At 71.9% G+C, this 56,202-nt stretch carries 48 protein-coding genes and 1 tRNA gene (1 of these 49 only partly in view); 27 read left to right on the forward strand and 22 right to left on the reverse strand.

Annotated elements, in window-relative coordinates; all coding sequences use genetic code 11:
• Window positions 1-328 precede the first annotated feature (328 nt).
• A complete protein-coding gene (locus ACTJK8_RS24645) occupies window positions 329-1,267 on the forward strand; it encodes a LysR family transcriptional regulator (RefSeq protein WP_058607870.1) in 939 nt (312 codons plus the stop codon).
• Window positions 1,268-1,276: 9 nt separating this feature from the next.
• Here the strand turns inward: ACTJK8_RS24645 and ACTJK8_RS24650 are convergent, their stop codons facing one another.
• On the reverse strand, window positions 1,277-2,764 hold the full coding sequence (locus ACTJK8_RS24650) for a DUF2252 domain-containing protein (protein ID WP_012319364.1): 1,488 nt from the start codon (window positions 2,762-2,764) through the stop codon (window positions 1,277-1,279).
• A 264-nt stretch (window positions 2,765-3,028) separates the two neighbouring features.
• Between ACTJK8_RS24650 and ACTJK8_RS24655 the strand changes: the two genes are divergently transcribed.
• From ACTJK8_RS24655 to ACTJK8_RS24685, 7 genes are read left to right on the forward strand one after another with little or no spacing between them, the layout of a single operon-like run.
• A complete protein-coding gene (locus tag ACTJK8_RS24655; RefSeq protein ID WP_440762668.1) occupies window positions 3,029-4,681 on the forward strand; it encodes an acetolactate synthase large subunit in 1,653 nt (550 codons plus the stop codon).
• A gap of 43 nt (window positions 4,682-4,724) precedes the next feature.
• Window positions 4,725-5,900 carry an iron-containing alcohol dehydrogenase gene (locus tag ACTJK8_RS24660; protein WP_012319366.1) on the forward strand — a complete coding sequence of 392 codons (1,176 nt, stop codon included), beginning with the start codon at window positions 4,725-4,727 and terminating at the stop codon, window positions 5,898-5,900.
• Window positions 5,897-6,076 (forward strand): hypothetical protein, encoded by a 180-nt coding sequence (locus ACTJK8_RS24665; protein ID WP_029360945.1) that lies wholly within the window; start codon window positions 5,897-5,899, stop codon window positions 6,074-6,076. The genes ACTJK8_RS24660 and ACTJK8_RS24665 overlap by 4 nt, the downstream gene beginning before the upstream one ends.
• Window positions 6,077-6,090: 14 nt before the next feature.
• Complete coding sequence (locus tag ACTJK8_RS24670; RefSeq protein ID WP_127991049.1) at window positions 6,091-6,921, forward strand: poly(R)-hydroxyalkanoic acid synthase subunit PhaE; 831 nt, start codon at window positions 6,091-6,093, stop codon at window positions 6,919-6,921.
• Window positions 6,914-8,044, forward strand: coding sequence for a class III poly(R)-hydroxyalkanoic acid synthase subunit PhaC (gene phaC / locus ACTJK8_RS24675; protein WP_116656780.1), 1,131 nt, complete (start codon window positions 6,914-6,916; stop codon window positions 8,042-8,044). Before ACTJK8_RS24670 ends, phaC begins: the two co-directional genes overlap by 8 nt.
• 24 nt (window positions 8,045-8,068) lie before the next feature.
• Window positions 8,069-10,081, forward strand: a complete 2,013-nt coding sequence (locus ACTJK8_RS24680) for an acyl CoA:acetate/3-ketoacid CoA transferase (protein ID WP_440762669.1) — start codon at window positions 8,069-8,071, stop codon at window positions 10,079-10,081.
• A complete protein-coding gene (locus ACTJK8_RS24685; RefSeq protein WP_440762670.1) occupies window positions 10,074-11,546 on the forward strand; it encodes an NAD-dependent succinate-semialdehyde dehydrogenase in 1,473 nt (490 codons plus the stop codon). Before ACTJK8_RS24680 ends, ACTJK8_RS24685 begins: the two co-directional genes overlap by 8 nt.
• Window positions 11,547-11,683: 137 nt before the next feature.
• Here the strand turns inward: ACTJK8_RS24685 and ACTJK8_RS24690 are convergent, their stop codons facing one another.
• The 9 genes from ACTJK8_RS24690 to pedF all read right to left on the reverse strand — a co-directional run bounded on the left by ACTJK8_RS24690 (window position 11,684) and on the right by pedF (window position 20,395).
• A complete protein-coding gene (locus tag ACTJK8_RS24690; RefSeq protein WP_012319371.1) occupies window positions 11,684-11,974 on the reverse strand; it encodes a hypothetical protein in 291 nt (96 codons plus the stop codon).
• A gap of 87 nt (window positions 11,975-12,061) precedes the next feature.
• Window positions 12,062-12,988 carry an efflux RND transporter periplasmic adaptor subunit gene (locus ACTJK8_RS24695; protein ID WP_029360938.1) on the reverse strand — a complete coding sequence of 309 codons (927 nt, stop codon included), beginning with the start codon at window positions 12,986-12,988 and terminating at the stop codon, window positions 12,062-12,064.
• A complete protein-coding gene (locus ACTJK8_RS24700) occupies window positions 12,985-13,194 on the reverse strand; it encodes a DUF1656 domain-containing protein (protein ID WP_440762671.1) in 210 nt (69 codons plus the stop codon). Before ACTJK8_RS24700 ends, ACTJK8_RS24695 begins: the two co-directional genes overlap by 4 nt.
• Window positions 13,191-15,287, reverse strand: a complete 2,097-nt coding sequence (locus ACTJK8_RS24705; RefSeq protein ID WP_440762672.1) for an FUSC family protein — start codon at window positions 15,285-15,287, stop codon at window positions 13,191-13,193. Before ACTJK8_RS24705 ends, ACTJK8_RS24700 begins: the two co-directional genes overlap by 4 nt.
• Window positions 15,284-15,787, reverse strand: a complete 504-nt coding sequence (locus ACTJK8_RS24710; protein WP_440762673.1) for a MarR family winged helix-turn-helix transcriptional regulator — start codon at window positions 15,785-15,787, stop codon at window positions 15,284-15,286. The genes ACTJK8_RS24705 and ACTJK8_RS24710 overlap by 4 nt, the downstream gene beginning before the upstream one ends.
• A 357-nt stretch (window positions 15,788-16,144) precedes the next feature.
• Window positions 16,145-16,804 carry a response regulator gene (locus tag ACTJK8_RS24715; RefSeq protein ID WP_012319376.1) on the reverse strand — a complete coding sequence of 220 codons (660 nt, stop codon included), beginning with the start codon at window positions 16,802-16,804 and terminating at the stop codon, window positions 16,145-16,147.
• Between the two features lie 174 nt (window positions 16,805-16,978).
• On the reverse strand, window positions 16,979-18,748 hold the full coding sequence (locus tag ACTJK8_RS24720) for a PQQ-dependent methanol/ethanol family dehydrogenase (RefSeq protein ID WP_024829987.1): 1,770 nt from the start codon (window positions 18,746-18,748) through the stop codon (window positions 16,979-16,981).
• Between the two features lie 347 nt (window positions 18,749-19,095).
• A complete protein-coding gene (locus ACTJK8_RS24725) occupies window positions 19,096-19,956 on the reverse strand; it encodes a substrate-binding periplasmic protein (RefSeq protein WP_029360933.1) in 861 nt (286 codons plus the stop codon).
• Between the two features lie 10 nt (window positions 19,957-19,966).
• Window positions 19,967-20,395: a cytochrome c-550 PedF gene (gene pedF, locus ACTJK8_RS24730; RefSeq protein ID WP_012319379.1), complete on the reverse strand. Its 429-nt coding sequence runs from the start codon at window positions 20,393-20,395 to the stop codon at window positions 19,967-19,969.
• Between the two features lie 216 nt (window positions 20,396-20,611).
• On the opposite strand from pedF, the gene ACTJK8_RS24735 reads away from it, so the two are divergent.
• The 5 genes from ACTJK8_RS24735 (at window position 20,612) to ACTJK8_RS24755 (ending at window position 27,589) form a co-directional block, all read left to right on the forward strand.
• Window positions 20,612-21,847, forward strand: coding sequence for an ABC transporter substrate-binding protein (locus ACTJK8_RS24735; RefSeq protein ID WP_012319380.1), 1,236 nt, complete (start codon window positions 20,612-20,614; stop codon window positions 21,845-21,847).
• Entirely contained in the window at window positions 21,844-22,851 is a 1,008-nt protein-coding gene (locus tag ACTJK8_RS24740; RefSeq protein ID WP_440762674.1) for a YVTN family beta-propeller repeat protein, read from the forward strand. The genes ACTJK8_RS24735 and ACTJK8_RS24740 overlap by 4 nt, the downstream gene beginning before the upstream one ends.
• 392 nt (window positions 22,852-23,243) lie before the next feature.
• Complete coding sequence (locus ACTJK8_RS24745) at window positions 23,244-25,343, forward strand: 4Fe-4S binding protein (RefSeq protein WP_440762675.1); 2,100 nt, start codon at window positions 23,244-23,246, stop codon at window positions 25,341-25,343.
• On the forward strand, window positions 25,340-26,317 hold the full coding sequence (locus tag ACTJK8_RS24750; protein ID WP_440762676.1) for an FAD:protein FMN transferase: 978 nt from the start codon (window positions 25,340-25,342) through the stop codon (window positions 26,315-26,317). The genes ACTJK8_RS24745 and ACTJK8_RS24750 overlap by 4 nt, the downstream gene beginning before the upstream one ends.
• 141 nt (window positions 26,318-26,458) lie before the next feature.
• Window positions 26,459-27,589: a serine hydrolase domain-containing protein gene (locus ACTJK8_RS24755; protein ID WP_440762677.1), complete on the forward strand. Its 1,131-nt coding sequence runs from the start codon at window positions 26,459-26,461 to the stop codon at window positions 27,587-27,589.
• A 195-nt stretch (window positions 27,590-27,784) separates the two neighbouring features.
• Here ACTJK8_RS24755 and ACTJK8_RS24760 read toward each other — a convergent pair whose 3' ends face one another.
• The 4 genes from ACTJK8_RS24760 to rpoN form a co-directional block, all read right to left on the reverse strand.
• Entirely contained in the window at window positions 27,785-28,936 is a 1,152-nt protein-coding gene (locus tag ACTJK8_RS24760) for a M20 family metallopeptidase (protein WP_012319385.1), read from the reverse strand.
• 166 nt (window positions 28,937-29,102) lie between these two features.
• Entirely contained in the window at window positions 29,103-30,929 is a 1,827-nt protein-coding gene (gene glmS / locus ACTJK8_RS24765) for a glutamine--fructose-6-phosphate transaminase (isomerizing) (RefSeq protein WP_012319386.1), read from the reverse strand.
• A 144-nt stretch (window positions 30,930-31,073) separates the two neighbouring features.
• Window positions 31,074-32,450, reverse strand: coding sequence for a bifunctional UDP-N-acetylglucosamine diphosphorylase/glucosamine-1-phosphate N-acetyltransferase GlmU (gene glmU, locus ACTJK8_RS24770; RefSeq protein ID WP_029359658.1), 1,377 nt, complete (start codon window positions 32,448-32,450; stop codon window positions 31,074-31,076).
• A 75-nt stretch (window positions 32,451-32,525) separates the two neighbouring features.
• Window positions 32,526-34,100 carry an RNA polymerase factor sigma-54 gene (rpoN, locus tag ACTJK8_RS24775; RefSeq protein ID WP_043073757.1) on the reverse strand — a complete coding sequence of 525 codons (1,575 nt, stop codon included), beginning with the start codon at window positions 34,098-34,100 and terminating at the stop codon, window positions 32,526-32,528.
• Between the two features lie 426 nt (window positions 34,101-34,526).
• Here rpoN and ACTJK8_RS24780 point away from each other — a divergent pair, with 426 nt between their 5' ends.
• Window positions 34,527-35,246, forward strand: coding sequence for a Crp/Fnr family transcriptional regulator (locus ACTJK8_RS24780; protein WP_440762678.1), 720 nt, complete (start codon window positions 34,527-34,529; stop codon window positions 35,244-35,246).
• 581 nt (window positions 35,247-35,827) lie between these two features.
• Window positions 35,828-36,094: a DUF6894 family protein gene (locus ACTJK8_RS24785; protein WP_012319390.1), complete on the forward strand. Its 267-nt coding sequence runs from the start codon at window positions 35,828-35,830 to the stop codon at window positions 36,092-36,094.
• A 9-nt stretch (window positions 36,095-36,103) separates the two neighbouring features.
• On the opposite strand, the gene ACTJK8_RS24790 is transcribed toward ACTJK8_RS24785, so the two are convergent.
• The 4 genes from ACTJK8_RS24790 to ACTJK8_RS24805 form a co-directional block, all read right to left on the reverse strand.
• Window positions 36,104-36,475 carry a hypothetical protein gene (locus tag ACTJK8_RS24790; RefSeq protein ID WP_012319391.1) on the reverse strand — a complete coding sequence of 124 codons (372 nt, stop codon included), beginning with the start codon at window positions 36,473-36,475 and terminating at the stop codon, window positions 36,104-36,106.
• Window positions 36,476-36,479: 4 nt separating this feature from the next.
• The gene (locus ACTJK8_RS24795) at window positions 36,480-36,710 is read right to left on the reverse strand and encodes a hypothetical protein (RefSeq protein WP_012319392.1); all 231 of its coding nucleotides are present in this window, start codon (window positions 36,708-36,710) and stop codon (window positions 36,480-36,482) included.
• A gap of 91 nt (window positions 36,711-36,801) precedes the next feature.
• Entirely contained in the window at window positions 36,802-38,391 is a 1,590-nt protein-coding gene (locus ACTJK8_RS24800; protein WP_012319393.1) for a glucan biosynthesis protein, read from the reverse strand.
• 88 nt (window positions 38,392-38,479) lie between these two features.
• Window positions 38,480-39,145: an SCO family protein gene (locus ACTJK8_RS24805; RefSeq protein ID WP_127991041.1), complete on the reverse strand. Its 666-nt coding sequence runs from the start codon at window positions 39,143-39,145 to the stop codon at window positions 38,480-38,482.
• 295 nt (window positions 39,146-39,440) lie between these two features.
• Between ACTJK8_RS24805 and ACTJK8_RS24810 the strand changes: the two genes are divergently transcribed.
• Window positions 39,441-40,343 carry an MBL fold metallo-hydrolase gene (locus tag ACTJK8_RS24810; protein ID WP_440762679.1) on the forward strand — a complete coding sequence of 301 codons (903 nt, stop codon included), beginning with the start codon at window positions 39,441-39,443 and terminating at the stop codon, window positions 40,341-40,343.
• A gap of 34 nt (window positions 40,344-40,377) precedes the next feature.
• Here the strand turns inward: ACTJK8_RS24810 and ACTJK8_RS24815 are convergent, their stop codons facing one another.
• Together ACTJK8_RS24815 and ACTJK8_RS24820 are read right to left on the reverse strand one after the other, a co-directional pair.
• Window positions 40,378-41,958, reverse strand: coding sequence for a putative bifunctional diguanylate cyclase/phosphodiesterase (locus ACTJK8_RS24815; protein WP_440762683.1), 1,581 nt, complete (start codon window positions 41,956-41,958; stop codon window positions 40,378-40,380).
• Window positions 41,959-42,201: 243 nt separating this feature from the next.
• On the reverse strand, window positions 42,202-42,633 hold the full coding sequence (locus ACTJK8_RS24820; protein ID WP_029359654.1) for a helix-turn-helix domain-containing protein: 432 nt from the start codon (window positions 42,631-42,633) through the stop codon (window positions 42,202-42,204).
• 569 nt (window positions 42,634-43,202) lie between these two features.
• On the opposite strand from ACTJK8_RS24820, the gene ACTJK8_RS24825 reads away from it, so the two are divergent.
• From ACTJK8_RS24825 to ACTJK8_RS24835, 3 genes are all read left to right on the forward strand, one after another.
• The gene (locus ACTJK8_RS24825; protein WP_158682005.1) at window positions 43,203-43,349 is read left to right on the forward strand and encodes a hypothetical protein; all 147 of its coding nucleotides are present in this window, start codon (window positions 43,203-43,205) and stop codon (window positions 43,347-43,349) included.
• Window positions 43,350-43,454: 105 nt separating this feature from the next.
• Complete coding sequence (locus tag ACTJK8_RS24830) at window positions 43,455-43,937, forward strand: cupredoxin domain-containing protein (RefSeq protein WP_234742051.1); 483 nt, start codon at window positions 43,455-43,457, stop codon at window positions 43,935-43,937.
• A 499-nt stretch (window positions 43,938-44,436) separates the two neighbouring features.
• Entirely contained in the window at window positions 44,437-44,601 is a 165-nt protein-coding gene (locus ACTJK8_RS24835) for a hypothetical protein (RefSeq protein ID WP_012319399.1), read from the forward strand.
• A gap of 236 nt (window positions 44,602-44,837) precedes the next feature.
• Here ACTJK8_RS24835 and ACTJK8_RS24840 read toward each other — a convergent pair whose 3' ends face one another.
• Window positions 44,838-46,052, reverse strand: coding sequence for a M20 family metallopeptidase (locus tag ACTJK8_RS24840; protein WP_440762680.1), 1,215 nt, complete (start codon window positions 46,050-46,052; stop codon window positions 44,838-44,840).
• Window positions 46,053-46,533: 481 nt separating this feature from the next.
• Here ACTJK8_RS24840 and ACTJK8_RS24845 point away from each other — a divergent pair, with 481 nt between their 5' ends.
• Entirely contained in the window at window positions 46,534-47,277 is a 744-nt protein-coding gene (locus tag ACTJK8_RS24845) for a Crp/Fnr family transcriptional regulator (protein ID WP_024829971.1), read from the forward strand.
• Window positions 47,278-47,705: 428 nt separating this feature from the next.
• Here the strand turns inward: ACTJK8_RS24845 and ACTJK8_RS24850 are convergent.
• Window positions 47,706-47,783, reverse strand: a tRNA-Pro gene (locus ACTJK8_RS24850).
• Window positions 47,784-47,924: 141 nt separating this feature from the next.
• Between ACTJK8_RS24850 and ACTJK8_RS24855 the strand changes: the two genes are divergently transcribed.
• From ACTJK8_RS24855 to ACTJK8_RS24885, 7 genes are all read left to right on the forward strand, one after another.
• Entirely contained in the window at window positions 47,925-49,205 is a 1,281-nt protein-coding gene (locus ACTJK8_RS24855; RefSeq protein ID WP_116656790.1) for a glycosyltransferase family 4 protein, read from the forward strand.
• 154 nt (window positions 49,206-49,359) lie between these two features.
• Window positions 49,360-49,680 (forward strand): rhodanese-like domain-containing protein, encoded by a 321-nt coding sequence (locus tag ACTJK8_RS24860; RefSeq protein ID WP_012319403.1) that lies wholly within the window; start codon window positions 49,360-49,362, stop codon window positions 49,678-49,680.
• A 145-nt stretch (window positions 49,681-49,825) separates the two neighbouring features.
• On the forward strand, window positions 49,826-50,980 hold the full coding sequence (locus tag ACTJK8_RS24865; RefSeq protein ID WP_012319404.1) for an efflux RND transporter periplasmic adaptor subunit: 1,155 nt from the start codon (window positions 49,826-49,828) through the stop codon (window positions 50,978-50,980).
• A gap of 107 nt (window positions 50,981-51,087) precedes the next feature.
• On the forward strand, window positions 51,088-54,285 hold the full coding sequence (locus ACTJK8_RS24870; protein WP_012319405.1) for an efflux RND transporter permease subunit: 3,198 nt from the start codon (window positions 51,088-51,090) through the stop codon (window positions 54,283-54,285).
• A gap of 117 nt (window positions 54,286-54,402) precedes the next feature.
• Complete coding sequence (locus tag ACTJK8_RS24875) at window positions 54,403-54,921, forward strand: hypothetical protein (RefSeq protein ID WP_063110465.1); 519 nt, start codon at window positions 54,403-54,405, stop codon at window positions 54,919-54,921.
• A gap of 74 nt (window positions 54,922-54,995) precedes the next feature.
• Complete coding sequence (locus ACTJK8_RS24880) at window positions 54,996-55,775, forward strand: lysophospholipid acyltransferase family protein (RefSeq protein WP_024829927.1); 780 nt, start codon at window positions 54,996-54,998, stop codon at window positions 55,773-55,775.
• A 132-nt stretch (window positions 55,776-55,907) separates the two neighbouring features.
• On the forward strand, window positions 55,908-56,202 hold the 5' portion of the coding sequence (locus ACTJK8_RS24885; protein WP_012319408.1) for a hypothetical protein. It continues 152 nt past the right edge of the window; only the first 295 of its 447 coding nucleotides appear in the window; its start codon is at window positions 55,908-55,910; the stop codon falls past the right edge of the window.

Consider the following 56,202-nt stretch of genomic DNA (forward strand, 5'->3'; position numbering starts at 1 on the left):
ATTGTCAAGGTCGGAGCGCAGTTGGACGTCTCGACGCGCGGGGGCGAGCGCGGGTCCCCTCTCCCGTGCGGGAGAGGGACAGGGTGAGGGATCAGGTCTGTCCGGACGTGGCTCGACGCGGACGCGCGGTGATGGTCCGCCCGATCCGGAAACGTCTTGTCCCTCACCCCAGCCCTCTCCCGCACGGGAGAGGGGGCACGGCGCGGGTGTCCCGACCGGCGACGTCGGAGCGGGATCCTGGCCCGTCGGCGCGGGGATCCCCGGGATGACGGGCACGCCGTCGCGTCTGCTATGTCGGGCGTCCGAATCCCCATCGAACGCGACGCCCGTGGCCATCGACCATATCGATCTCAGCCGGATCGACCTGAACCTGCTGGTCGCCCTCGACGCGCTGCTCGACGAGCGGAGCGTCACGCGGGCCGCCGCGCGCGTCGGGATCGGCCAGTCGGCGATGAGTTCGAGCCTCGCCCGCCTGCGCCGCCTGTTCGACGACGAGCTCCTGACCCGGGCGCCGGACGGGATGCGGCCGACGCCCCGCGCCCTCCGGATCGCCGAGCCGCTGCGCAGCACCCTCCGGCAGGTGCAGGCGCTGGTGCACCGGGAGGAGCAGTTCGATCCGGCCACGGTCGCGCGCAGCTTCACGGTGAGCCTTCCGGACAGCGTCGAGGCGCTGCTCGGGCCGCGCTTGATCGCGCAGCTCCGCCGGGACGCGCCCGGCATCCGGCTGCTGCTGCGCTCGGTCGACCGGACCCGGATCCTGGACGAGCTCGACGCCGACCGGGTCGACCTCGCCATCGGCCTGTTCTCGGAGGGGCAGCTCCACCACAAGCAGCGCCTCCTCTACCGGGACAGCTACGTGGTGCTGTTCAACGCCGCGCTGATCGGCCTGGAGCCGCCGATCGGGCTCGACGATTACCTGCGCTTCCCCCACGTGCTGACGTCCCTGCGCGAGACCGCCCACGGGGTCGTCGACGACGCCCTCGCGCTGATCGGGCGCTCGCGCACCCTGGCGGTCACGACCCCGCGCTTCCTCGTCGTCCCGTTCATGGTGCGGGCGGCGCCGGTGATCGCCACGATGCACGCGCGGCTCGCCACCTCCTTCGCCAGCGCGCTGGCGCTCAGCGTCAGCCCCGTGCCGGTCCCCCTCGACGACGTGTCCGTGTCGATGCTCTGGCACGCCTCGTACGACCACGACCCGGCCCATCGCTGGCTCCGGGAACTCCTGGTCCGGCTGGCCCACGAGCCGCCGGCCCCCGGCATCATCTGAGCCCGGGGCTCAGAGGCAGGGATCGTCCGCGGCCTCCAGGCGGCCGCTCGCGATCGCCGCGCGGAACAGGGCGAAGTCGGCCGCATTGCGCTCCGCGTAGGAAGCCGCCCAGTCGGCGATCGCCCCGCTCAGGTCGTGGTGCTTGCCGCTGCCGCAGTAACCGGCGATCGCCGCCGCGTCGCCGGTCCGCGCGTGGGCGCGCGCCAGCAGCGTCCCGTAGGCGTACGAGAAGGTCAGGAGCGGCGCGCCGGACATCCGCGCCAGCGGGATCGCGCCCTTCAGGTTCTTCATCTGGCGCACGTAGAACGGCCGGCCCGCGATGCTGGTCCAGCCGAGCAGCGGGTCGCCCACCGCCTGGAGCAGGCGCTGGCCGTAGATCACCCGCTCGCCCCCGTGCCCGGAGAACGGCGCCGGCACGCCCGGCAGGTAGGGCGCGTGTGCCGGCCGGACCGCCTCCTTGACCTGGAGGAAGAGCGCGTCGGCGTCGGAATTGCCGAACAGCAGCGCGAGGTAGGCCCGGGTCCCGACACTGCCGACGCCGACGACGCGGTGGGCGACATCGACCACGTGGTAGCGGTCGAGCATGAAGCGTCGCTCCCGCGGCAGGGTCTCGGCGTAGCGCTCCAGGCCGGTGACGACGCCCTCGCGGGTCTCCGCGTCCACGGGCGTCAGGATCGGCGGATCGGTCTGCAGGCGCCAGCTGCCGTCGGTGCGCCGCTCGGCCACCTGGTCCAGCAGGCTGCGGTTGTTCCGCCGCCGCGCCTTGTCGACCGCCCGCCGCACCACGGCCCGGGCCTCCGCGTCCATCTGCAGCCCGGCGATGTGCGGGGCGTCGGCGCGGGTGGTCTGGTACCAGACGTCGAGGGAGCCCTGCGGCGCGAGGCGCCGCATCGTGTGCTGGTAGCCGGAGACCGCCTCCGTGACGGCCGCGCGCCGCTCGCTCGCCGGCGCGCCGGCGTCGGCGGTGGCGACCGCCAGCCCGGCCGCGAGGCGCTTGAGGTCCCATTCCCACGGGCCGATCGTGACCTCGTCGAAGTCGTTGAGGTCGAGGACGATGTCGCGCTGCGGCGTGCCGAACAGGCCGAAATTGTCGGTGTGCGCGTCGCCGTTCATCACGACGTCGATGCCGCTGCGCGGCCCGCGCGACAGGTCCCAGGCCATGACGTGCGCGGCCCCGCGCAGGAACGCGAAGGGCGAACTCGCCATCCGGGCGACCCGCAGCGGGATCAGGTGCGGCTGGCGGCCCGCGTGGGCGGCCTCGATCAGGGCGACCGGGTCGGGCCGGTCCGGATCGGGATCCAGCGCGGCCTGGCGCGCGTGGGGCACCTCGGCGCGCAGCCGCTTGCCGGCCTTGCGGCGCTTGTCCCAGGCCTCGACGCCCGCGCGGAGGTCGATCCGCGGGAACTCGGCGACCGGCGCCAGCACCGCGTCCAGGCCCGGGGCGTCCGCCTCCCGGTCCTCGGGCGGCGCCGTCTTGTCGCTCTCGATGCGATCCATCGCTGTCCCATCGCGGAATGCGGGGCGGCCCCGTCCGTGCCGTCGCCCACCCCGGAGCCTGGGCGGACAACCGCACGGTAGCATCCGGCCGGCTCTGTGACGTCACGGGCCCGGACGGCCCTTGACCACCCTACAGGCCGGCCCTCTAACGAACCGAGTATTCGGGGGGTGTTCCTCCGTCTCGTGTCGTTCACGGCCTCGCGATCGAAGTGCCGGGATCGACGTGGACGTCCCGGGAATACCGTTGCATCAGCGAGACTTCGCATGCCCAAGGGTTCAGATCTCCTCGTCGCGGCCCTCGAGAACGAGGGCGTCGACCGCATCTTCGGGATTCCCGGAGAGGAGAACCTCGACGTCGTCGAATCCCTGCGGAACTCCAAGATCGAGCTGGTCCTGACCCGCCACGAGCAGGCGGCGAGCTTCATGGCCGCCACCCACGGCCGCCTCACCGGCCGGCCGGGCGTCTGCCTCTCGACGCTCGGCCCGGGCGCCCTGAACTTCTCCACCGGCGCGGCCTACGCGCATCTCGGCGCTATGCCGATGATCATCATCACCGGCCAGAAGGGCATCCTGTCCTCGCGCCAGGCCAAGTTCCAGATCGTCGACGTGATCTCGTCGATGAAGCCGATCACCAAGATGGCCCGGCAGATCGTCTCGGCCTCCTCGATCCCCACCATCGTGCGCGACGCCTTCCGGGTCGCCACCGAGGAGCGGCCCGGCCCGGTGCTGCTGGAGCTTCCCGAGGACATCGCCTCCGAGGAGGCCGAGGCGGATCTGGTGCCCTCGCACCCGATCGACATCCCGGTCGCGCACCCGACCGCGATCGCGCGCGCCGCGGAGATGATCCTGAAGGCCGAGCGCCCGCTGATCATGCTGGGCGCCGCCGCGAGCCGCCCCCGCGCCACCGGCGAGCTCGGCGGCTTCGTGCAGCGGACCGGTATCCCGTTCTTCACCACCCAGATGGGCAAGGGCACCGTGGCGGGCGGGACCGACCTCTACATGGGCACCGCGGCGCTCTCGGAGCGCGACTACGTCCACGAGGCGATCGACAGGGCCGACCTGATCATCGCCATCGGCCACGACACGATCGAGAAGCCGCCCTTCTTCATGGGCCAGGCGGACCAGAAGGTGCTGCACATCAGCTACATGCCGGCCAACGTCGAGCAGGTCTACTACCCCGACGCCGAGGTGGTCGGCGATCTCGGCCCGACGCTGAAGCTCCTGGCCGACAAGCTCGACGGCAAGCTCCCGAACGCGGGCGCGCTGCTGCACCTGCGCGAGCACATCCTCAGCCATATCGGCGACCGGGCCGGCGAGGACCGCTTCCCGGTGACGCCGCAGCGCCTCGTGCGCGACGTGCGCCGGGTGATCCCCGAGGACGGGATCGTCTGTCTCGACAACGGGATGTACAAGATCTGGTTCGCCCGGAACTACCGCACCTACGTCGCCAACACGCTGCTCCTCGACAACGCGCTGGCCACGATGGGCGCCGGCCTGCCCTCGGCCATGATGGCGGCGATGCTCTACCCGAAGCGGCGCGTGATGGCGGTGTGCGGCGACGGCGGCTTCATGATGAACAGCCAGGAGATGGAGACCGCCGTCCGGCTGAAGCTCAACCTCGTGGTGCTGGTGCTCGACGACTCGGCCTACGGGATGATCCGCTGGAAGCAGGCGGTCGACAAGTTCGCCGATTACGGCATGACCTTCAACAACCCGGACTTCGTCCTCTACGCCAAGTCGTACGGGGCCACCGGCCACCGGGTCGAGTCGGTCAACGACCTCGTGCCGACGCTGGACCGGGCCTTCGCGGCGGGCGGCGTCCACCTCGTGGCGGTGCCGATCGACTACTCGGAGAACACCCGCGTGCTGGTCGACGAGCTGCGCGCCAAGGTGAAGGATTTCGAGCCGGCCGAGTGACCTCGGCCCCGCAGACGGATCGGCACGACAACAGGGCAGCGCGATGAACCCGTTCACCTTCCAGACCACGCCGAACGTGCTGTTCGAGGCCGGCGCCTCCCGGAAGCTGCCCGAGATCGTCGGCAGCTTCGGGGCGAAGCGCGTCCTGCTCGTCACCGACAAGGGCGTGCGCGGCGCCGGCCTCACGAAGGCCGCCGAGGCGGCGCTGGCGGAGGCCGGCGTCGCCCTCGACGTCTACGAGGACGTGGTCGCCGACCCGCCCTCCACGGTGATCGAGGCGGCGGCCAAGCGCGCCCGGGACCTCGGGACCGACCTCGTCCTGTCGATCGGCGGCGGCTCGGCCCTCGATACCGCCAAGCTCGTGGCCTACCTCGCCAAGTCCGACGAGCCGCTGGATTCGATCTACGGCGTCGGCCTCGCCAAGGGCGACCGGCTGCCGCTGATCCTCGTGCCGACCACGGCCGGCACCGGCTCGGAGGTGACGCCGATCTCGATCGTCACGACGCCGACCACCGAGAAGAAGGGCGTCGTCGCCCCGAAGCTCCTGCCGGACTGGGCGGTGCTCGACCCGGAGCTGACGCTCGGCCTGCCGCCGCACGTCACGGCGGCGACCGGCATCGACGCCATGGTCCACGCCATCGAGGCCTTCACCAGCAAGAACAAGAAGAACCCGATCTCCGACCAGCTCGCCAAGCAGGCGCTGGCGCTGCTCTCGGCCAACATCCGCACCGCCTGCACGGACGGGAAGAACCTCGAGGCGCGCTCCGGCATGCTGCTCGGCTCGATGCTGGCCGGCATGGCCTTCGCCAACGCGCCGGTCGCGGCGGTGCACGCCCTCGCCTACCCGGTCGGCGCGATCTTCCACGTGCCGCACGGGCTCTCGAACGCCCTGGTGCTGATGGGGGTGATGCGCTTCAACCTCTCCCACGCGGAGGCGCTCTACGCCGAGCTCGCGCCGATCCTCGACCCGGCGGCCGCGGACCTGCCGCAGCCCGAGGCCGCCCGGCGCTTCGTGGAGAGCCTCGACGCGATCTGCCGCGACTGCAAGGTGCCGGCGTCCCTCGCCGAGGTCGGCGTCGCCCGGCAGGACCTGGAGCGCATGGCCACCGACGCGATGAAGCAGACGCGGCTCCTCGTGAACAACCCGCGCGAGGTCACCTACGACGACGCCTTCGCGATCTACGCCGAGGCGCTGGGAGAGGCGCGGCCGGCGGCGTGAGCGCGACGGCGGCGGCGGTGCTGGGGCTGTCGCCCGATCGGTCCAGCCTCCACCGTCATCGCGAGCGCGGCGAGGCGACCCAGGGCGGCGCGCCCGCGCCGAGCGTGGCGCTGCTGGATCGCTTCGCTTGGCTCGCGGAGACGGCGGGTCCGAAGTCTTCAGCCCTGAGGCTGTGAGGAGAGACGCCAGCATGGACCAGTTCGACGCGTTCCGGGCGATGAGCGAGTTCTGGACCCGGGCCGGCGCGGGCTTCTTCACGCAGGGCGCGGGGCAACCCGCCCCCGGCTTCGGCTGGCCGACCTTCCCGACGCCTGACGTCGCCGGCCTCGCCACCGCGCAGGCGAAGCTGACCGAGGCCTGGACCGCCGCGACCGCCCTCTCGCAGACCCTCGCGAGATCCCTCCAGGGCGGCCCCGGCGCGCCGGACCCGACCGCCGGGGCGGTGCTGGCCCGGATCTTCGATCCGCAGGCCTGGCTCGGCGGCTCGGCCGAGTTCGACGCCGCCCTGACCCGCATGGCCGAGGGCCCGCAGCTCGCCGACCTGTGGCAGACCGAGCGGCGCTACGCGGCCCTGTTCACCGCCTGGGCGACGCTCCGGCGGGCGCAGAGCGAGCACCAGGCCGTGATGCTCGACGCCTGGACCCGCGCCGCCGGCACCTTCGCCCAGGAGGCCAATGCCCGCGCCGAGCGCGGCGAGAGCTTCGCCTCCGCCCGCGAGATGATGAGCCGCTGGATCGAGACCGCCAACGCGGTCCTGCTGGAGGTGCAGCGCTCGGACAAGTTCCTGGCCTCGCAGCGCGCGGTGCTGCGCGCCTCCACCGACCTCCGGCTCGCCCAGCAGGACGTCGCGGCCTTCCTGTCCGAGTTCTACGGCCAGCCGACCCGGGCCGAGCTCGACGACGTCCACAAGAGCCTCACCGAGCTGCGCCGCGAGGTCCGGGCGCTCCGCCGCGAGCGCCGGCAGGCCGGCAAGGCCGCGAAGACGGGCGGTTCACAGGTCGGGGAGGACGCCCATGGCTGATCAGGAAAGCCCGAAGGGACCGGCCGCGCCGCTGAATCTCACCCCCGCCGCGCTGCTGGCCGAGGTCGGTACCCTCGGCCGGCGGATCAGCGAGGGCGCCAAGCTGTTCGCCGATGTCAGCGACGCGGATGTCGAGATCGCCACCACGCCGAAGGATCTGGTCTGGAGCCAGGACAAGGTCAGCCTCTACCGCTACCGGCCGCTCGCCGAGAGCAAGGGCCTGCCGCCGGTCCTGATCGTCTACGGCCTGATCGGCCGCTACACGATGGCCGACCTGCAGGAGGACCGCTCGCTGGTCCGCAACCTGCTGAATCTCGGCCTCGACCTCTACGTGGTCGACTGGGGCAATCCGGGCCGGGCCGACCGCTACGTCACCATCGACGACTACGTGGACGGCTACCTCGCCGAATGCGTCGCCTTCATCCAGGAGGCGGCCGGGCGGGAGAGAATCAGCCTGCTCGGCATCTGCGAGGGCGGCGTCTTCACCACCTGCTACGCGGCGCTCTACCCCGAGACCGTCAACGCGATGGTGCTGACCATCACGCCGATCGACTTCCACGCCGACACGCGGGAGAACCGGGCCGGCCACGGCTTCATCAACGTCTGGACGCGCTCGCTCACGCCCGAGGATGTCGACCGGCTGATCGAGGCGCAGGGCTCCCTGCCCGGCGCCTTCATGGGCTCGGTGTTCTCGATGATGACGCCGATGCGGACCATGACGAAGTACAACCTCGACCTGCTCGACGCGCTCGACGACAGGAAGAAGTTCCTGAACTTCCTCCGCATGGAGAAGTGGATCGCCGACCGTCCGGACCATCCCGGCGAGGCCGCCAAGCAGTGGCTGAAGGACCTCTACCAGGACAACAAGCTGGTCGAGAGCGCCTTCGAGCTCGGCGGCCGGCGGGTGGAGCTGAAGGCCATCACCTGCCCGGTGCTGAACGTCTTCGCCCAGGACGACCACATCATCCCGCCCGCCACCTCGCAGGCGCTGAAGGATAAGATCGGCACCACCGACTACACCGAGATGGGTCTGCCCGGCGGCCATGTCGGCGTGTTCGTGGGCGGGAAGGCACAGAAGCTGCTGGGCTCCGGCATCGCCGACTGGCTCGGCGAGCGGGGGTAGCGTGCAGTCTCGGGGGAGCACCGCATGGGCAGCCTGAAGAACAAGATCGTCAGCGCCGACGAGGCGGTCGCCATCCTGCAGGACGGCGACATGGTGGCGGTGTCGGGCTTCGTCGGGATCGGCACGCCCGACGAGCTGATCCTGGCGCTCGCCCGCCGCTTCGAATCCGGCGCCGGCCCGCACGGGCTCGGGCTGATGTTCGCCGCCGCCCCCGGCGACGGCAAGGAGCGCGGCCTCAACAAGCTCGCGATCCCGGGCCTCGTCCGCCGCGTCGTCGGCGGCCACTGGGCGCTCGTGCCGAAGCTCGGCGCCATGGCGGTGGCGGGCGCGATCGAGGCCTACAACCTGCCGCTCGGCGTGGTCTCGCACCTCTACCGGGAGATCGCCGCCCACACCCCCGGCCACATCACCAAGGTGGGCTTGCGCACCTTCGTCGACCCGCGGCTGGAGGGCGGCAAGCTCAACGCCGTGACCCGGGAGGACCTCGTCAGCCTGGTCGAGCTCGGCGGCGAATCCTGGCTCCACTACAAGGCCTTCCCGGTCAACGTCGCGCTGATCCGCGGCACCACGGCCGACCCCGCCGGCAACATCACCATGGAGCGCGAGGCGCTCACCCTCGACAACCTCGCCGCCGCCATGGCGGCGAAGAATTCCGGCGGCTTCGTCATCGCCCAGGTGGAGCGGCTCGCCGAGGCCGGCTCCCTCAACCCGCGCGAGGTGCAGGTGCCCGGTGTGCTGGTCGACTGCGTGGTGCTCAGCAGTCCCGAGAACCACCGCCAGACCTACGGCACGCCGTACAACCACGCCTTCACGGGCCGCCAGCGCGTGCCGCTCGACCGGATCGCCCCGATGGCGCTCGACACCCGCAAGGTCATCGCCCGGCGCTGCGCCTTCGAGCTGCCGCCGGGCGGCGTGGTCAATCTCGGCATCGGCATGCCCGAGGGCGTCGCGGCGGTCGCCGCCGAGGAGCGGGTGCTGAAATACCTGACGCTGACCGCCGAGCCCGGCGTGATCGGCGGCCTGCCGCAGGGCGGGCTGGATTTCGGCGCCGCCCTGAACCCGGCCGCCGTGCTGCACCAGAACCAGCAGTTCGACTTCTACGACGGCGGCGGCCTCGATCTCGCCTGCCTGGGCCTCGCCCAGTGCGACGCCGAGGGCAACGTCAACGTCAGCCGCTTCGGCACGCGGCTCGCGGGCGCGGGCGGGTTCATCAACATCTCGCAGAACGCCAAGAGCCTCGTCTTCGCCGGCACCTTCACGGCCGACGGCCTCAAGGTGGCGGTCGAGGACGGCGGCATCCGGATCCTCAGCGAGGGTCGCTCGCGGAAATTCATCGCCGCGGTGGAGCAGGTGACCTTCTCGGGGGCCTACGCGGCCGAGCGCGGCCAGCCGGTGCTCTACGTGACCGAGCGCTGCGTGTTCCGGCGGACGCGGGCCGGCATGGAGCTGGTCGAGGTGGCGCCAGGGATCGACATCGCGCGGGACATCCTCGGGCAGATGGGCTTCACCCCGATCGTGCAGGATCCGCGGCCGATGGATCCGCGCCTGTTCCGCGAGTCCGTGATGGCGCTGGAGCCGTGGCTGCTCGGACTCTCGCTGTCGGAGCGGATCAGCTACGACCCGGAGCGCAACATCCTGTTCTCGAACCTCGAGGGTTTCCAGGTCCGGACCATCGACGACGTCGAGCTGGTGCGCCGCGAATACGAGCGCGCCTGCCAGGAGATCGGCCGGAAGGTCCACCTGATCGCCAACTACGACGGGTTCGAGATCGACCCGACGGTGAGCGACGCGTACTTCTCGGCGATCGCCTATCTCGAAAACCGCTATTACGAGACCGCGTCCCGGTATACCACCAGCGCGTTCTTGCGATTGAAACTCGGCGCCTCGTTGGCGAGCCGCGACCTGGCTCCCCATGTCTTCGAGACAAGAGCCGAGGCGCAGGCGAGGAATACGGCCCAGAGCGTGCCTCTCAAGCCCCGGCCCGGCATGTCCCAGACCGACATGCCGCGGCCGCCGAAGGAACCGTTGGATGCCTGAGTTCGAGACCCCCTCCCTGAAGGACCGCGCCCTGCTGGTCGATGCCTGCCTGATCGGCGGCGCATGGTCGAAGGCCGGCTCCGGCAGCATCGACGTCACCAACCCGGCGACCGGCGCGCTGATCGCCAAGGTGCCGAATGCCGGCGCCGACGAGACCCGCCAGGCGATCAAGGCGGCGCACGAGGCCTACCCGGCGTGGCGCGCCAAGACCGCCAACGAGCGCGCCGTGCTGCTGCGCAAGCTCGCGGCGCTCGTCACCGAGCATCAGGAGGATCTGGCGCAGATCCTCACCGCCGAGCAGGGCAAGTCGCTGACCGAGTCCCGCGGCGAGGTCGCCATGTCGGCCGCCTACGTGCTGTGGTTCGCCGAAGAGGCGCGCCGCGTCTACGGCGACGTGGTCCCCTCCCCCTGGGGCGACCGCAAGATCCTCGTCACCAAGGAGCCGGTCGGCGTGGTGGCGGCGATCACGCCGTGGAACTTCCCGTCCTCGATGATCGCCCGCAAGATCGCCCCGGCGCTCGCCGCCGGCTGCCCGATCGTGATCAAGCCCGCCTCGCAGACCCCGCTCTCGGGCCTCGCCTGGGGCGTGCTGTGCGAGCGCGCCGGCTTCCCGGCCGGGGTTGTGAGCATCCTGACGGGCTCGGCCCGCGCCATCGGCGGCGAGATGACCGGCAACCCGCTCGTCAAGAAGATCACGTTCACCGGCTCCACCGAGGTCGGCAAGGTGCTGCTGGAGCAGGCAGCCGGCACGGTGAAGAAGGTCTCGATGGAGCTGGGCGGCAACGCGCCGTTCATCGTGTTCGACGACGCCGATCTCGACCGGGCGGTCGCCGGCGCGATGCTCGCCAAGTACCGCAATTCCGGCCAGACCTGCATCTGCACCAACCGCTTCCTGGTGCAGGACGGGATCTACGACGCCTTCGCGGTGAAGATGGCCGAGGCGGCCAACCGCCTGAAGGTCGGCAACGGCGTCGAGGACGGCGTCGCCCAGGGGCCGCTGATCGACATGGCCGCGGTGGAGAAGACCGAGGCCCATATCCGCGACGCCGTCGAGAAGGGCGCCCGCGTGGTGGCGGGCGGCCACCGCCACGCGCTCGGCGGCCAGTTCTTCGAGCCGACGGTGATCACCGGCGCCACGCCCGCCATGGCGGTGGCCCGGGAGGAGACCTTCGGGCCGCTGGCGCCGCTGTTCCGCTTCCGCGACGAGGCGGAGGCGATCCGCATGGCCAACGACACCGAGTACGGGCTCGCCTGCTACTTCTACACCCGCGACCTCGGCCGGACCTTCCGGGTCGCGGAGGCGCTGGAATACGGCATGGTGGGGATCAACGAGGGGATCATCACCACCGAGGTGGCGCCCTTCGGCGGCGTGAAGGAATCCGGCCTCGGCCGCGAGGGCTCGTACCAGGGCATCGAGGATTACCTCAACACCAAGTACCTGTGCGTGGGCGGGCTGGGCGGCTGACGCCCGCCCCGGCGCTCTCGACCCGTTCGCGCAGCGTCTTTCCGGGGCGCCGCAGGCGAGCCCGGACCCGGAGAGGCGCGCCGGCAGCCGGGCAAGCCCGACGCACCGACGCGCCCGGACAGGACGCGTCGGCGGAGCTACCGCCCGCTGGGCGCCGCTCCGCTGCCCGTGGCGGCGTTGCCCGAGCTGCTGCCGGCGGGCGCGCCCGGCGTGCTGACGCGCGGCCCGCCGCTGGTGCCGGGCGCCGTGCCGGCGCCGGTGGAGCCGGTGCTCTCCATGGACCCGGCCCCCGTCCCGGTGCCGCCCACCGCGCCGGACTTGTTGACGTTGCCCTGGTTGGCGCCGCCGGTCTGCGGCGCCTGGGCGAGCGCCGCCCCGGACGTGGCGAGAACGACGGACGTGGCGAGGGCGAGGATCGTCTTCGACATGGGACCTCCTGACATGACGGTGCGCTGCTGACGTCGCGCTGTCGTGTCAGGCCAACTCGGGAGCGCCAGGATGGTTCGGGCGCGCCGTCAGCGGGCGAGCGCCTCGCGCCACGCCGTCCAGGGCCAGCGCAGCGCCGCCCCGCCGGCCGCCGGCGCGATCGAGACCGTCGCGGTCCGGCCGCTCACCAGCCGCGGATCCGCCGTGCCGCCGTCGAGGGCGATCCGCACCGGGATGCGCTGGGCGAGGCGCACCCACGAGAAGGTCGGGTTCACGTTCGCGAGCAGGTTGGCGGCGTCGCTGCGGCCCGACTCGCCGATGCCGCCGGCGATGCTGGCGACGCGGCCGCTGAGCACCCCGTCCTCGCCCATGAGCTGGACCGTCACCGGCGCGCCGACGCGGATCCGCGGCAGCTTGGTCTCCTCGAAGTAGCCCTCGATCCGCAGGGTATCGCTGTCGATCAGCGCCATGACTCCGCGGCCCGTGGTGACGTAGGCGCCCGGCCGCAGCTCCATGTTGGTGATCCGGCCGTTGACCGAGGCGCGCACCGCCGAGCGCTCCAGGTTGAGCTTGGCGAGGTCGCGATCCGCCAGGGCCTGTTCGTAGGCGGCCTCCGCGGAGAGGTCGGCGGCCTTGGCGGCCTCGACCTTCTGCTGCGACACCGCCGCGTCGGAGAGCCTGCTGTAGCGGGCGTAGTCGGCCGCGTTCTGCTCGGCGGTGGCCTTGCGGTTCTGCACCATCGCCTCCGCCTGCCGCAGCCCGAGGCGGAACCGGTCCGGATCGATCCGGAACAGGACGTCGCCCTTCCGGACGACCTGATTGTCCTCGACCAGCACCTCGGTGACGAGGCCGGAGACGTCGGGGGCCACCGCCACCACGTCGGCGCGCACGCGCCCGTCCCGGGTCCAGGGAGCGTCCATGTAGTAGTCCCACAGGCCGAGGCCGACGATCAGCGCCGCGGCGACCATGCCGAGGGTGACCAGGAGGCGGCCGAGGGTGGAGAACAGGGCGGTCATTGCAGGATCCGGTGGGCGAGGGTCACGACGCCGCCGAGCAGGACGACGTAGAGGGCGAGGTCGAAGAGCGGCCTGTGCCAGACGAGGCGGTAGAAGCCGGTCGCCGTCAGCAGGCGGCGCAGCGGCAGGCTGAGCGCGAAGGCGACGGCCATCCAGAGCGCGAGGCTCGGCACGAACACGCCGTAGAGGTCGATCTCGCCCATCATGCCGCCATCTCCCGGTCGGGCAGCGCGGGCGCCGCCCGGTAGGCCGGCGCGTCGGGGAAGAGCCCGCGGCGCAGGCCGGTGAGGCCGATCAGGGCGGCGCGCCGCTCCGGCGACGGGGCCGCGCCCGCGACGGCGTCCAGTCCGTCGTCCAGGGCCGCCAGGAGCGCCGAATCCGGCCGGCCAATCCGGCCGCGCAGCTGGCGCGCCGCCAGCGCCAGCACCCGGTCGACGGCGCTCCGGGCCGGTCCCGTCAGCCGCCGGCGCACCCGGCGGACCTCCACGAGGTTGATGCCGACCCGGACATCGGCCAGCAGGTCGCCCACGGAGGCCGACATGTCGGCGGGCAGGCTCGCCAGCCGCGGCGCGATCAGCCCGACGCGGTCGAGCATCAGGGCCGCGAGCTCGAGCCCGTGGCCGGCGCCGCGCCCGGCCGCGGCGGCCGCGAGGCTCTGCCGGTTGATCCGCACCAGCCGCCGGGCGCTCCGGCCGGCGCCGACCGAGCGGATCAGCCGGGTGACCACCGCGCCGACCCACATGCCGACCACCGAGGCGATCACCCCGTTGGCGAAGGGCGCGAAGTCGCCGCTGTAGCCGTTCTGGAGCGCCAGCAGCGTCGCGCCGTTCAGCGCCGCGCCCATGCCCATCGGGGTGGTGCGCGGCTGCGTCATCATCAGGCCGCACAGGATCAGGGCGGGCGCCAGCGCCAGGGCCAGCATCTCGAAGGAGGTGGCGAGCGGCAGCACGGCGAACAGGTAGAGGGCCGCGCCGAGGGCGCCGACGATCGCCGAGTTGGTGAAGCTCAGGATCTGCGGCGCGGGATCGTCCTGCGCGGCGAACAGGCAGCAGGCGACCGCGCCCATCATCGGTGCCGCGGAGCCGTCCGGCCAGCCGGTGGCGATCCAGATCGCGCAGCAGACCAGCAGGCCCACGAACACCCCGAAGGCCGAGAACGCCGCCAGCCCGTGGTCCCGGTGGCGGATGGAGCGGACCCGGGCCGTGTAGGCGAAGGCGAGCGGCGCCCGGGGGGCGGTGCCGGCGGCGAGGTGGCCGCGGAGCGCCCGCAGGTCCTGGCGCAGGTCGACGACGTCGCGCAGGCGCACCGCGAGGCTCGCGAGCAGGAGCGTGTTCCAGTCCGGAGCCCGGCCGAGGGCCGGCTCGAACCCGTCGATCCGGCCGCGCAGCCGCGCGGCGCGGTCCGGATCGCCGGCCCCATCGCCGGCCCCATCCCCGGCCCCATCGCCGGCCCCATCCTCGGTCTCGTCGTTGAGCCAGACGGCGAGGTCCGACAGGAAGGCCCGGACCCGCGCCGGCAGCGCGCCCGCCTGCTCGAGGGCGGCGACGCGGTCCGCGACGGCCGCCACGATCGGCAGGACCATCAGCATGTGCTGCCGGAGCGGCGCGAAGGCCTCCGCGGCGCGTTCCGCGCCCGACGCCTCGTTGCGCAGGGCGAGGCCGAGGGCGTCGAGGCCGAGCGCGTCCGAGGCGAGGCGCAGGCGCCGGCCCTGGCTCGGCCCGGCGGCCTCCGGGGCGCGGGCGGCCGCGAGGGCGCTCCGGATCCAGGCCCGGGCCTCCGCCGACCAGTGGTCCAGCCGCGCGACGATCAGCGGGGCCGCCGATTGCGGCAGGATCAGCGTGGCGGCGAGGCTGGCGCAGACGATCCCCAGGGAGATCTCCTCGGCCCGCGCCACCGCCGTGTCGAAGATCGCCCCGGGATCGTCGACGGCGGGGAAGCCGATCAGCGCCGCCGTGTAGCCGGCGAGCATCGGCAGGTAGCTCGCGGGCGTGCGGTCGAGGAGCGAGACGTAGAGGCAGAGCGCGACCCAGAGCGCCACCGCGAGGCTCAGCAGGATCGGCTCGTTCACGAGGTTCGGCACCAGCACGACGCTCACCGCCGCACCGAGCGCGGTGCCGCAGACCCGGTAGACCGCCTTCGCGCGCGTCGCGCCGGAGAGAACCTGGCTGGTGATGTAGACGGTGCCGAGGGCCCAGTAGGGTCGCGGCAGGTCGATCCAGAGCGCGAGGAACAGGGCGAGCATCGCCGCCGCGTAGGTCTTCAGCGCGAAGGCCCAGTCGCGCCATCCGGGGAGGATCACGGCACCGCCTCCGGTTCGCGCGCGGCCGCGGCGGCCTCCCGCCCGTGGCGCTGGAGCGCCGCGAAGACCCGGAGGCTCGCCTCGAGATCCGCGCCGTCGACCTCGGCGAACACCCGGGCGCGCAGGGTCGAGAGCTCGGCCTCGATCCGCTCGAAGACCTGTCGGCCGCGCGCGGTCAGGCCCAGCACCTTGGCGCGGCGGTCGGACGGGTCCTCGCGGCGGACCACCAGCCCGGCCGCGGCGAGCTGGTCGATGAGGCGGACGAGCGAGGGGCCCTCGATGCCGACGGCCTCCGCCAGGACGTTCTGGCGCGGCTCCTCCTCCATCCGGCCGATGATGATCAGCGGGTGCGCGGTGGCGTCGGACAGGCCGTGCGCCTCCGCGACCGTGTTGGCGGCACGGCGCCAGTGGCGGCCGGTGGTCAGGAGGGCGTGGGTGAAGGCCTGTTGCAGCCGCTCGCGCGTCCTCGGATCGTCGTTGCCGGTCACTACCTGATCCATCCACGCGAGGATCCGGTGGAGGGACCGGATCAATCAGCTCGCATGCTGATAGATAGCATCATACTGATTCGGATCGGGTGACGTTTCGCGCCATCAGAGTTGCGTCGGACGAATAGGTGTGCACCTTTTCCGTGCCGATCCGGCGTCGGCGGAATGCGTGGCGAGACCGAGGCGGACCGGACGTTCCGACGCCTCCCCGCGTCCGGCGATGTCCGCGTCGGCGGGCCTCGACGGAGGGCGTCGGGGAGCGCGGCGGCTGGAGCTCTCCTGCGGGGCCTCCGCTGCGCTCCGGCACCTCAAGATGGGGTGGAGCGTGGGGCCGCCGGTCAGGAGCTTCCCGGTCCCGCAGCCGCGCCGTCAGGCCGAGTGGCTGTTGTGGATCTGATCGAAATCGAGGGACGCCGTGTCGATCACGATCTGCGTGCGGCTGATGACCTCGAGCTTGCGCAGGATCTCGGAGACGTGCGCCTTCACGGTCGAATCGCCGACCTGGAGCTCGTGGGCGATCTGCTTGTTGAGCTTGCCCTGCCGGATCATCATCAGGACCCGCAACTGCTGCGGCGTCAGCCGGGCGAGGCGCTCCGGCAGCGGCGCCTTCTTGCTCCGGGGCGCGGGCGCGCCGGCCTCGGCGAGCCCCGGCGGCAGGAACAGGGCGCCGCTCATCACCTCGGTGATTGCCCGGGTCAGCGTCGCCTTGTCCATGGCCTTGGGGACGAAGCCCGCCGCCCCGTGCTGCAGGGCCTCGCGGACGATGCGCGGGTCCTCGTGGCCGGAGACGATCAGGATCGGGATGCGCGGGAAGCTCGCCCGGATGGTGATCAGCCCGTCGAAGCCGGTCACGCCCCGCATCGAGAGGTCGAGGAGCGTCAGGTCGATGCCGCGGTTGGCGGCCAGAACCGCGCAGGCCGCCTCGATCCCGTCGGCCTCGTGCAGGACCGCGTCCGGGTGCGCGAGGCGGATCGTGGCCGCCAGGGCGTCGCGGAACAGCGGGTGGTCGTCGACGATCAGGAGATGCACGGAGACCTCGGTCCTTCGCTCGAGATCCTCACAGGATCCGCCGAAATCGCGGGCGGGAGGGCCGAAGGTGATCGATGCGGCCCCGGGGCGCAAGCGGGTGTTGAGACGACCGCCCTGCCCCGGAGCCTAGGCGTGCCGGCCCGCGGGGGCCGGCACGCTTTCGGTTGAGGGCCTTCAGCGCGACGCCACCGTCTTCGGCAGCTTGAACGCCCAGAAGCTGCCGCCCTGGTTGATGCCGGCGGTGGACTTGGCGACCTCGCCGCCCCAGAGCGGCACCGCGCCGCCCCAGCCCGCCGCGACGCCGACCCACTGCTCGCCGTCCTGCTCCCAGGTGATCGGCGAGGAGACCACGCCGGTGCCGACCTGGAACTTCCAGACCTCCTCGCCGGTCTTGGCGTCGAAGGCCTTCAGGAAGCCCTCCGGGGTGCCGGTGAAGACGAGGTTGCCCGCGGTGGTCAGCACGCCGGCCCAGAGCGGGGCCTTGTTCTTGTACTCCCACACGACCTTGCCGGAGGTCGGGTCGATCGCCTTGAGCGAGCCGATATGGTCGTCGAAGACCGGCTTGATGGTGAAGCCGGCGCCGAGATAGGCGGCGCCCTTCTTGTAGTTCACCGGCTCGTTCCAGATATCCATGCCCCACTCGTTGGAGGGCACGTAGAACAGCTTGGTGTCGGGGCTGTAGCCGATCGGCATCCAGTTCTTGCCGCCGAGGAAGCTCGGCACCGCGAAGACCGACTTGCCCTTCTTGTCGTCGCCGGTCGCCTTGCTCGGGTCGCCGGGCCGGTTCTCCTCGTTGTAGATCGGGCGGCCGTTCTCGTCGATGCCCTTGGCCCAGTTGATCTTCTCGACGAACGGCGTCGCCGAGATGAACTTCCCGTTGGTCCGGTCGAGGACGTAGAAGAAGCCGTTGCGGTCGGCGGTGGCGCCGGCCTTGATGGTCTTGCCGCCCTTGTTCAGGTCGAACGGCACGAACTCGTTGACGCCGTCGAAGTCCCAGCCGTCGTGCGGGGTGGTCTGGAAGCCCCAGACGATCTCGCCGTTATCGGGGTTGAGGGCGAGGCGCGAGGAGGTCCACTTGTTGTCGCCCGGCCGCAGCCAGGAGTTCCACGGGCCGGGGTTGCCGGTGCCGAAGTAGATCAGGTTGGTCTCGGGATCGTAGGTGCCGCCGAGCCACGTGGCGCCGCCGCCGAACTTCCACATGTCGCCGGGCCAGGTCTCGTTGACCTTGCCCGTCATGGTCGAGGGCTTGCCGTTGAGCTCGCCCATGTGGCCCTCGATCACGGGCCGCTTCCACACGATCTCGCCGGTCTCGGCGTCGCGGGCCTCGATCCGCCCGATCACGCCGAACTCGCCGCCCGACACGCCGGTGATGATCTTGCCCTTCACGATGATCGGGGCGGCCGTGTAGCTGTAGCCGGCCTTGAAGTCGTCGATGTCCTTGCGCCAGACGACCTTGCCGGTCTTGGTGTTCAGCGCGACCAGCTTGGCGTCGAGCGTGCCGAAGTAGACGTTGTCCTTGTAGAGCGCGGCGCCGCGGTTCACCACGTCGCAGCAGGGCAGGATCCCCTCCGGCAGGCGGGCGTCGTACTCCCACTTCTTGTCGCCGGTGCGGGAATCGATCGCGTACATGCGCGAGTACGAGCCCGTGACGTAGATGATCCCGTCCTTGACCAGCGCCTGGCTCTCCTGGCCGCGCTGCTTCTCGCCGCCGAACGAGAACGACCACGCCGGGACGAGGCCCTTGATGTTGTCGCGGTTGAGGGTCTTCAGCGGGCTGAAGCGCTGGGCCTGCGGCCCGAGCCCGTAGGTGACGACGTCGCCGGGGGTCTTGGCGTCGTTGATGATGTCCTGCTCGGTCACCCCCTGGGCCATGGCCGGCAGGGCGCCGCCCGCCACGAGGGCGGCGACGCCCACCGCGGCGAGGAACCGGGTCCGCATTCTCATGACGTGTCCTCCGTGGTCGGCCCCGGTCCGTGTGGCCGGGGCATCCGGGTTTCGACGCGGGCCGCACGAGTCGCGGGGCGCCCCCTTGGAGATCGAGGCTATCGCTGTTCTCAGGAAAGTCTTATTGGCCATTGGTCCAATGAGGCCGTTCTGCGGACTGGCGGATGCAATGTATTCGACGAGATCGACGCCTGAATTGGCGCGGATCTGCCGGACATCCCGTTCGGGAAATCTGATGTTCGCCCTTGCCGTCATCGCGCGCGCAGCGAGGCGACCCAGGGCGGCGCACCATCCCGAGACGGCGCGCTGTCTGGATCGCTTCGCTCCGCTCGCCGAGACGGAGGCGTTCAGTACCCTTTCGGCGGCGTGTAGGTGACGCCGTAGGTCTCGCAGATCGCCTTGAGGCGACCGTCCGCGTTCAGCGCCGTGATCGCGTCCCCGACCGCGTAGGCGAGGTCGCGGGAATCGGTCCGCACCGCGCCGCCGATCTCCCAGCGGGTCTTCACCAGCCCCGTCGAGGGGACCGTGGCGACGGGGTTGTCGTCCTTGGGGGCCTTCGCGGCGGACAGGGCCGCCTCGATCGCCGCGCGGGTTCCGGCCAGGATCGGCGCCTCGCCGGCGAGGTAGGCCTTCGCGGCCTCCTCGAAGCTCTTGTAGTGCTTCAGGTTCGGGCGGAAGCGGCCGCCCTGGGCGGTCAGCAGCATCAGGTCGGCGGCGCCGGTCCCCTCCAGCGCGACGCTCCTGTCGCCGATGTCGTCGAGGCTGTCGAAGCCTTCCAGCGCGCCCTTCCGGTAGGCGAAGGCGATCTCCTGCTCGAAGTACGGCGCCGTGAAGAACACCTGCTCGTTGCGCAGGGCGAGCTGGCGGTCGGTGGGCACGTGCAGCATCAGGTCGGCGAGCGGCGTGCCGGCGAGGTCGCCGCGCCACAGGTTCAGCCGCAGGTCGCCGTCGACGTTCTCGCCGGCATCGACCACGCGCAGGTCGAGCTTCACCTTGAGCGTCTCGGCGATCGCGCGGGCGAGATCGACGTCGATCCCGCGGGGCTTGCCCGCCGCCTCCTCGGAGAACGGCGCGTTGTCGCCGTAGACCGCCACCCGCAGCGTCCCGTCGGTCGTGACCTGGTCGAGGGGGCGCGCCGCGGCCGCCGGCGGGAGCGGCGCCGCCAGGAGCAGGCCGCAGAGCCCGAGCAGGAGGGGGCGCCGGCCCATCGCGGGGGGGCTATTCCTCATGCTTCGACTCGATGTAGCTCCGGATCGCCCACAGGCCCTCCTGCGAGATCACACCCTCGAAGGCCGGCATCTTGGTCACGCCGTTGATGACCGCGCCGTGCTTCATGCGCTCGACGAAGTACTCGTCGCCCTCCTTACCCTGCGGCAGGTAGCGCAGGTCCGGGGCGAGGCCGCCGGAGATCATCTCCAGGCCGTGGCAGCGGGCGCAGTTCTGGTTGAAGCCCGAGGCGCCGATCGCGATGGCGTGCTTGTCGCCCTTGTAGGGGTTCTCGGCGACCCACTCGGTGCCCAGCGGCTTCAGGCCGTCGGTGTTGACCGGCTGGGGCTGGACATCGCCGTGCCCGAGGGCGCCGCCGGCGGCCAGGGCCAGTCCCAGCGCCGCGAGCACGCCGCCCGCCGCCGTCTTCATCGTGCGCATCCGCCCCTCCCGTCGTCGTTGCACGACGGTTAGCAAGTACCGGGCGGCGGACCCATTATGCTTTGGTACGGATCCGCGAGAATAGCGCCGCCCACGACTTGTGTTGCGCCGCATCAAAATCCGTGTGTGCACCTTGGTCCAATATCCGAGGGCACAACTCGGCTCCTAGACTCCCGGCCAACGACGAGAACCGCGGGTCTGGAGGAGACGGGCGGGATGGTGTCCTCCGGTGCGCGGCGGCCCGGGATGCGCGGCGGGCCATGGGCCGGCCTGCGGCTCGCCGTCGTGCTGGCGGCCCTGGCGCCGGTCGCCCAGGCGCGGGCCGCGCCCGCGCCGGCGGGGCCGCCCCTGACGATTCACTACCTGGAGCGGCGGGTCGAGCGGCCGGCGCCGCTGAACAACGAGGACCCGGTCCCCGACGACGAGGGCGCGAAGGGCGCGGAACTCGGCCTGAGGGATTCCAACGCCACCGGCCGCTTCCTCGGCCTCGGCTTCGCCCTCGGCACCGCGGTCGTCGAACCGGGCGACGACATCCGCCAGGCCTTCCGGGACCTCGCCGACCGTCGCTTCGTGGTGCTCAACGCGCCCGCCGCCGACGTCCTCGCCCTCGCCGACCTGCCGGAGGCGAAGGGCAGCGTGATCCTCAACATCGGCGCCCCGGACACGCGCCTGCGCGACGCCGATTGCCGCCGGAACCTGCTCCACGTCCTGCCGTCCCGGGCCATGCTGGCCGACGCGCTGGTGCAGTTCCTGGCGTTCAAGCGCTGGTCCCGGATCCTGCTGGTGACCGGTCCCGCGCCGGAGGACGCGCTCTTCGCCGAGGCGCTGCGGCGCAGCGCCAGGAAGTTCGGCGCGCGGATCGTCGCCGAGTCGCGCTACGACCCGCAGGGCGGCGACGTCCGCGACACGGCCCTGCGCGAGTTCGCCCTGCCGACCCGCGGGCCCGAGCACGACGTGGTCGCGGTGGCCGACGAGGCCGGCGCGTTCGGCGCGAGCCTCAACTACAACACCGCCTCGCCCCGGCCCCTGGTCGGCACGCAGGGCCTCGCGCCGGCCGCCTGGGGGCGGGCCGTGGAGGCCTGGGCCGCCGTCCAGCTCCAGGGCCGGTTCCGCAAGCTCGCCGGCCGCGCCATGCGGCCCGTCGACTGGGCCGGCTGGATGGCGGTGCACGCCGTCGGCGAGGCGGCCGTGAAGGCGCGCAGCACCGACCCCGCGACGGTCCGCGCCGCGCTGACGGCGCCCGGCTTCGAGATCGGCGGCTTCAAGGGGCGCCCCCTGAGCTTCCGCGCCTGGGACGGGCAGCTGCGCCAGCCGGTCTTCCTGCTCTGGCCGGGGGCCGTCACCGCGACGGCGCCGATCGAGGGCTTCCTCCACCACCGCACGGAACTCGACACGCTCGGCCTCGACGAGCCCGAGAGTGCCTGCCGCGCCTTCTCAGGGACATCCGGATGAGCCGGCTCGCCGCCCTCGCGCTGCTCCTCTGCCTCGCGGGCCCCGCGCGGGCCGAGGAGATCTACGTCTCGAACGAGCGCGACAACACCGTCTCGGTGATCGACGGCGACAGCCTGGAGGTGCTGCGCACCTTCCCGGTTGGCCGTCGGCCCCGCGGCCTGACCTTCTCGCAGGACGGGCGGTCCCTCTACGTCTGCGCCAGCGATTCCGACGCCGTGCAGGTGATCGACCCGGAGACCGGGCAGGTCCGGCACAACCTGCCCTCGGGCGAGGACCCGGAGCAGTTCGCCCTGGCGCCCGACGGGCGCACCCTGTTCATCGCCAACGAGGAGAACGCCACCACCACGGTGGTCGACGCGCAGACCCGCAAGGTGCTGGCGCAGATCGACGTCGGCATCGAGCCGGAGGGTGTCGCGGTGAGCCCGGACGGGCGCACGGCCGTCACGACCTCCGAGACCAGCAACATGGTCCACTGGATCGACACGCGGACGCTCGCGGCCGTGGACGCGACGCCGGTCGGGCAGCGGCCGCGCTTCGCCGCCTTCACGGCCGACGGGTCCCGGCTCTGGGCGTCCTCGGAGATCGGCGGCACCGTGTCGGTGATCGACGTCGCCACCCGCAAGGTGATCGAGACGATCGCGTTCGCCGTGAAGGGGATCGCGGCCGACCGGATCCAGCCGGTGGGCATCCAGATGTCGAAGGACGGGCGCCACGCCTTCGTGGCGCTGGGGCCGTCCGACCGGGTCGCCGTGGTGGATACCGCGACCTACCGGGTCGAGAGCTACATCCTGGTCGGCCGCCGGGTCTGGCAGCTCGCGCTCAACGCGGCGGGCACGCGGCTCTTCACCACCAACGGCGTCTCCGGCGACGTGACGGTGATCGACGCCGCGACGTTCCGGCCGATCAAGACCGTGAAGGTCGGCCGCTTCCCCTGGGGTGCGGCGGCGCGGCCGATGCCTTCGGCGCAGGCGACGGACGGACGCGCCGCCGGTGCGGTGCCGTGACAGTCTGGCCGACGCGGACCCAGGCATCCGCCTCCTTCGCTGGAGGCTTCCGGATTCACACTGGGGGCTGGGCCACAGCGGCGCCGAAGGACACTCGGGTCCCCTCTCCCGTGCGGGAGAGGGACAGGGTGAGGGATCAGGGCCGTCCGGACGAGGCGCGAGGCGACCGCGGGTCGAGACCGTGCTCCATCCTGAAACTCCTCGTCCCTCACCCCGACCCTCTCCGGCACGGGAGAGGGGGCCCGTCGCGCACTGCCGCCGGCGTCGGTGCGCGACCCCTATGGGTGACCGACGCGGCAAGGGGCGGAGACAGGGAGAAGGCCCAGTCGTTGCGGAGCGTGGCGTCTCCGCGCCCGCTCGCGTCCCGAACCGCAGTGGCTCGAGGCGCGGATATGCTCCTTCGAGCCGCGCTCCTCCTTCTCGCCCTGCTCCTGCCGACCCTTCCGGCCCGGGCCGGCCAGCTCGACCGCGCGGGCGTCGAACGTCACTTCCCGCCCCCGCTGGTGGTCGGCGAGAAGGACGACAGGCTCCCGGTCTGGCCGATCCTGAAGCAGCAGGCGGGCTCCTACGAGGTCTTCGCCTACGCGTTCGAATCCGTCGACCTCGCGCCGATCCCCGGCTTCGGCGGCACGCCGCCCGACCTGCTGATCGCGCTCGCCCCGGACGGCACCTTCCGGGACGTGACGGTGCTCTCGCACCACGAGCCGGTCTTCCTGGAGGGCCTCGGCCCGGAGCCGCTCTTCGCCTTCGTCGAGCAGTATGCCGGCCTCTCGGCCCGGCAGGCGATCCGGGTCGGGCGCCCGAACGCGCGGGCCGCCGGCGCAGCGCCCCAGATCACCGTCGACGGCATCTCCATGGCCACCGCCTCGACGCGGGTGATCAATCAGTCGATCCTGGCCTCGGCGCTGGCGGTCGCCCGCGCGAAGCTCGGCTTCGGGGCGGCCAATGTCGGCCTCAAGGTCGAGGCCCGGCCGGACCGCTACGAGCCCCTGTCCCTGGCCGACCTTCTCGCCCGGGGATGGGTCCGGCGGTTGACGGTCACGAACGCGGACGCCGCCGCGGCCTTCCGGGGCACCGGCGTGGCGGACCCGTCCGAGGGGCCGCCCGATGCCGCCTTGACCGACCTGTACGTCGCCGTCCTGGACCCGCCCTCGATCGGCCGCAACCTTCTGGGTCCGTCGCGCTACGACGCGCTGATGCGCGAGCTCGGCCCCGGCAACCACGCCGTGATGGTGGTCAGCGCCGGGCCGGAGGACGCGCCCGAGAACCCGGTCGGCGACCGGTTCGTGCTGGGCGCCGTCCCCGACCGGCTGGCGATCGGCCAGGGCGGCCTGATCGTGAACGCGCGCGACATGGCGGTGGAGCGCCGCGAGGCCGGCCTCGCCGAGGGGCTGCCGCCCGGCCCCTGGGCGGTCCTGCGGATCGACCAGGCCGCCGGCTTCGACCCGTCCGCGCCCTGGGTGCTGACCGAGACGATCGTCCGCGAGCGCGGCCAGATCCTGTCCGAGAAGATCGCCCGGACCTTCACGGTCGAGACCGCCCTGCCCGCCGACCTGTTCACGCGGTCCCGGCCGGATGACGGGCCGAGCTGGACCGACCCCTGGCGGGCCCGGGCGCCCGAACTCGCGCTGATCGGCCTGATGCTCGCGGTGCTGGTGCCGGTCCTGAGCCGCCAGCGCGGTCTCGTGGCGGACGGGCGCCGCTTCGCCCTCTTCCGCCTCGGCTTCCTGGCGCTGACCCTCGGCTTCGTCGGCTGGTTCGCGCAGGCGCAGCTGTCGATCGTGACCCTCGTCGGCCTCGTGCGGGCCGCCACCGCGACCCATGACCTCGCCTTCCTGCTCTACGACCCGCCCTCGCTGGTGCTCTGGGCGTTCGCGCTGGCCGCCCTGGTCGCCTGGGGACGCGGCACGTTCTGCGGCTGGCTCTGCCCCTTCGGCGCGCTGCAGGAACTCGTGGCGCTGCTCGCCCGGCCGCTGCGCATCCGCCCGGTCGCGGTGCCGCCCGGCCTCGACCGGGCGCTGCGGTCGCTGAAATACGTCGTGCTGGCCGGCATCCTCGGCGCGGCCGCGGCGGGGTCGCCCCTCGCCGACACGGTGTCCGAGGTCGAGCCGTTCAAGACCGCCATCACCCTGTCCTTCGTCCGGGCGTGGCCGTTCGTCGCTTACGCGGCGGGGCTGCTGGTGCTCAACCTCTTCGTCTTCAAGGGCTTCTGCCGCTACCTGTGCCCGCTCGGCGCCGCCCTCGCCCTCCTCGGGCGGGTCCGCGTCCTCGACTGGATCCCGCGCCGGGCGGAGTGCGGCTCGCCCTGCCAGCTCTGCAAGGTCCGCTGCCGCTACGGCGCCATCGCGCCCTCCGGCCGGGTCGACTACGCCGAGTGCTTCCAGTGCATGGAGTGCGTGACGATCATCCACGATCCCGGGCAGTGCGTGCCGCAGGTCGTGGCGCGCAAGCGGGGCCGCCGCGCCGCGCCCCGGCCGGTTATCGTCGGATGAGCGCGCCGACGCCCTTCGCGCCGGCCCGGCGCCGGCTCCTCGTCGGGGCCGCGGGGCTGGCCGCGCTCGGCGGCGTCGCGGCGTTCCGCGCCGCCGCGGCGTCGCGCGGGCTGGCGCTGCGCACCCGCGCCGGCCTCGCTTTCGGCACCACCGTGGCCCTGACCGCCGCCGGGCCCGACCCGTCCGCGATCGAGGCCGCGCTCGACGACGGGTTCGCGGCGATGCGCGCCGTGGAGGCGGCCGCCAGCCTGTTCCGGGCCGACAGCGCCCTGGCCCGCCTCAACCGGGACGGGTCCCTCGAGGCGCCCGACCCGCACCTGCTCGCCCTGCTGCGCTTCGCCCTCGCCCTCGCGGCCGAGACCGGCGGCGCCTTCGACCCGACCGTCCAGCCGCTCTGGCCGGTCTGGGCCGGCGCGGCCGCCCGCGGCGAGCGCCCCGGGGCGGAGGCCCTGCGGGGGGCCCTGGCGCGGGTCGGCTGGCGGCGCGTGCGGGTCGCGACGGACCGGATCGTCCTGGAGCCCGGGACGGCCCTGACGCTGAACGCCCTGATCCAGGGCTACGCCGCCGACCAGGTCATGGCGGCGCTCCGGGCGCGCGGCATCGCCGACGCCTTCGTGGATACCGGCGAGTTCGGTGCCGCCGGCGCGCATCCGGACGGCACGCCCTGGCGCCTCGGTCTGGCCGATCCCCGCCACCCCGGCGAGGTCGCCGCCGTCCTCGCGCCGTTCACGGGCTTCGCCGCGACCTCGGGCGACTACAACATGAGCTTCTCGGACGACCGCGCGGACCATCACATCTTCGATCCGGCGACCGGCCGGTCGCCGCGCGCCCTGTCGTCGGTGACGGTGACCGCGCCGACGGGGCTCGTCGCCGACGGGCTCTCGACCGCCTGCATGGTCATCGGCCCCGCGCGCGGCGCGGATCTCGTCGCGGCCCGTCCGGGCTGCGCCGTGCGCTTCACCGGGAAGGGCTGACCCAGCCGTCTCGGGCGCGCGGGGCGGGGGGAACCGCGCCGCGCGCCCTGCCCCCGCGGCGGCGATGGCTCTACGGAGGGGCCGATCCGCGGCGCAGGCCCTGCATGCGTCCGCACCGGAGAGGACCGTCAGGAGACGCGCGTGACCGAAGTGACCGGGCCGTACTGGCCGACGGATGACTGGGCGGGACAGGACCCGGAAGCGGCGGGGCTCGATGCCGCGCGGCTCGCGGAGGCGGTCGGCTTCGCGGAGGCCCACGAGAGCGCGTGGCCGCGCGGCCTGTACTATCCCGACGGGCGCTACGTCGGGATCGTCGAGTGGAACGAGACCGGGCCCTGGAGCGCCATCGACGGGCCGGTGCGTCCGCGGGGCGGCCCGGCGGGCGTGATCCTGAAGGGCGGCCGGCGTGTCGCCACCTGGGGCGACACGGCCCGCCCGGACATGACCTTCTCGATCGCCAAGAGCTATCTCGCGGTCCTGGCCGGCCTCGCCCACGACGACGGCCTGATCCCCGACGTCGACGCGCCGGTGCGGGACAGCGTTCCCGACCCGCTGCTCGACGGCCCGCACAACGGCGCGATCACGTGGCGCCACCTCCTGCAGCAATCGAGCGAGTGGCAGGGCACGCTGTTCGGCAAGTCCGATCAGGTCGACCATTTCCGGCAGATCGGCCCCGGCGCCGACAACAGCCGCAAGGGCGAGGCCCGCGCGCTGCGGCGCCCGGGCACCTACTACGAGTACAACGACGTCCGGGTGAACCTGCTGTCGTACTGCCTGATGCGCCGCTTCGGCCGGGCCCTCCCGGAGGTGCTCCGCGAGCGGATCATGGACCCGATCGGCGCCTCCCGCGACTGGGCGTGGCACGGCTACGGGACGGCCTGGGTCGCGGTCGCCGGCGCGCGGGTCCAGTCGGTCCCCGGCGGCGGCCACTGGGGCGGCGGCCTGTTCATCGGGGCCGACGACCACGCCCGCTTCGGCCTCCTCATCGCCCGCGGAGGCGCCTGGAACGGGCGGCAGCTCCTCTCGGAGCGCTGGATCCGCGCCATGCTGACGCCGTCCCCGACCCTCGACAGCTACGGCTACCTCTGGTGGCTGAACCGCGGCGCGGCCGCCAAGCCGCACCTGCCGGCCTCGGCCTTCAGCGCCCTCGGGGCGGGCAACAACGTGATCTGGTGCGATCCCGAGCACGACCTCGTCGCGGTCCTGCGCTGGATCGACAAGACGGCCGTCGACGGCTTCCTGCTGCGCCTCGTCACGGCCCTGCGCCCGTAGGCGGGCCGGCGGCGCTAGCGGCCCCGGACGTGATCGACGAAGCTCCTGAGCACCGGCCGCATCTGGCGGCCGGCCGCGATATCCCGGCCGCCGCCTGCGCCTCGAACGGACAGGCGCGTCCGGCGCCGCGGCGTCCGCCCGGAGACGGCGACCGCTACGGCGCGGCCGGGCCGGCGATGGTCGGTCTCTGCGCCGTCAGAGCGCCGCGATGGTCTCGGCCATCGCGCGCGCCCGCGGCACGAGGCTTCCCACCTCCAGGTACTCCTCGGGCGAGTGGGCCTTGCCGCCGACCGGGCCCACGGCGCAGAGCGTGGGGCAGCCGACGCTGGCGGTGAAGCCCGAATCGGCGCAGCCGCCGGCGAACTCGCCGGTGACGGGATGGCCGCCGTCCGCGCTCACCCGGGCGTAGGTCTCGAACAGCGCCCGCGAGGCCTCGTCCTGCACGAGCGGCAGGAACTCGCCCTTGATGGTGAGATGCGCGGTGGTGTCGGGCACCGTCGATCCCGCCACGATCTCCGCGATCCGGCTCATGGCGGCCTCGCGGTCGGGCGGGGTCACGTAGCGCAGGTCGATCTCGCAGGTGACCCGCGGCGCCACGGTGTTCACCGACTGGCCGCCGGAGATCAGGCCGACATTCACCGTGGTGCCGCGGTCGAGGTCGGTGAGCGCGTGGAGCGCGACGGTCTTGTGGGCGAGCTCCAGGATGGCGCTGCGCCCGTCGGCGTAGTTGCCGCCGGAATGGGCAGCCCTGCCGAGCACCTCGAGGTGCATGAACACCCCGCCCTTGCGGCCGGTGACGACGTTGCCGGTCGGCCGCCCCGGCTCGGAATTCAGCACCGCGCGGGCGCCCCGGGCGGTCTCCTCGATGATCGGGCGGCAGGCCGGCGAGCCGATCTCCTCGTCGCTGGTGAACAGGCCGACGAGGGGCACCGGCGCGCCGCCGGCCCGGTGGTAGGCGGCCAGCACGAAGGCGTTCATCACGAGGCCCGCCTTCATGTCGGCGACGCCCGGCCCGTAGGCGCGGCCGTCGGCGACCCGGAACGGCCGCCGCGTCGGCTCCCCCTTCGGGAAGACGGTGTCGCGGTGGCCCATGAGCACGACCGGCCGGTTGCCGCCGCCGGACCCGGCCACGCTCGCCTTCAGCGCGTCGCCGTAGCCGTCGACCGGGATCGTCGTGACCGGGATGCCGTGGCCGGCGAGGAACTCGGCGATGCGGATGCCGACCGCGTCGACGCCCGGCTTGTCGTAGGAGCCGGAATCGATGTTCACCAGCGCCTCGAGGAGCGCCAGCATCGCGCCCTCCTGCCCGTCGAGCCAGCGGAGAACGTCGGTGTCAGGTGTGGTCATCGGGGTCCTCATACCGGGCTGCCGGGACCGTGCGGCCCGGACGTCCGTGCGAGCGGAGTGAAGCGATCCGGTCGGCGACAGACTGCGAGAGCTGCGCCGCCCTGGGTTGCTCCGCTCGCAAGGACGGCGCCGCGCCCGCACGATCCGCCGATCTGGTCGGCCGCGCCTACTCGACCGTGACCGATTTGGCGAGGTTGCGCGGCTGGTCGACGTCTTTCCCCATGAACACCGCCGTGTGGTAGGCGAGCAGCTGGATCGGCACCGCGTACACGATCGGCGCCACCGTCGGATCGAGCGCCGGCATGGTGAAGGTCGCGAGCGTGTCCAGCCCGTGCTCGGCCGCGCCCTTGGCGTCGCCGATCAGCACGATGCGCCCGCCGCGGGCGGCCACCTCCTGCATGTTCGAGACGGTCTTCTCGAACACCGCGTCGTGCGGCGCGATGACGATCACCGGCACGCTCTCGTCGATCAGGGCGATCGGCCCGTGCTTCAGCTCGCCCGCCGCGTAGCCCTCGGCGTGGATGTAGCTGATCTCCTTGAGCTTCAGCGCGCCTTCCAGCGCCATCGGGTAGCTGGTGCCGCGGCCGAGATAGAGCACGTCCCGCGCCTTCGCGACCTCCCGCGCCAGACCCTCGATCGCCGCCTCGTGGGTCAGCGCCTCCGCCATCAGGCCCGGCGCCTTGATCAGGCCGTCGACCAGGCGCCGCTCGCCCGCCGCGTCGAGCGTGCCGCGGGCGCGCCCCGCCGCGATGGCGAGGCAGAGCAGCACGGTGAGCTGGCACGAGAACGCCTTGGTGGAGGCGACGCCGATCTCCGGCCCGGCCAGCGTCGGCATCACCACGGAGGATTCCCGCGCGATGGTCGAGGTCGGCACGTTGACGACGCTCAGCGTGTGCTGGCCCTGGGTCTTCGCGTAGCGCAGGGAGGCCAGCGTGTCGGCGGTCTCGCCCGATTGCGAGATCACCAGCGTCAGCCCGTCCTTCTCCAGCGGCGCCTCGCGGTAGCGGGCCTCGGAGGCGACGTCGATCTCCACCGGCAGGCGCGCCACCTGCTCGAACCAGTAGCGGGCCACGAGGCCCGCATAGTAGGCCGTGCCGCAGGCGGTGATGTAGACGCGGCTGAGCTTGGCGAAGTCGAAGGGCAGCGCCTCGGGCAGCATGACCCGCCCATTCGCCATGTCGACGTAGTGGGCGAGCGTGCGGCCCACCACCTCGGGCTGCTCGTGGATCTCCTTGGCCATGAAGTGGCGGTACTCGCCCTTGTCGATCCGGTAGGCCTGCGTGGCGATCTTCTGCCGGGCGCGCTCGACCGTGGCGCCCGACGCGTCGCGGATCTCCGCGCCGCCCCGGGACAGGATCGCCCAGTCGCCCTCGTCGAGATACGTGATCGCGTCGGTGAACGGGGCGAGCGCCAGGGCGTCGGAGCCCAGGTAGGTCTCGCCCTCGCCGAAGCCGATCGCCAGCGGCGCGCCGTGGCGGGCCCCGATCAGCAGGTTCTCCTCGCCGGAGAAGAGGAAGCCCAGCGCGAAGGCGCCGCGCAGCCGCGGCAGGGCGGCGGCGACCGCCTCGACCGGCCCCATCTGCCGGTCCATGTTGCGGCTGACGAGCTGGGCGACGACCTCGGTGTCGGTCTCGGTCTCGAAGACGACGCCGTCGGCCTCCAGCTCCTGCTTGAGCTCGCGGAAATTCTCGATGATGCCGTTGTGCACGACCGCCAGGCGCGCTGTGGCGTGCGGGTGGGCGTTGGTCTCGTTGGGCCGGCCGTGGGTCGCCCAGCGGGTATGGCCGATGCCGATCGTGCCGGTGAGCGGCTCCTGGGCGAGCTTGGCCTCCAGGTTGACCAGCTTGCCCGAGGCCCGGCGCCGCGCCAGCCGGCCGTGCTCCAGGGTGGCGATGCCGGCGGAATCGTAGCCGCGGTACTCGAGCCGCCGCAGGGCCTCGATCACCTGCCCCGCCACCGCGTCGCGCCCGACGATGCCGACGATGCCGCACATAGGAGTGTCTCTCGCTGTCGCGCCCGGATGGCTACGCGCAGCGCTGCGCAAGGTCCGGGCCGCCCCGCGCCGTGCGGGGCCGAGCGGGACTTCTACCGGATCGGGACGGCGCAGGGCCAGCCCCGGTCACGCGGCCCTTCGCGCTCACGCCTTCCCGCGCCGCGCCTTCTCGGCCTGCAGCGCCGCCCGCTTCTCCCTGGCCCAGCCCGGCTTCACCGCCTGCCGGCCCCGGGCCACCGCCATCGCGTCCGCCGGCACGTCGTCGGTGATCACAGAGCCCGAGGCGACGTAGGCGCCCTCCCCCACCGAGACGGGGGCGACCAGGGCCGAGTTCGAGCCGATGAACGCGCCCGCGCCGATCGTCGTCCGGTGCTTGAGCACGCCGTCGTAATTGCAGGTGATCGTGCCGGCGCCGATATTGGCCTTGGCGCCGATCTCCGCGTCGCCGAGATAGGTGAGGTGCGCGGCCTTGGCGCCGGCCCCCATCCGGGCGTTCTTCAGCTCGACGAAATTGCCGAGCTCCGCGCCGGCCTCCAGCACGGCGTGGCCGCGCAGCCGCACGAACGGCCCGACCTTCACGCCCGCCTCCAGGCTGCTCTCAGTCAGATGCGCGAAGGCGCGCACGGTGCAGCCCTCCGCGACCCGCACGCCGGGGCCGAACACCACGTGGGGCTCCACGATCACGTCGCGCCCCAGCACCGTGTCGTGGCTGAGGAACACCGTCTCGGGCGCGATCAGCGTCGCGCCGCCCAGCATGGCGCTGCGGCGCAGCTGCGCCTGGATCGCGGCCTCCGCCACGCTGAGCTGCACCCGGTCGTTGACGCCCTGCGCCTCGGCCTCGTCCACCGGCACGACCGTGACGGGCAGCCCGTCGGCGACCGCCAGCGCCACCGCGTCGGGCAGGTAGTACTCGCCGGCGGCGTTGTCGTTGCCGATGCGGGCGAGCAGCGCCAGGGCGTGCCGTCCGGCGAGCGCCATCAGCCCGGCATTGCACAGGGTCACGGCCCGCTCGGCCGCGCTCGCGTCCTTCTCCTCGCGGATGGCGAGCACGCGGTCGCCCTCGGTCAGCACCCGTCCGTAGCCGGCGGGCGTCGCCGTCTCGAAGGCCAGCACGGCCACCGCGGCGCCGTCGGCCAGGGGCGCGCGGAGGCGCAGGAAGGTGTCGGCCGAGACGAGCGGCGTGTCGCCGAAGGCGATCACCACGTCGTCGTCCGGGTCGGCCAGGATCTCCCGGGCGGCCAGGACCGCGTGGGCGGTGCCGAGGCGCTCGGCCTGCGGGAAGACCCGGGCGCCGGGGGCCGCCCGGGCGATCTCGGCGGCGACGTCGTCGCGGCCGGGCTCGGCCACCACGGCGATCCGGCCCGCGCCCGCCGCCTGCACGGCGGCCAGGACGTGGCCGAGCATGCTGCGGCCGGCGATCCGGTGCAGCACCTTCGGCAGGTCGGAGCGCATCCGCGTGCCCTTCCCGGCCGCGAGCACGATGGCGGTGAGGCTGCGCGAGGGCGTTCCGGTCGGGGTCATCGCAGGTCCAGGCGTCGATCGAAGGCCACGACGGATGGGCCGGACGGGCGCCCGGCGCAACCCCGTCCGGAGCGATCAGCGCAGCGCCAGGGCGACGTGCTGGCTGGAGCCGTGGGCGAAACGCTCCCGGCGGCGCTCGATCGAGCTCGGGATCCGCAGGGACTCGCGGTACTTCGCCACCGTGCGCCGGGCGATGTCGACGCCCTCCCCGCGCAGCTTCTGCACCAGCGCGTCGTCGGACAGCACGTCGTCCGGCGTCTCGCCGTCGACGAGCTGCTTGATGCGGTGGCGCACCGCCTCCGAGGAGTGGGCGGCGGCGCCGGCCGCCCCGGGGATCGCCGCGGTGAAGAAGTACTTCATCTCCAGGGTCCCGCGGCTCGTGCCGATGGCCTTGTTGGAGGTGACCCGCGAGACGGTCGATTCGTGCATGCCGATCGCCTCGGCCACGGTCTTGAGGTTCAGCGGCCGCAGGTGGGTGACGCCGTGGACGAAGAAACCGTCCTGCTGGCGGACGATCTCGGTGGCGACCTTCAGGATGGTGCGGGCACGCTGCTCCAGCGAGCGGGTCAGCCAGTTGGCGTTCTGCAGCGCCTCCGACAGGAACGCCTTGTCGCCCTCCGCGGCGGCGTTGCGCGAGACGCGGGCGTAGTAGCTCTGGTTCACCAGGACCCGGGGCAGCGCCTCGCTGTTCAGCTCGACCAGCCAGGAGCCGTCCGGCGCGGCGCGCACGAACACGTCCGGAACCAGGACCTCGACGGCGCTCGACCCGAAGGCCCGGCCCGGCTTCGGGTCCAGGCGCCGGATCTCGCCCAGCATGTCGACGAGATCCTCGTCGTCGACGCCGCAGAGGCGGCGCAGCGCGGCGAAGTCCCGCTTGGCCACGAGGTCCAGCCGCGAGACCAGCGCCTGCATCGCCGGGTCGAACCGGTCGCGCTCGCGCAGCTGGATCGCGAGGCACTCGGCGAGGTCGCGGGCCGCGATCCCGGGCGGGTCGAAGGTCTGGACCAGCGCCAGCATCCGGCCGACGAGGGCCGGGTCGGCGCCGAGGCGCTCGGCCACGCCCTCCACCGTCTCGCGCAGGTAGCCGGCCTCGTCGACGGCGTCGATCAGGAACCCGCCGATCAGCCGCTCGGCCGGATCCCGGGTCGCGAGGTCGAGCTGGCCCGCGAGGTGCTCGCGCAGCGAGGTCTCGGCCGTCAGGGTCGCCTCGAAGTCGGGGGCCTCGGCGTCGAAGCTGCCGCCGGTGCTGCCGTAGGGCGGCGGCGTCAGCGAGAGCATGTCGCCCCCGCCCGCCTCGCGCGCCTGGACGGGGCTCTCGTCGGGGAAGACGTTGTCGAGGCGCGTGTCGAAGTCGCTCTCGATCTCGCCGCGGCTCGGGTTGAGGTCGACCGAGAGCCACGATTCGGGCTCAGCCGCCTCGAACCCGTCCGACCCCGCCTCGTCGGCGTGGCCGCCCGATTCGGCGGCATCGCCCGCGGCCGGCAGGTCCGGCTCGGCGCGCTCCAGCAGCGGGTTGCGCTCCAGCTCGGCCTCGACGTAGGCCGAGAGATCGAGGTGCGACAATTGCAGAAGCTTGATCGCCTGCAGGAGCTGCGGCGTCATCACCAGGGCCTGGCCCTGACGCACTTCCAGCCGTTGCACCAAACTCATGCGAGGCCCCGATGCCCTTCCGGCGCGGTTCGCCAGCCGGAGCCACGCTGCTCACGGCATGGTTCTTGCTTGTTCCGTTGCGCTTTCTCTAGCCCGATCCGGCCCGCGCGTCAAAGCGCGACCGCGCACGCGGATGTTGGCAAGTGCACAGCGCTGCCGCGCCCGTGGCGCGCCGGCCACATCCCGGTCTTCCACCCCGCAGTCTGAAGGCAGATCTTAAAGGAAGGTTTGCGCATTCGTCCGCGCGCGTTTGCCAAGACATCCGAAAATCGCCGGCATTGGTTTGTCTGGTTGCAGACGCTTCGTCCGCTAGATGCAATATCCGCTCGCTATTGCGTGTTGATCCGAGCATGGCTCGGGGGTGCGCCCCGGTTCCCGCACCCGAGCCGGAGCGCGGATGTCGATCTCTGCGTACGCGTCTGCCGAATGCCGCATCAGAACCGCCTTCTGGCTGCCCTATCCGAGGCGGATGGCGCGCTGCTCCGGCCTCATCTCGAGGTGATCGACCTTCCTCTCGGCAAGGTGCTCGTCGAGCCGGCCGCCACGATACCGCACGCGGTCTTCATCGACACCGGCCTGTGCTCCGTGGTGTCGACCATGGCCGAGGGCGGCCGCATCGAGATCGGACTGTTCGGACGCGACGGCATGGCTGCGCCGGCGCTGCTGCTCGGAACCGACACGATCCCGTACCAGATCTTCATGCAGGTTGCCGGTCGCGGGCGCCGGATCTCCGTGTCGGCCCTGCGCGAAGCCCTGCGATCCAGCCCGTCGCTGCGCAACCTGCTGCTGCGCTACGTCCAGACCTTTCTGGTCCAGGTTGCCCAGACCGCGATCGCCAACGCGGGCGCGCCCGCCGAGGAACGGCTCGCGCGGTGGCTCCTCATGTACCACGACCGGCAGGACGGCGACGATCTGTCGGTGACGCACGAGTTCCTGTCGATCATGCTCGGCGTACGCCGGCCGACGGTCACGGTCGCGATCCACACCCTCGAGGGCGCCGGCCTGATCCGGGCCCGGCGCGGCCGGATCCGGGTCCTGAGCCGCATGCGCCTGGAGGAGGCTGCCGGCCAGACCTACGGCCCGGCCGAGGCCGAGTACGAGCGCCTGATCGGCCCGCTGCGGCGCCCTCAGAGCACGCTGGCCTAGGGCGCTTCGGCCACCACGGCGCCGGCCGCGCGGCGTGCCGTCGACGTGCGGCCCGCGCATCGCGCTCAGGACGTCGTGGGCGAGGCGCTCGGCCGCGGCCCGGTCGGGCAGCTCGTCGCCCTCCCGATCGGCGATCGGCGTGCCCCGCCGTCGAGATCGGAGCGCCATTCCCCTGTCGGAGCGGAGTCGGGGCCTGAGCAGGGTGTCGGACCGGCGCGGACCACGCCGGGCGGGGGGCCGGCCGCCGCGCACCCGCCGGGAGGAGCAGCGTGCGCGCGGGCGGCCGCGGCATCGTGCGCGCCGACGCCTGCGGGTCGGACCATGCCGGCCCGATCCGACGTTCGCGCAGAGGATCCGGCGCTCCGAACGGCGTCCGCCGCCCCGGGGCCTATGTCCACACTCATACATTTTTTTCGAGGGCGGCCGGATCGCGGCCCGGAGAGCCGCGTTTCCTGCCCGGTCGCCGCGACGCGAGGGTCGGGCGTCCGGTCGCGCGAGGCCATGCCGGTGCCCACACACAGGTTAACGACATCGCTCAGGTCGCGGCGCACGCTCGTCATCTGGCCGTGAGGTTCTGCGCCGTGCGCTACTTCACCGATTTCACCGACGACCGCGGGCTGTCCCGCGACGAGGAGGGGCTGCCCTTCGCCGATTGCCACGCGGCGTGCCTGTCGGCGACCGAGGCCCTGGTCGAGGCCGCGCAGGACCGGCTCCGCGTCAGGGCGGACCGGCCGGCCCCCGGCGATGCCGGCCTGGTGCTGGAGACGCGGGTCCGGGACGCGACCGGCAGCACGGTCTTCCGCGCCCGCCTCACCCTCGACCTGGACTGGCAGGCCGCCGACGGCTGAGCGCGGGCCCTACCAGCCGCAGTTCGGGATCGGCGGCTGCGCCTTGGCCATCGCCGACTTCTCGATCTGCACCATCGCGCCCCAGGCGTATTTCTGGGCGTGGGGCGTGACGTTGGCGAAGAGGCAGCCGAGCTGGAAGTGGGTCGCGCCCATCTCGCCCGCGAAGCCCATGCAGTCCAGGAAGGTCCAGGTCTTGGGTACCGGGGTCATGGACCGCCAGCGCGGCATCGCGACCGGCGAGCAGACCTTGATCGCACCGGTGCCGTCATCGGCGTTCAGCGCGTCGCCCGGGCTCTGCGCCGCGCCGGGCTGCACGGAGAGGCCGAGCAGGAGGGTCGCCGCGAGGGGGGCTCGGCAGGAGATCAAGGCGTGTCGGCTCATCGGTTCAGCGCATCGTCCACCACAGGGCCGCGAGGATCGCGAAGCCGACGACGTTGTAGAGGATCGCCCAGATCCACACACCCAGGACGGCGCGGCTCGGCTGCCGTGGCCGCGACCGACCGAGCCGCAGGCGGTTCCGGTCCTCCGGGGTCGGCCAGATCGCCGCCCGGGGAGCCTTGAGGAGCCGCGTCAGCGCCTCCGGGAGGTGCGGGCCGGGCGGTGTCTCGCCGGTCATGGCGGTCTCCGATGCGACGATGGGCCGTTCCGAGGCGGGCGGGAGCCGGACCTGTTCGGGCGACCGGCGGCCGGGCGCCGCCGCCCGCCGCTCACAGCACCGTGCCGGGTGCCTGCGGGTAGTACTGGTAGGCCCAGGTCTCGGAGAGCAGCCGGTCGCCCGATCTCAGCTGCAGACGCATCTCCACCGGATCCGGTCCCTCGGCGTAGACCTTGAGGAAGACCCGCCAGGGGCTCGGCTTGCCGTAGGGCGCCCAGGTGGCGCCGACCTCCTCGACGCTGCCGCGCGACAGGGTGAGCGCGACCGTCGCCTTCTCGGGATCGAGGCCCGACAGGGCCGCGCCCTCGAATTCCAGGACGAATTGCCGCACGAGGTTGGCGCGACCCGGCCGCCGGTCCGCATCCGCGAGCCACGCGGCCTTGGTGGCCCGGGTCGCGACGCACCGGGCGAGATCGGTGGCGACCGGCTCCGCGACGGTCCAGCGCAGCCGGTAGGCGAAGCTGCGGTCGGACCCGGCCTTCGGCGCGTCGTCCGGCACCCAGAGGGCGACGATGTTGTCGTCGGTCTCCTGGTGGGTCGGGATCTCGACGAGCTGGACGCTGCCGCGGCCCCAGTCGCCCTGCGGCTCGACCCAGATGTCGGGCCGGTTCTCCTCGAAGCCGTCGTCGATGTAGGTCTCGTACGCGCGGTCGCGCTGGAGCAGGCCGAACCCCTTCGGCGACCGGTCCGCGAAGGCGCTGACGCTGAGGCGGGGCGGGTTGTTGAGCGGCCGCCAGATCAGCTCGCCGGACCCGGTCTGCATCAGCAGGCCGTCGGAATCGTGCACCTCGGGACGCCAGTCGCTCGCGAGGAAGCGGCTCATGCCCTCCGAGTACCAGAGCATCGAGGTCAGGGGCGCCATGCCGAACCGCTCCACCGCCTCGCGCATGTAGACCGTGCAGGCGACGTCGATGACGACGTGCGGCTCCTTCCGGGCGACGAACCGGTAGGCGCCGGTCAGGCTCCGGCCCTCGAGGAGCGCCAGCACGGTCACGGCGCCGTCCGAGGCCGGGCTGACGTAGAAGCGGGTGAAGACCGGGAACTCCTCGGTCTTCCCGGGCCCGGGCGCCGTGTCGATCGCGATGCCCCGGGCCGAGGCGCCGTACTGGGCACCGTCCCCGGCGGCGCGGAAGTAGGACGCGCCCAGGAAGGCCAGCCAGTCGCCGTCGTCGCCCGGCTGGCCCGCGGGCGCCTTCTGGAACCGGAATCCCGCGAAGCCCGCCCCGTCCGGGACGTCCTTGGCCGGATTGCCGGGCGGGTAGGTGAAGAGGTCGTGGGCGTACAGCACCTCGCGGGCCTGCCCGCCCTCCAGGGCGTAGACCTTCACGGGGTGACGGAAGAAGTTGCCGAGGTGGAAGAAGGTCACCGGGTAGGGGCTGTCGGCGAACAGGGCGTGGCCCGGCGGGTAGCGGATCTCCTGGAGCGGCCCGTAGGTCAGGGCGTCGAGGGCCGCCGAGGCGGGGGCCTCCGGCGGCGGCGCGTAGGGGCGGTCCCGCAGCGTCCGGGCGAGGTCCTTCAGCCGGTCGAGATCCATGGGCTCGGGCGGCGCCAGGCGCGGCCCGCCGCCGGCGGCCCGGGCGAGGCCGGGATACGGCGCGAGGGCGAGGAGCCCGATGGCGGTCAGGACGCGGCGCGTGATCAAGCTGGAACCCCCCGATGCGGCCGGGCCTCGCGACCCGCGCCGCCCTCTAGCCACGCCGGCGCGGCGGCGCAATTTCCCGGCCCGCGGCTCAGCTCCGCGGACCGCAGCTGCCGGTGCTGCCGTCGGTCGTCCAGAGGTTGGCACCGCCTCCCGGCGGGCACTGCCCCGGCAGAGCCAGGGTGATCAGCTTCGCGAAGGTGCTGGCCTCGTCCTCGCCGTAGCCGATCTCGCCGACCATGCGCCCGGTCCTGTCGAACAGCGCCACGGTGGCGGAATGCTCCATCGTGTAGTCGCCGTCCTTGGTCGGCACGCGCTTGTAGGCGACGTGGTAGGCGTCGGCCATGCGGGCGACCTGCTGCGGCGTGCCGACGAGGCCGCGGATCCGCGGATCGAACGAGGCCAGGTACTCCCGCAGGGCGTCGGGCGTGTCGCGCTCCGGGTCGAGGGTGACGAAGACGACGTTGAGGCGGTCCGCGTCGCGGCCCATCCGGCCGAGGGCGGCCGACAGGGTCGCGAGCGTCGTCGGGCAGACATCCGGGCAGTGGGTGAAGCCGAAGAACAGGACGGACGGCTTGCCGCGGAGATCGGCCTCGGTCACCGGGCGGCCGTTGACATCCGCCATCGTGAACGGCCCGCCGACCTTCCGGGGATGGCTGAACCGCGAGCCCTGCTGGAGGACGATCGCCCCGGTGCCGGTGGCGACCACGGCGATGAGGGCGGCGGAGGCGATGAGGGCGAGAGGGCTCGGTGCCATGCTGTGACCTGCGACGGCGCGTCGAAGCGGACGGTATCGATGCGGCCAATATGGGGTCCGTGTCGACCGGCGTGAGGCCCGGCGCGCCGTGCGGGGCCGGGCACCGAGCCGGGCACCGAGCCGGGAACGGCGCCAGGAACACGCCCGGGCGAGGCCGGTTGGCCAGGATACGGGCGGTCGCGCCATCCGGTGCCGGGACGCCCGGGGCCCGCCGGGATCGGTCGATCCCGGCGGGCCCCGGCCGGGCCGCGCGCCCGACCGTCCCTTCCGCGACCGTGTACGGGAGCCGCCCCAGATGGCCCAGCAGATCCCCGTCGACCCGCAGGCCCGGGCCGACGATCCCCGCCGCGACGCCGAGCGGGACGACGCGACCCACGCCATCGCCGACGACGTCGCCTACCAGCGCCACGTCCTGGTCAACGTCGTGTTCGTGGGGACCCCCGGCGCGGGCGACCGGGGCTGGGTCCTGATCGATGCCGGCGTGATGGGCGCCAAGCGCGGGATCCAGGCCGCCGCCCGGGCCCGCTTCGGCGCGGGGGCCCGGCCGGCCGCGATCGTCCTGACCCACGGCCATTTCGACCATGTCGGCGTCCTGGAAGACCTCGCGGGGGAATGGGATGTCCCGGTCTACGCGCACCTCCTGGAGCGGCCCTATCTCGACGGCAGCGCCGCCTACCCGACGCCGGATCCGAGCGTCGGCGGCGGCCTCCTGGGCCGCCTGTCGCCGCTGTTCCCCACCCGCCCCGTCGACGTGTCCGGGCGGCTGCACCACCTGCCGGAGGACGGTTCGGTGCCGCCCCTGCCCGGCTGGCGCTGGATCCACACGCCGGGCCACGCGCCCGGCCACGTCTCGCTCTGGCGCGAGTCCGACCGGACGCTGATCGCGGGCGACGCCTTCATCACCACGGCGCAGGAATCCGCCTACGCGGTCGCCACGCAGGCGCCGGAACTGCACGGGCCGCCGATGTACCTGACGATCGACTGGCCGGCGGCGCGCGCGTCGGTGCGGGCGCTCGCAGCGCTCGCTCCGGAGCGGGTCATCACCGGGCACGGCCGGCCGCTGAAGGGGCCCGAGATGCGCCGCGCCCTCGACGCCCTGGCGGAGGATTTCGACCGGGTCGCGGTCCCGGAGACGGGCCGGTTCGTGGAGCACCCGCTCGGGGCCGCCGACGGCTCCGCCTACCGGGCGCCGCGCTGACCCGCGCGACGCCGCGCGGGCGGCGTCCCACGCCTTACGAGGCCCGCGCCAGATCCGGGAACGGGGCCGGGGCCGGGGATCGCGCGGCGGCGAGCACGTCGTCCATCTCGGCCTTCGGCATGGCGTGGCCGAACAGGTAGCCCTGGCCGAAATGGCAGCCCTGGTCGGACAGCCAGTCGAGGCTGGCGTCGGTCTCGATCCCCTCGGCGGTGGTGGAGAGGCCGAGGCTCGCCCCGAGCTTGATGATGGCGTCGACCAGCTTCGCCCGCTCGTCGCTCATCGTGATGGCGTCCACGTAGCTGCGGTCGATCTTCAGCTTGTCGAACTTGAGTTCGCGCAGGTGGTACAGGCTGGAATAGCCGGTTCCGAAATCGTCCAGCGCGATGCGCACGCCGAGTTCGCGCAGGGACAGCAGGGTCGTCCGGGTCGCCTCCAGGTCCTGGATCAGGGCACTCTCGGTGATCTCGACCTCCAGGCGCTGCGGCGGGAAGCCGGTCTCGGTCAGGATCCCCAGGATGCGCTGGGCGAGCCACGCGTCCTGGAACTGCTGCGGGGCGATGTTCACCGCCAGGATCAGGTGGGGCGGCCAGGCGCGGGCATCCAGGCACGCGCGGCGGATCAGCGTGTAGCTGAGATCCGCGATCATCCCGGTCTCCTCGGCCACCGGGATGAACTCGCTCGGTCCGACCAGCCCGCGCGACGGGTGGCGCCAGCGCGCCAGCACCTCGACGCCGACGATCTCCCGCTCGGGGAGCGACACCACCGGCTGGTAGAAGGGCTCGATCGCGCCCGTCTCGATGGCGCCGCGGAGTTCCGTCTCCATGCGGGCGCGGGCGCGCAGCTCCGCGTCCATGGCGCTGCGGAAGAACCGGAAATTGCCGCGCCCGTCCTTCTTGCCCTGATACATGGCGAGGTCGGCCGCGTGCAGGATCGCGTCGGCATCCCCGTGCTCGGCCGACACCGCGGCGACGCCGACCGTCGCGCCGACCTTGAGGTCGTTCTGGCTCCACGTCACCGGCTCGGCGATGCGCCCGATGACCGCCTGGGCGAGACGCCTCAGCGCCTCGCTTTCGTAGCGGAGCGGGACCAGCATGGCGAACTCGTCGCCGCCCAGCCGGGCCGCCAGGCCGCCCGACGGCACGAGCTGCTGGAGGCGCTCGGCCACGGCGCACAGGACCGCGTTCCCGGCCGCGTGGCCGTAGAGGTCGTTGACCGGCTTGAACCGGTCGAGGTCGATGAGCAGCACCGCCGCGTCCCCGGCGCCCGACGCGTGCGCCCGCTCCACGGCGTCGATGAAGCGGCGGCGGTTCGCCAGACCGGTCAGCCCGTCGTGCCGGGCGATCGCCTCGGCCTGCGCCGCCGCNGCGGCGGCGCGCTCGAGCATGAGCCGCCGGAGGATAATCGACTTGCGGATGCTGGCGCCCCACTGCGCCACGCCCATGCAGGCGGCGAGCAGGAGGAGATCCGTGAGGTTGTAGGTGGCGACCAGGGTGTTGAGATACGCGAACGTCCCCAGCGTGACGCCGACGAACCAGATCCCGACGCCGATCACGAGCAGGCACAGGGTCTCGTACAGCTCGCCACGGCCCCAAGCTTTCGACGTCTCGATCGGCATGGTCAGGACCCGGTTTCCAGCGTCAGCGCGAAACATGCTGTCCGCTCATGCGCTGTAAAACAGCCTCCGGACGCGGGCGCCTATCTACATCGTTACGTGACTTTGTCTTGGTTTAATTTGAATTAAAGCCTGCACCACTCTCCGGCGCGCGCGGCTCGATCACGCGCAGGTGTCCCACCGCGCGGGAATTTGCCGCACAAGCTCTGGTCACACCCTCGGCGATCCGGCACCGGACCGGCGCCGTCACGCCTCGCCGACGGCATTCGGACGTTGCGCGCCTGCGCGGCTCTCCTGGAGGGCTGCGGCCGCCTTGACGATCGACAGGATCCCGCCGCGGGTCGTCTCGTCGGTGATGCTGGTGAAGGCCAGAACGAGTTCCATGACCTTCGGATCCTCGAACAGGGCTGCGGGCCCGACGCGTCCGCCGCCGGTGTCCCGCGGATCGGCGAAGAAGGTGTCCACCGGCACCTTCAGCAGGTCGGCGATGGCCTGAAGCCGCCCGGCGCCGATGCGGTTGCGCCCCTTCTCGTACTTCTGAACCTGCTGGAAGCTGACGCCGATGGCCTGACCGAGGTCGGTCTGGCTCAGGCCCTGTGCCACGCGCAGCGCCGCGATACGGCCGCCGATCGTGCGATCGGTCTCGGTGGCGGACTTGGGCTTCGGGGAGGACGACATCGGACGGAAACCTTCGGCATGCGGGACGGGGGCGACTTACCGGGTGTCGCGGTAAAAAACACAACCAAAAACTGCTTAGTGCACCAATAAGTTGCGCAAGTCCTAGTTGCACCGGGCGCATGGCTTGGCTGTTGGTTGTACGCCCACGGTCATCGAAACCGCAATGGCGGGCGGTGTCTGTCACGCGGCGCACAATTCATCGCGACCGTTCCACCGGTTTTCGCCCAGGCGCGAGGCCAGTCAGCCGCTCTACAGGACGACTCGGCGGAGATCGGGCGTCGCGATGTAAAGTACCGACATCGTGGATGATCGTCGCGCGCAGCCACGGATGTGTGAAGCCGCGCACCGCGTCGAGGAATTCCGCCCGCCGCTTCTTCGCAAGACAGCGGCGCCGCGCGCCGTGAGCGGGAATGTCGACGCCGGCAAGGCGCGGTCGCTATTGTCGCCAGGATACTGCGGTTATCGTAGGTCCAAACACTTTGTGTTCCGATCGTGAAAATCTATGAAATGATGTATTCAACGGCCAAGCCCTGCGGTACGGTCGGCTTCCCATCACAGCGCCGGCGTCGATGACCGATCTTCTCGCGACCTTCCAGGAGCCGACCGCCTCTGCCGGGCAGGCCGAGCCGGTGACTGAGAGGTCAGCCCTGCGGGCGCATATCGCGCGGATCCTGCGCAAGCTCCCTTCCGCCAAGGCGGCAGGCGCGGCGCGCTGATGGCCTCCGGGCCGTCATTCGGTCCCCGGCCCGTTTGAACTGCGACTTGCTCCGTGTGGTTGAGCCAGTGTCACTCCTCACAACGACACGGCGGGAAGACCACGTATGATGTCTGAATCCGGTTTCCGGCTCGGGGCCGCACGTCCGGCTTGGCGCATGGCGGCGGCCGTCGCGGCCGGGTTGGGCGTCGGCTCGCTGACCGGCTCTCTCGCCGATGGCGCCCGTGCGGCCGAGGCGATGCCCTCCGTCGACCTGACGATGACCACGGAGAACGGAGCCGCGACATGCGCGCCCGCCGAGCTGCGTCTGCCCGCCGAGTCGGATGTCAGCATCCGGGTGCAGAACAAGTCCACGAGTCAGATCGTCCTGACCGCGCCCCAGATCTTCGAGAACAAGAACGTGCTCCACCACGACGGCGACGTCGTGCACGTGGCCAGCAACGACGGCTACACGGTCAAGCAGAACGGCCAGGGCGAGATCCGCGTGCGGACGATCGCGGCCGGCCAGTATCCCTACGGCTGCACGAGCGTGAACGACAGGTCCCAGCCATTCCGCGGAACCCTGACCCTCAGCCCGGCGGCGCGCTAGCGGCCCGCCGCGTCGGTGTGGCGGCGCTCGGCGACCGGAGAAGGACCGGGCCCCGGCTGGCCCACGAATCCGAGACGGGCCGGACCGACCCGATCTCGCCGGACGCGACGGCCTCCACGGTCGCGCGCCTCGCCGAGCATGCTCGCGGCTGCGCCGCTCGGCGAGAGGCCCCTCGCCTCGGCGCGTTCCGCCGGCGCTCCGGTCCGGGCGTACTCCATGGCGAGCGGCTCCTCGGAGTAGACTCGCTCGCCGGCCTCCAGGGCGGCCTCGGTCACCACGCAGCGGCAGGGTTCCGTTCCCGACCCTCATCGACTGGGCGTCGGATCGACTTTCGGAGCGGTCACTGGCCGGTTCGGGTGCCCGAATGCGGCGCGCCCGGATGGATTGTACACGGCGCGGTCGCCGAAAACGGTGGCGCACTTCGGTCGAACAGGCGTTTAACGCTCCGTTTACCGTGCTGTCCGAGAGTTCCAGCTTCAACCGGAGCCCCTGAACAGTCATGCTTGATGTCGCGTTCTGGTGGTGCGTGGCCGTGGCGCTGACCGGATCGGTCGGCCTCGTCGGCCTGGCCCTCTTCACTGGACGGGGCGCCCGCTCGCGGCCGCGCGGCGTCAGGCTGGCCCGGACCGAGCCCCTCGTGCTCCGTCACTTCGGGCGCGCGTAGGTCGGCGGCCACCGGCCCTACGACGGACGTCCGAGATCTGTCGGTTCGCGGCCGGTTCGATCTCGGGTCGGCACGGTCCGGCCGGCCCGGACGGCGCCAAGATCCGGATGGCGCTCGTCCGGGCCCGTGCGGCCGATCGCTTGTCGCGGACGAGGAGCGGTCGGCGCGGCGGCATCCGAACCGCGGACTCCCCGGGTCACGATTCCGAAGGGGGGAACGGCGCCTGTCGCTGGGCCTCACTCGGCGCGGCCGCAGCACATGCGGAGCATCAAGTCTCTGTAGATGGCCTGCGCCTCCTCGATCCGTTCCACGAGGCAGTACTCATCCGTTTTGTGGCACTGCGCCGCCTCGCCGGGGCCGACGATCAGCGTGGCGACACCGTCAAAAGCCGGCACGAGAGCCGACGCATCGGTGAAGTAGGGTGCCCCGGCCGGTTCCGCCGCGGCCCCCGTCCGCTCTCGCAGCAGCGCCAGGAGCGGGGCAGCGGACGGATCGTCCGGCTCGGTCGCGAAGCCCGGGAAGCTCGTGACGATCCGGATCTCGGCCTCGGGTCCGAAGAGGCGGCCGAGTTCGGCGACGAGCGCCGCGTGTCTCTGATCCGGGAGGGTCCGGATATCCACGGTGAACTCGGCGCAGTCAGGGACGGAGTTGATATTCTCTCCACCGCGGACGGTGGTGACGCAGGCCGTGGCGCAGCCCAGCAGTGGATGACGGGCGCCGAAATCGTAGCCTTCGAGCCTCCGGATCCACTCCGCGACCTTGCTGATCGCGTTCTCGCCCTCGTGCGGCATCGAGGAATGCGCCGTCCGCCCGCGCGCGGTCACGACGACGCGGAGAGAGCCCTTATGGGCGAAGAGGGCGGCATTCGACGTCGGCTCTGCCACGATCAGGAGTTCGGCGGGCCCGAGACCCTTCTCGCGGGCGACGTGGAATGCGCCCTCGCATCCGGTCTCCTCTCCGGCGGTGATCACGAGCGTGATACCGCGGTGAAAGCTGCGCCCGTCCTCGATCAAGTTGCACGCAGCCGCCACGAACGCGGCCACGCCCGCCTTCATGTCGCTGGCGCCGCGGCCGTACAGCCGGCCATCCTGCACGATCCCGTCGAAGGGTGGGAATTGCCACTCGTTCGACCCGAGTGGCACGACGTCTATGTGCCCAGTGAAGCAGAGCGGCTTGCCGTTGGCCGTCCCAGGCATGCGCGCGACCAGCGTTGGCCGATCCCTGGCGAATTCGAAGCTGGCGACATCGAACCCGTATCCGGTCAGCAGGCGAGCGATGAACTCGGAACATTCCTTCTCCTCACCCGGAGGATTGATCGACCGGAACCGGATGAGCTGCTTCGCGAGGTCGACAGCGTTGAGGGGCATCGGTGCTTCCACGTGAAATTTCGTGCCGTTGCCGACGGCGGTCTCCAGGGCACGCATGTCAAGACGACGACCCTGCAGCTTCATCGGCGATGGACCGCGCTCGGGAGGGCCCGAGCGGTTCGGGCGACCGGGCTGGGTCGCGTGCGGAATGACCGCTCGTTGTGGGGAGCGGTCTGCCCGCTGCGAGTGGAGCATGCATCGGAGCGGCCGTCGCGATCCGATCCGCCTGCGACACTCATCGGGCGCGGGAGAATGAAGTCTCTTCCGCGCACCGGCGAACGAGGAACGCGTGCATTCGCCGCGCGGGCCGCCGAAATCTCGCCGGAAACATTGAGCCAGAGAGCGATTTCGCGCGAACCACGCGATATTGGGCGACGGTGAAAACGGACGAAATCCGGCGTGGTTCCGAGGACAATGGGAATATATATTCTCACACAAATTGATGTACGTCATGAAATCCTGTTATAGCATGTTTAAGATGATGGGCATCGTCGGCTGACTCGCGACAGGTGTCGGCGACTGGGAGAGCCGTGCGCTTCCACCTGCAAGGCGAAGGTGGAGCGACATGCCGTCAGCCCCCGATAGGCAAGTGACATCAGCTCTCATTCGCAAGTTGGAAAGCATCACCGCCCTCTCCGAGGTCGAGCGTGAGGCCATCCAGAGCTTGCCCGTGAGGACGCAGGTCTTCGGCGCGCACCAAGACATCGTGCGCGACGGCGACACGTCCTCGCAATGCTGCCTGATCCTCGACGGCTGGGCCTGCCGCTACAAGCTGCTCAACCAGGGCAAGCGGCAGATCCTGTCGTTCCACGTTCCGGGCGATATCCCGGATCTGCAGAGCTTGCACCTGCCGACCATGGATCACAGCCTCGCCACGATGAAGCACACGACCGTCGCTTTCATCTCGCATGAGAGCCTGCGCGCTCTGACCGCACGCTTGCCGGATCTCGCCGCGCTCCTGTGGCGCGATACCTTGATCGACGCGGCGATCTTCCGCGCCTGGATGACCGGCTTGGGCCGCCGTTCGGCCGACGAGCGGATCGCACACCTGTTCTGCGAGATGTACCTGAAGCTCCAGGCTGTGGGGCTCGCCGGCGATTACCGCTGCCCGATGCCGATCACGCAGATGGACCTGGCGGATGCGCTGGGTCTCACGCCCGTCCACATCAACCGCGTGCTCATGGGTTTGCGCAGCCGAGCCCTGATCACGCTCCGCAGCCGCACGCTGGTGATCGAGGCGTGGGAGGAATTGATGGAGGTTGCTGAGTTCGACCCCCGGTACCTGCATCTGGACAGGCGCGCTGCGTGAGGCTTCGCCTCCACCGACCGTCCGCCTTCGGGGCGGGGCGATGCCGCTCCGCATACCCGGGTAGGTCGTTGGCAGCCGCGGGGAGCGTTCTCAGCGGGGTGCGCGCCAGCGTCCCGTCTCGGTGGGTCTCGCCACTCGCCAAGCCGTTGGCCTCCGGCCGTGCCAGCGCGCGGCTCGCTCCCTGAGCGGCGCCGGTCTCCTGATCGGAAGCCTCGGGGGCCGCGCGAGGCTCGGAGACGGTCGGATGCGTGGCCACGGGCTTCGGCTACCCGCCGCGGCCAGCAGTGCACAGACCGCGAGGAGAGCGAGGGTCGCCCCATGGGCGGTTCCGGCGCCCCGCGGTTCCCCCGTGCGCCGTCCGTTCCGCCTCGGCCTGCGGGCGGACTGGCGGCCGTTGATGGAGAAGCCTTGTTGCCCGAAGGCTCTAATGGTCGGAGTGGCGGGATTCGAACCCACGACCCCTAGTCCCCCAGACTAGTGCGCTAACCGGGCTGCGCTACACTCCGACGCCGCTAGGGCTCGCGGCTCTTAGCCTCCGCGCCGCGCCCGCGCAAGCCCTCCGGCGCGCGCGGGCCGCGCGGAGATGCTGGCTCTCGCGGGTCAGGCCCGCTACGGGGAGGCCTCACCCCGACAATTGCCCGAGGATCATGACGGACCGACCGATCGCCTTCGATCTCACGCGCCTCGTCACGCGGCTGCGCCACGCGAGCCCGTCGGGCATCGACCGCGTCGACCTCGCCTACGCGCGCGCCTATCTCGGCCGGGCGGAGACGGGCGTCGGCGTCGTCGCCACGGCGTTCGGACCGCGCATCCTCGATCGCGCGCAGGCGCTGGAGATCGTCGAGGCGGTGGCGGCCGGCTGGGTCGAGGACCGGGACGCCGCGTCGGACCCGGTCTACCGGCGGCTCGCGTCCCGGTGCGGCGATCCCGCCGCCCCGCCGTCGCCGCTCGCCGCGCCGCGGACCGGGTCCGCCGAGAGGCGCCGGATCCAGGCGCGCAAGACCGTCGACATCGCGCTGCGCGGCCGGTCGGTCGCCGTCCTGCCCCAGGACGCGCTCTACCTGCACACCTCGCACCTGCGCCTCGACGACCCGCGGCGGTTCGACTGGCTCTATACCCGCCGGGACGTCCGGGCGGCGTTCTTCGTCCACGACCTCATCCCGATCACCCATCCGGAATACGGCCGGTCCGGCGAGGCCGACCGCCACCGGGCGCGCCTGCGCACGATCGGGCGGCACGCCTCCGCCATCCTGGTGAATTCGGAGGATACCGGCCGGCGCACCCTCGCGCACCTCGCCGCCGAGGGGTTCGGAAGGCCGCCGGTGGCCGTGGGCCATCTCGGCGTCGAGCCCGCCTTCGGGCGCGACGGACCCCGGTTCACGCCCGACCGGCCGACCTTCCTGATCTGCGGCACCATCGAGTCGCGCAAGAACCACCTGCTGCTGTTCCAGATCTGGCGGCTCCTGGCCGAGCGCCACGGGGCGGCGGCACCCCGGCTCGTCGTGGTCGGGCGCCGGGGCTGGGAGGCCGAGAGCGCCATCGACATGCTGGAGCGCTGCCCCGGCGTGCGCGCTCACGTCATCGAGGCCTCGGGATTGTCCACGCACGGTCTGGCGGCGCTCATGCGCAGCTGCACCGCCCTGCTGATGCCGTCTTTCACCGAAGGGTACGGCATTCCCGTCGTCGAGGCCGCGGCCTCCGGGCTGCCGGTCGTCGCCTCCGACATCGCGGTCCATCGCGAGATCGCCGACAGCTTCGCTCTGTTCCGCGATCCCCTGGACGGTCCGGGCTGGATCGAGGCGATCGAGGCGCTCGCGCGGCCCGGCGCGCCCCTCCGGTCCGAGCTGGCCGGTCGTCTCGACGGGTATCGGCCGCCGGACTGGCCCGCGCATTTCGCCGCCGTGGCGCCGACCCTCGCGGCGCTCTGAGAGGGGGCCGGCCCGCGCCGGGCCGGCAACGGTCGGCCCGCCTGCCGGCCGGTCGCGCGCCGACGACGCACGTTGCGCCGCCGAGGTCTGACGAATAAGGAAAAGCGTCAGTCAACCAGCCTGGCCGAGAGCGGGCGGAACGGAGATCCTGCCGATGCGGGTGGTCGACCTCGATCGCGAGACGGTCAAGCGCGGGCTCGATGACGGCTCGATGCTGATCATCGATGTCCGTGAACCGCATGAATACGCGGCCGGGCACATCCCGGGCGCCGTCTCGCACCCGCTCTCGAGCTTCGATCCGCGGGCGGTCGCGGCCCTCGTGGCGGAGGACGGCCGGCGGGCGGTCTTCTCGTGCGCCGCGGGCGTCCGCTCCGTCCACGCGCTGATGGCCGCGCAGAACGCCGGGCTCGACCTCGCCGAACATTACAAGGGCGGCTTCAAGGACTGGTACAGCGCTGGCGAGACCGTCGACTGATCAACCGTTTCAATCCGGCTCGCGAGGCCGTGATGTGCGGTCGCGCACAAGCAACACCGTCGACCGCGGGTTACGGCGCACCCGCGGCGGAACAATCGTCAAGCTCGGCGCGACCGGACGGTCGGCCAACGGACAGCAGGACCCGATGCGCAGCCGGCTTCCCAGCCTTCTCACCGTCTTGTCAGGCCTGATCGCGGGTCTCGCGGCAGGGCCCCTCGCGACCCCCGCCCGCGCGCAGGCGCCGGGCGGCCCGCCGCCCAAGGTCACCGTGGCCAAGCCCGTGGTGCGCCAGATCGTCGAGCAGGATCAGTATACCGGTCGCTTCGACGCGATCGAGTACGTGGAGGTCCGCGCCCGGGTTACCGGCTACCTCGAGAAGATCAACTTCGTCGACGGCCAGACGGTGAAGAAGGGCGACGTCCTGTTCGTGATCGACCGGCGCCCCTACAAGGCGGCGCTGGAGCAGGCCCAGGCGGCCCTGGCCTCCGCCAAGGCGCGCCAGTCCTTCTCGCAGACGGACCTGGAGCGCGCGCAGACCCTGTCCCGGAGCGGTAACATCTCCGAGCAGGTCACCGACCAGCGGCGGCAGGCCTCGCAGACCGCCCAGGCCGACGTCGACAGCGCCCAGGCCGCCCTCAACAACGCCCAGCTGAACTACGACTTCAGCGAGGTGAAGGCGCCGATCAACGGCCGCATCAGCCGCCGCCTGGTGACCGAGGGCAACATCGTCAGTGCCGACCAGACCATGCTGACGACGATCGTGTCCCTCGACCCGATCTATTTCAGCTACACGGTCGATGAGAAGTCGTTCCTCAAATACCAGAACAGCCTCGGCATCGGCATGGGCCAGACCCAGCAGGGCAAGGGCGTGCCGATCCTGATCGCGCTGTCCGGGGAGGCGAAGCCGACCCGCAAGGGCACCCTCGACTTCGTCGACAACCGCGTCGACAACGCCACCGGCACGATCCTGCTGCGCGCGACCGTCCCGAACCCCGACATGTTCATCAAGCCCGGCCTGTTCGGCATCGTCTCGATGCCGGCGACCAAGCCGTTCCAGGGCATCCTGCTGCCCGACGAGGCGGTGTCCGCCAACCAGGACAAGCGCATCGTCTACATCGTCGGACCCGAGAACGTGATCCAGCAGAAGGACGTCGTGCTCGGGCCGAAGGTCGACGGCTACCGGGTGATCCAGTCGGGGCTGAAGGGCGACGAGACCGTGGTGGTCAACGGCCTGTCCCGCGTCCGTCCGGGCGCGAAGGTCACCCCCGAGACGATCGAGCTGCCGCCGAGCAAGACCTGAGCCCGCGCGGCTCGACACGAACGCCTTCGTGCGCGCCCCGCGGCGCGCCCCGCACCGACGACGCAGGGCCCCGTCCGGGAGACCGGCGGGCCTCAGAGGTTTGACCGATGCGTTTCGCCCACTTCTTCGTCGACAGACCGATCTTCGCGTCCGTCACGTCGATCGTCTTCCTGATCCTCGGCTTCGTGGCCTACGAGAGCCTGCCGGTCTCGCAGTACCCCGAGATCGTGCCGCCGACCGTGACGGTGCGCGCCTCCTATCCCGGCGCCAACGCCGAGACCGTGGCCGCCACGATCGCGACGCCGATCGAGCAGGAGGTCAACGGCGTCGACAACATGCTCTACATGACGTCGTTGTCGACCAACGACGGCAACATGCTGCTGACCGTGACCTTCAAGGTCGGCACCAACCTCGATATCGCGAACGTGCTGGTGCAGAACCGGCTGTCGGTGGCGCAGCCGCGCCTGCCGCCGGACGTGCGCAACCTCGGCGTCACGGTCCGCAAGGCCTCGCCCGACCTGATGCTGGTCGTGCACCTGCTCTCCCCGAACAAGACCTACGACCAGAACTACCTCGCCAACTACATCTACCTGAACATCCGCGACGAGCTGCTGCGCCTCGACGGCGTCGGCGACATCACGATCTTCGGCGGTAACGAGTACGCCGAGCGCGTCTGGGTCGACCCCAACAAGCTCGCCGCCTACGGCCTCTCGGTCACCGACGTCACGACCGCCCTGCAGGAGCAGAACGTCCAGGTGGCCGCCGGCCAGCTGAACGGTCCGCCGGCCGCCAAGGGCGAGGCGTTCCAGCTCGTCGTGCAGTCGCAGGCGCGGTTCAAGACGCCGGAGCAGTTCGCCGAGGTGATCATCAAGGCGCAGGACGGGCGCCTCGTCCGGGTCAAGGACATCGCCCGCGTCGAGATGGGCCAGAAGGACTACACGACCAACTCGTTCCTCAACGACACGCCCGCGGTGGGCATCGGCGCCTTCCAGCGGCCGGGCACCAACGCCCTCGACGCGGCGGCGTCGGTCAAGAAGGTGATGGAGGAGGTCAAGAAGAACTTCCCGCCGGACGTCGAGTACCGCATCGCCTACAACCCGACGGAGTTCATCGAGGAATCGATCCACGAGGTCTACAAGACGCTGTTCGAGGCGGTCGGCCTCGTCGTCATCGTGGTGCTGGTCTTCCTCCAGAGCTGGCGGACGGCCCTGATCCCGGTCATCGCGATCCCGGTCTCGCTGATCGGCACCTTCGCGGCGATGGCGGCCTTCGGCTTCTCGCTGAACAACCTGACCCTGTTCGGGCTGGTGCTCGCCATCGGCATCGTGGTCGACGACGCGATCGTGGTGGTGGAGAACGTCGAGCGCAACATGGCCGAGGGCCTGTCGCCGGGCGACGCCGCGCACAAGACCATGGACGAGGTCGGCGGCGCGGTCATCGCCATCGCGCTGGTGCTCGCCGCGGTGTTCGTGCCGACGGCGTTCATCCCGGGCATCTCGGGCCAGTTCTACAAGCAGTTCGCGCTGACCATCGCGGCCTCGACCCTGATCTCGGCCTTCAACTCGCTGACCCTGTCGCCGGCGCTCTGCAAGCTGCTGCTGGTGCCCCACCACGCCCGCAAGGAGCCGAAGTTCTTCCTGACCCGGTTCGTGAACTGGCTGGCGAACGGCTTCAACCGCGCCTTCGACGCCACGTCGAACGCCTATGGACGGTTGATCCGGGTCCTGACCGGCGGCATCGTCGGCCTCGGCGTGATGCTGCTGGTCTACGCGGCGGTGATCGCCGGGACGCTGCATCTGGCGCAGACGACGCCCACGGGCTTCATCCCCGACCAGGATCAGGGCTACCTGATCGGCGTCGTCCAGCTCCCCTCCGGCTCCTCCCTCGACCGCACCACGGAGGTGTGCCTGCGCGCCGCCAAGCAGGCCCGGACGGTCGACGGCGTGGCCAACGCGGTGATCATCGCGGGCTTCGACGGCGCCACCTTCACGAACACGACCAATGCCGGCGTGATGTTCCTGACCCTCAAGGGGGCGAAGGAGCGCGCCGAGCAGGGGCGGAGCGCCGCCGTGATCACCGGTGAGGTGCTCAAGGCCACGTCCGACATCCAGGAGGCGCGGGTCATCGTCATCCCGCCGCCGCCGGTCCGCGGTCTCGGCAACGGCGGCGGTTTCAAGATGCAGATCGAGAGCCGCCAATCGTCGGACATCGGTCCGCTCATGGCCGCCGCCGGCGAGGTCATCGCCCAGGCGAACCAGAGCGCGGACGTCCAGCGCGTCTTCACGACCTTCGACAACTCGACGCCGCAGCTCTTCCTCGACATCGACCGCACCATCGCGCGGATGCTGAACGTGCCGCTGGCCAACGTGTTCTCGTCGGTCCAGGCGGATCTCGGCGGCACCTACGTCAACGACTTCAACACCCTGGGCCGCATCTACCAGGTGCGCCTGCAGGGCGACGCGGCCTTCCGCACGTCGGTGCAGGACATCTCGCAGATCAAGGTACGCTCCTCCACCGGCGCGCTGGTGCCGATGGGCACGCTCGCCTCGGTGCGGGACGTCACCGGGCCGCAGATCGTGCAGCGGTTCAACCTGTACTACTCGGTCCCGGTGCAGGGCGTGGCCAAGCCCGGCGTCTCGACCGGCCAGGCGCTCAACGCCATGGAGGAGATCGCCAAGAAGGCGCTGCCCGACGGCTACTCCTACGACTGGACCGAGATCGCCTACCAGCAGAAGGCGGCGAGCGGCACGGCCGGCGCGGTCTTCGCCCTCGGCGTGCTGCTGGTCTTCCTCGTGCTCGCCGCGCAGTACGAATCCTGGGCGCTGCCCCTCGCGATCCTGCTGGTGGTGCCGACCGGCGTGCTCGCCGCCCTGGCGGGCGTGCAGTTCCGGGGGCAGGACAACAACATCCTGACCCAGATCGGCCTGATCGTGCTCATCGGCCTCGCGGCGAAGAACGCGATCCTGATCGTCGAGTTCGCGCACGACATCGAGCAGCGGGAGCACCGCGGCCCGGTCGAGGCGGCGGTGGAGGCCTGCCGTCTCCGCCTGCGCCCGATCCTGATGACCGCCTTCGCGTTCATCCTCGGCACCCTGCCGCTGGTCGTGGCCACCGGCCCCGGCGCCGAGATGCGCCAGGCGCTCGGCACCGCGGTGTTCTTCGGGATGATCGGCGCGACCTTCTTCGGCCTGTTCCTGACGCCGGTCTTCTACGTGGTCATCCGCCACTTCTCGATCTGGCTGGGCCGGTTCCGGAAGAAGCACACGCACGGCGATCCCGGCGGCGCCGCCCCGGCCCACGGCTGACGGCCAGCGCGGCCGCCGAGCCCGGGCCGCCAGAACCCGGAGGCCGCGCCGGATCCGCGAGGGTCGGGCGCGGCTTCCGCGCGACGGGCGGGGGCGCCCGGTGTAGAGGCTCGCGGCATGTACGCCCTCGGTCGCCTGATTTTCGGGGCCTTCGCCCTCCTGCTCGCCGTCCCCGCGGGCCTCGCGGTCCTCGTCCTGGCGCTCCTCGTCGACCCGGACGCGCAGGCCTGGCTGACCGGCGGGGCGCTCGCCGGCCTCGACATGGCCCTGTCGGACCTCTCGGCCGGGCTGCCGCCGGAGGGGCTCGCCCTGTTTCTCGCCGGCCTCGCCAAGGCGCTGTTCGCGCTGCTGTTCGTGCCCCCGGCCCTGATCGGTCTCGGCGGTGAGATCCTCGGGCGCCGCGGCGTCCTGTGGTACGGCGCCGGCTGCGGGCTGCTCACCGCCGCCCTCCCCTGGCTGACGCGCGGCGCGCTCCGGTCCGGCGGAGGCGCCCGCGACGCCGCCCTCCTCGCCGGCGAGGCGCGCCTGACGCTGATCCTGTTCGCTGTCGGCGCCAGCGCCGGGCTGGTCTACTGGCTGGTGGCCGGGCGCGGCGCCGGCCTTCTCCGGGACCGGCATCGCCCGGAGGGGACCTGACGCTTCCCGCGACGCCGCCCTTGGCCCCGGACGCGCGGGCGCGCTACAGGGGAGCCGCCACGACACGGTTTCCGATGCTCGCCCTGCGCTCTCTCGCCTTCAACATCTGCTTCTACGCCGTCACGACGGTCCTGGCCTTCGCCGGCCTGCCCATGCTGGTCTCCGGCCGGTCGGTGCTGCGGCTCGCCCGCGCCTGGGGGCGGATCACCCTGTGGCTCCTGCGGGTCGTCGCGGGGACGCGGGTCGAGTTCCGCGGGCTGGAGAACATCCCGCCCGGCCCCCTGCTGGTGGCGGCCAAGCACCAGTCGGCCCTGGAGACCCTGGCCCTCTGCACGGTGCTGCCGAACTTCGCTTACATCTTGAAGAAGGAGCTGCTGCTCATCCCGCTGATCGGCTGGTACCTGTCGCGCAGCGGCATGGTGGCGATCGACCGGTCGAAGGGCACCCGGGCCATGAGCCTGATGAACGCCGCCGCCGGCGCGGCGATCCGGGACGGGCGCCAGCTCATCATCTTCCCCGAGGGGACCCGCCGTCCGGTCGGGGCGCCGCCCGCCTACAAGCAGGGGCTCTCGCACCTCTACACCGCCCTGAACGTCCCCTGCCTGCCCGTCGCGCTGAACACCGGGCTGTTCTGGTCGCGCAACAGCCTCGTGCGCCGGCCGGGCCGGGCCGTGATCGAGTTCCTGCCGCCCATCCCCCCGGGCCTGCCCCGCCAGGCGTTCCAGGCGCTGGCCCAGGAGCGTCTCGAGACGGCCTCGAACGCCCTCGTCGAGGGCGGACTCCAGGGCCTCGCGGCCGAGGGGCACGCCGTGCCGGCCGACGAGGCGCCGGCCGCCGCCGACGCCCGTCGCTGAGCCGCTCGCGGGCGCGGTTTTCCGCGTCGGGCCGGTGCCCGGCGGCTTGTGGATAACGGGCATCGTCGCCACATCTCCCTCTAGGAACGTCGCCCTTGACGCCTGTGGATATCGCGCGTTAGGTTGGAACAAATGGCGAACAGAAGAGCCCTGTCCTGGTCGGCCGCGCTCCGCGACCTGAAGGACGATCGCACCCGGAGGCAGGACGTGCGTGAAGAACGCCTCAAGACGACCGCGGGTCTGCGCGGCTCCCCCGCGCTCCCGCTCTCGGCCTGGCGTGGCCGTTCCGGCCGGCGCTACGTGGTCGGTGTCCATCCGGCCGGGGGCTTCGACCTCGACGAGATGGCGCAGGCCGTGGTGATCGCCGTCCGCCGGGACAATGCCGGCATCGCCGAGATGGTCTCGGTGGCGAGCTCCAGCGAGAGCC

Origin of the sequence: Methylobacterium sp. 22177 (assembly GCF_052045615.1) — a bacterium.
Taxonomy (GTDB): domain Bacteria; phylum Pseudomonadota; class Alphaproteobacteria; order Rhizobiales; family Beijerinckiaceae; genus Methylobacterium; species Methylobacterium radiotolerans.

What these genes read in the sequence shown, in the direction of transcription:
- ACTJK8_RS24810 (WP_440762679.1), top strand. Translation starts at nt 39,441, where the DNA reads ATGGCCCAGCAGATCCCCGTCGACCCGCAGGCCCGGGCCGACGATCCC.
- ACTJK8_RS24825 (WP_158682005.1), top strand. Translation starts at nt 43,203, where the DNA reads ATGACCGATCTTCTCGCGACCTTCCAGGAGCCGACCGCCTCTGCCGGG.
- ACTJK8_RS24650 (WP_012319364.1), bottom strand. Translation starts at nt 2,764, where the DNA reads ATGGATCGCATCGAGAGCGACAAGACGGCGCCGCCCGAGGACCGGGAG.
- ACTJK8_RS24745 (WP_440762675.1), top strand. Translation starts at nt 23,244, where the DNA reads ATGCTCCTTCGAGCCGCGCTCCTCCTTCTCGCCCTGCTCCTGCCGACC.
- ACTJK8_RS24710 (WP_440762673.1), bottom strand. Translation starts at nt 15,787, where the DNA reads ATGGATCAGGTAGTGACCGGCAACGACGATCCGAGGACGCGCGAGCGG.
- pedF (WP_012319379.1), bottom strand. Translation starts at nt 20,395, where the DNA reads ATGCGCACGATGAAGACGGCGGCGGGCGGCGTGCTCGCGGCGCTGGGA.
- ACTJK8_RS24820 (WP_029359654.1), bottom strand. Translation starts at nt 42,633, where the DNA reads ATGTCGTCCTCCCCGAAGCCCAAGTCCGCCACCGAGACCGATCGCACG.
- ACTJK8_RS24870 (WP_012319405.1), top strand. Translation starts at nt 51,088, where the DNA reads ATGCGTTTCGCCCACTTCTTCGTCGACAGACCGATCTTCGCGTCCGTC.
- ACTJK8_RS24750 (WP_440762676.1), top strand. Translation starts at nt 25,340, where the DNA reads ATGAGCGCGCCGACGCCCTTCGCGCCGGCCCGGCGCCGGCTCCTCGTC.
- ACTJK8_RS24795 (WP_012319392.1), bottom strand. Translation starts at nt 36,710, where the DNA reads ATGACCGGCGAGACACCGCCCGGCCCGCACCTCCCGGAGGCGCTGACG.
- ACTJK8_RS24700 (WP_440762671.1), bottom strand. Translation starts at nt 13,194, where the DNA reads ATGATGGGCGAGATCGACCTCTACGGCGTGTTCGTGCCGAGCCTCGCG.
- ACTJK8_RS24695 (WP_029360938.1), bottom strand. Translation starts at nt 12,988, where the DNA reads ATGACCGCCCTGTTCTCCACCCTCGGCCGCCTCCTGGTCACCCTCGGC.
- ACTJK8_RS24845 (WP_024829971.1), top strand. Translation starts at nt 46,534, where the DNA reads ATGCCGTCAGCCCCCGATAGGCAAGTGACATCAGCTCTCATTCGCAAG.
- ACTJK8_RS24875 (WP_063110465.1), top strand. Translation starts at nt 54,403, where the DNA reads ATGTACGCCCTCGGTCGCCTGATTTTCGGGGCCTTCGCCCTCCTGCTC.
- ACTJK8_RS24690 (WP_012319371.1), bottom strand. Translation starts at nt 11,974, where the DNA reads ATGTCGAAGACGATCCTCGCCCTCGCCACGTCCGTCGTTCTCGCCACG.
- ACTJK8_RS24720 (WP_024829987.1), bottom strand. Translation starts at nt 18,748, where the DNA reads ATGAGAATGCGGACCCGGTTCCTCGCCGCGGTGGGCGTCGCCGCCCTC.
- ACTJK8_RS24670 (WP_127991049.1), top strand. Translation starts at nt 6,091, where the DNA reads ATGGACCAGTTCGACGCGTTCCGGGCGATGAGCGAGTTCTGGACCCGG.
- ACTJK8_RS24680 (WP_440762669.1), top strand. Translation starts at nt 8,069, where the DNA reads ATGGGCAGCCTGAAGAACAAGATCGTCAGCGCCGACGAGGCGGTCGCC.
- ACTJK8_RS24865 (WP_012319404.1), top strand. Translation starts at nt 49,826, where the DNA reads ATGCGCAGCCGGCTTCCCAGCCTTCTCACCGTCTTGTCAGGCCTGATC.
- ACTJK8_RS24660 (WP_012319366.1), top strand. Translation starts at nt 4,725, where the DNA reads ATGAACCCGTTCACCTTCCAGACCACGCCGAACGTGCTGTTCGAGGCC.
- ACTJK8_RS24880 (WP_024829927.1), top strand. Translation starts at nt 54,996, where the DNA reads ATGCTCGCCCTGCGCTCTCTCGCCTTCAACATCTGCTTCTACGCCGTC.
- ACTJK8_RS24740 (WP_440762674.1), top strand. Translation starts at nt 21,844, where the DNA reads ATGAGCCGGCTCGCCGCCCTCGCGCTGCTCCTCTGCCTCGCGGGCCCC.
- ACTJK8_RS24805 (WP_127991041.1), bottom strand. Translation starts at nt 39,145, where the DNA reads ATGGCACCGAGCCCTCTCGCCCTCATCGCCTCCGCCGCCCTCATCGCC.
- ACTJK8_RS24860 (WP_012319403.1), top strand. Translation starts at nt 49,360, where the DNA reads ATGCGGGTGGTCGACCTCGATCGCGAGACGGTCAAGCGCGGGCTCGAT.
- ACTJK8_RS24735 (WP_012319380.1), top strand. Translation starts at nt 20,612, where the DNA reads ATGGTGTCCTCCGGTGCGCGGCGGCCCGGGATGCGCGGCGGGCCATGG.
- ACTJK8_RS24840 (WP_440762680.1), bottom strand. Translation starts at nt 46,052, where the DNA reads ATGAAGCTGCAGGGTCGTCGTCTTGACATGCGTGCCCTGGAGACCGCC.
- ACTJK8_RS24830 (WP_234742051.1), top strand. Translation starts at nt 43,455, where the DNA reads ATGATGTCTGAATCCGGTTTCCGGCTCGGGGCCGCACGTCCGGCTTGG.
- rpoN (WP_043073757.1), bottom strand. Translation starts at nt 34,100, where the DNA reads ATGAGTTTGGTGCAACGGCTGGAAGTGCGTCAGGGCCAGGCCCTGGTG.
- ACTJK8_RS24855 (WP_116656790.1), top strand. Translation starts at nt 47,925, where the DNA reads ATGACGGACCGACCGATCGCCTTCGATCTCACGCGCCTCGTCACGCGG.
- phaC (WP_116656780.1), top strand. Translation starts at nt 6,914, where the DNA reads ATGGCTGATCAGGAAAGCCCGAAGGGACCGGCCGCGCCGCTGAATCTC.
- ACTJK8_RS24790 (WP_012319391.1), bottom strand. Translation starts at nt 36,475, where the DNA reads ATGAGCCGACACGCCTTGATCTCCTGCCGAGCCCCCCTCGCGGCGACC.
- ACTJK8_RS24655 (WP_440762668.1), top strand. Translation starts at nt 3,029, where the DNA reads ATGCCCAAGGGTTCAGATCTCCTCGTCGCGGCCCTCGAGAACGAGGGC.
- ACTJK8_RS24780 (WP_440762678.1), top strand. Translation starts at nt 34,527, where the DNA reads ATGCCGCATCAGAACCGCCTTCTGGCTGCCCTATCCGAGGCGGATGGC.
- glmU (WP_029359658.1), bottom strand. Translation starts at nt 32,450, where the DNA reads ATGACCCCGACCGGAACGCCCTCGCGCAGCCTCACCGCCATCGTGCTC.
- glmS (WP_012319386.1), bottom strand. Translation starts at nt 30,929, where the DNA reads ATGTGCGGCATCGTCGGCATCGTCGGGCGCGACGCGGTGGCGGGGCAG.
- ACTJK8_RS24835 (WP_012319399.1), top strand. Translation starts at nt 44,437, where the DNA reads ATGCTTGATGTCGCGTTCTGGTGGTGCGTGGCCGTGGCGCTGACCGGA.
- ACTJK8_RS24685 (WP_440762670.1), top strand. Translation starts at nt 10,074, where the DNA reads ATGCCTGAGTTCGAGACCCCCTCCCTGAAGGACCGCGCCCTGCTGGTC.
- ACTJK8_RS24725 (WP_029360933.1), bottom strand. Translation starts at nt 19,956, where the DNA reads ATGGGCCGGCGCCCCCTCCTGCTCGGGCTCTGCGGCCTGCTCCTGGCG.
- ACTJK8_RS24760 (WP_012319385.1), bottom strand. Translation starts at nt 28,936, where the DNA reads ATGACCACACCTGACACCGACGTTCTCCGCTGGCTCGACGGGCAGGAG.